Annotated in this window: 56 protein-coding genes and 1 tRNA gene (1 of these 57 running past the window's edge); 20 read left to right on the top strand and 37 right to left on the bottom strand. The window is 64.0% G+C overall.

What is annotated here, in order from left to right:
• Both OXF11_05705 and OXF11_05700 read left to right on the top strand, forming a co-directional pair.
• On the top strand, positions 1–1,748 hold the 3' portion of the coding sequence (locus OXF11_05705) for an AAA family ATPase (protein MCY4486598.1). 112 nt of this gene lie to the left of the window's left edge; the window shows 1,748 of its 1,860 coding nt (coding positions 113–1,860); its start codon lies off the left edge, out of view; its stop codon occupies positions 1,746–1,748.
• A gap of 75 nt (positions 1,749–1,823) precedes the next feature.
• The gene (locus OXF11_05700; protein MCY4486597.1) at positions 1,824–2,465 is read left to right on the top strand and encodes a hypothetical protein; all 642 of its coding nucleotides are present in this window, start codon (positions 1,824–1,826) and stop codon (positions 2,463–2,465) included.
• 241 nt (positions 2,466–2,706) lie between these two features.
• Here OXF11_05700 and OXF11_05695 read toward each other — a convergent pair whose 3' ends face one another.
• The 4 genes from OXF11_05695 to OXF11_05680 all read right to left on the bottom strand — a co-directional run bounded on the left by OXF11_05695 (position 2,707) and on the right by OXF11_05680 (position 8,219).
• Positions 2,707–4,362 (bottom strand): hypothetical protein, encoded by a 1,656-nt coding sequence (locus OXF11_05695; protein ID MCY4486596.1) that lies wholly within the window; start codon positions 4,360–4,362, stop codon positions 2,707–2,709.
• Positions 4,363–4,564: 202 nt separating this feature from the next.
• Positions 4,565–5,458: an ABC transporter permease gene (locus OXF11_05690; protein MCY4486595.1), complete on the bottom strand. Its 894-nt coding sequence runs from the start codon at positions 5,456–5,458 to the stop codon at positions 4,565–4,567.
• A gap of 16 nt (positions 5,459–5,474) precedes the next feature.
• The gene (locus tag OXF11_05685; GenBank protein MCY4486594.1) at positions 5,475–6,488 is read right to left on the bottom strand and encodes an ABC transporter permease; all 1,014 of its coding nucleotides are present in this window, start codon (positions 6,486–6,488) and stop codon (positions 5,475–5,477) included.
• Between the two features lie 21 nt (positions 6,489–6,509).
• The gene (locus OXF11_05680; protein ID MCY4486593.1) at positions 6,510–8,219 is read right to left on the bottom strand and encodes a peptide ABC transporter substrate-binding protein; all 1,710 of its coding nucleotides are present in this window, start codon (positions 8,217–8,219) and stop codon (positions 6,510–6,512) included.
• A gap of 277 nt (positions 8,220–8,496) precedes the next feature.
• Here OXF11_05680 and OXF11_05675 point away from each other — a divergent pair, with 277 nt between their 5' ends.
• Positions 8,497–9,609, top strand: coding sequence for an amidohydrolase family protein (locus OXF11_05675; GenBank protein MCY4486592.1), 1,113 nt, complete (start codon positions 8,497–8,499; stop codon positions 9,607–9,609).
• Here the strand turns inward: OXF11_05675 and trxA are convergent.
• From trxA to OXF11_05660, 3 genes are read right to left on the bottom strand one after another with little or no spacing between them, the layout of a single operon-like run.
• Complete coding sequence (gene trxA, locus OXF11_05670; protein MCY4486591.1) at positions 9,606–10,475, bottom strand: thioredoxin; 870 nt, start codon at positions 10,473–10,475, stop codon at positions 9,606–9,608. The two genes, OXF11_05675 and trxA, sit on opposite strands and share 4 nt — an antisense overlap.
• A 52-nt stretch (positions 10,476–10,527) precedes the next feature.
• A complete protein-coding gene (locus OXF11_05665) occupies positions 10,528–10,827 on the bottom strand; it encodes an OsmC-related (seleno)protein (GenBank protein MCY4486590.1) in 300 nt (99 codons plus the stop codon).
• Positions 10,828–11,013, bottom strand: a complete 186-nt coding sequence (locus tag OXF11_05660) for a hypothetical protein (protein ID MCY4486589.1) — start codon at positions 11,011–11,013, stop codon at positions 10,828–10,830. It lies immediately after the preceding gene.
• Positions 11,014–11,088: 75 nt separating this feature from the next.
• Between OXF11_05660 and OXF11_05655 the strand changes: the two genes are divergently transcribed.
• Complete coding sequence (locus OXF11_05655; GenBank protein ID MCY4486588.1) at positions 11,089–11,586, top strand: hemerythrin domain-containing protein; 498 nt, start codon at positions 11,089–11,091, stop codon at positions 11,584–11,586.
• Entirely contained in the window at positions 11,583–11,792 is a 210-nt protein-coding gene (locus OXF11_05650; GenBank protein MCY4486587.1) for a hypothetical protein, read from the top strand. The genes OXF11_05655 and OXF11_05650 overlap by 4 nt, the downstream gene beginning before the upstream one ends.
• 4 nt (positions 11,793–11,796) lie before the next feature.
• On the opposite strand, the gene OXF11_05645 is transcribed toward OXF11_05650, so the two are convergent.
• Both OXF11_05645 and OXF11_05640 read right to left on the bottom strand, forming a co-directional pair.
• A complete protein-coding gene (locus OXF11_05645; protein MCY4486586.1) occupies positions 11,797–12,135 on the bottom strand; it encodes a type II toxin-antitoxin system PemK/MazF family toxin in 339 nt (112 codons plus the stop codon).
• Between the two features lie 17 nt (positions 12,136–12,152).
• Complete coding sequence (locus OXF11_05640; protein MCY4486585.1) at positions 12,153–12,386, bottom strand: hypothetical protein; 234 nt, start codon at positions 12,384–12,386, stop codon at positions 12,153–12,155.
• Between the two features lie 119 nt (positions 12,387–12,505).
• Between OXF11_05640 and OXF11_05635 the strand changes: the two genes are divergently transcribed.
• Positions 12,506–13,135 (top strand): DedA family protein, encoded by a 630-nt coding sequence (locus tag OXF11_05635; protein MCY4486584.1) that lies wholly within the window; start codon positions 12,506–12,508, stop codon positions 13,133–13,135.
• Between the two features lie 3 nt (positions 13,136–13,138).
• Here the strand turns inward: OXF11_05635 and OXF11_05630 are convergent, their stop codons facing one another.
• The 3 genes from OXF11_05630 to tldD form a co-directional block, all read right to left on the bottom strand.
• Entirely contained in the window at positions 13,139–14,290 is a 1,152-nt protein-coding gene (locus tag OXF11_05630) for an ATP-binding protein (GenBank protein ID MCY4486583.1), read from the bottom strand.
• A 129-nt stretch (positions 14,291–14,419) separates the two neighbouring features.
• Entirely contained in the window at positions 14,420–15,775 is a 1,356-nt protein-coding gene (locus OXF11_05625) for a metallopeptidase TldD-related protein (GenBank protein MCY4486582.1), read from the bottom strand.
• A 7-nt stretch (positions 15,776–15,782) separates the two neighbouring features.
• On the bottom strand, positions 15,783–17,270 hold the full coding sequence (gene tldD / locus OXF11_05620; GenBank protein MCY4486581.1) for a metalloprotease TldD: 1,488 nt from the start codon (positions 17,268–17,270) through the stop codon (positions 15,783–15,785).
• A gap of 156 nt (positions 17,271–17,426) precedes the next feature.
• Here tldD and OXF11_05615 point away from each other — a divergent pair, with 156 nt between their 5' ends.
• Positions 17,427–18,494 (top strand): hypothetical protein, encoded by a 1,068-nt coding sequence (locus tag OXF11_05615; protein MCY4486580.1) that lies wholly within the window; start codon positions 17,427–17,429, stop codon positions 18,492–18,494.
• Between the two features lie 53 nt (positions 18,495–18,547).
• Here OXF11_05615 and OXF11_05610 read toward each other — a convergent pair whose 3' ends face one another.
• Together OXF11_05610 and OXF11_05605 are read right to left on the bottom strand one after the other, a co-directional pair.
• Positions 18,548–19,006, bottom strand: coding sequence for a DUF192 domain-containing protein (locus OXF11_05610; GenBank protein ID MCY4486579.1), 459 nt, complete (start codon positions 19,004–19,006; stop codon positions 18,548–18,550).
• Positions 19,003–20,151, bottom strand: a complete 1,149-nt coding sequence (locus OXF11_05605) for an AAA family ATPase (protein ID MCY4486578.1) — start codon at positions 20,149–20,151, stop codon at positions 19,003–19,005. Before OXF11_05605 ends, OXF11_05610 begins: the two co-directional genes overlap by 4 nt.
• A gap of 181 nt (positions 20,152–20,332) precedes the next feature.
• Between OXF11_05605 and trpE the strand changes: the two genes are divergently transcribed.
• From trpE to OXF11_05590, 3 genes are all read left to right on the top strand, one after another.
• Positions 20,333–21,823: an anthranilate synthase component I gene (gene trpE / locus OXF11_05600; GenBank protein ID MCY4486577.1), complete on the top strand. Its 1,491-nt coding sequence runs from the start codon at positions 20,333–20,335 to the stop codon at positions 21,821–21,823.
• A gap of 11 nt (positions 21,824–21,834) precedes the next feature.
• Complete coding sequence (locus OXF11_05595; GenBank protein ID MCY4486576.1) at positions 21,835–22,404, top strand: aminodeoxychorismate/anthranilate synthase component II; 570 nt, start codon at positions 21,835–21,837, stop codon at positions 22,402–22,404.
• Positions 22,405–22,542: 138 nt separating this feature from the next.
• Positions 22,543–23,289: a hypothetical protein gene (locus OXF11_05590; protein ID MCY4486575.1), complete on the top strand. Its 747-nt coding sequence runs from the start codon at positions 22,543–22,545 to the stop codon at positions 23,287–23,289.
• 483 nt (positions 23,290–23,772) lie between these two features.
• On the opposite strand, the gene OXF11_05585 is transcribed toward OXF11_05590, so the two are convergent.
• From OXF11_05585 to OXF11_05565, 5 genes are all read right to left on the bottom strand, one after another.
• Positions 23,773–24,327 carry an RES family NAD+ phosphorylase gene (locus tag OXF11_05585; protein ID MCY4486574.1) on the bottom strand — a complete coding sequence of 185 codons (555 nt, stop codon included), beginning with the start codon at positions 24,325–24,327 and terminating at the stop codon, positions 23,773–23,775.
• Positions 24,328–24,362: 35 nt separating this feature from the next.
• A complete protein-coding gene (locus OXF11_05580; protein MCY4486573.1) occupies positions 24,363–24,923 on the bottom strand; it encodes a helix-turn-helix domain-containing protein in 561 nt (186 codons plus the stop codon).
• 74 nt (positions 24,924–24,997) lie between these two features.
• Positions 24,998–25,225, bottom strand: a complete 228-nt coding sequence (locus OXF11_05575) for a PP0621 family protein (GenBank protein ID MCY4486572.1) — start codon at positions 25,223–25,225, stop codon at positions 24,998–25,000.
• Complete coding sequence (folK, locus tag OXF11_05570; protein ID MCY4486571.1) at positions 25,222–25,761, bottom strand: 2-amino-4-hydroxy-6-hydroxymethyldihydropteridine diphosphokinase; 540 nt, start codon at positions 25,759–25,761, stop codon at positions 25,222–25,224. Before folK ends, OXF11_05575 begins: the two co-directional genes overlap by 4 nt.
• Positions 25,762–25,798: 37 nt before the next feature.
• Positions 25,799–26,962 (bottom strand): LL-diaminopimelate aminotransferase, encoded by a 1,164-nt coding sequence (locus OXF11_05565; GenBank protein MCY4486570.1) that lies wholly within the window; start codon positions 26,960–26,962, stop codon positions 25,799–25,801.
• A gap of 216 nt (positions 26,963–27,178) precedes the next feature.
• Here OXF11_05565 and OXF11_05560 point away from each other — a divergent pair, with 216 nt between their 5' ends.
• A complete protein-coding gene (locus tag OXF11_05560; GenBank protein MCY4486569.1) occupies positions 27,179–27,694 on the top strand; it encodes an NYN domain-containing protein in 516 nt (171 codons plus the stop codon).
• Between the two features lie 178 nt (positions 27,695–27,872).
• On the opposite strand, the gene OXF11_05555 is transcribed toward OXF11_05560, so the two are convergent.
• The 17 genes from OXF11_05555 to OXF11_05475 form a co-directional block, all read right to left on the bottom strand.
• Complete coding sequence (locus OXF11_05555) at positions 27,873–28,724, bottom strand: ABC transporter permease (protein MCY4486568.1); 852 nt, start codon at positions 28,722–28,724, stop codon at positions 27,873–27,875.
• Positions 28,725–28,732: 8 nt separating this feature from the next.
• The gene (locus tag OXF11_05550) at positions 28,733–29,995 is read right to left on the bottom strand and encodes an ABC transporter permease (GenBank protein MCY4486567.1); all 1,263 of its coding nucleotides are present in this window, start codon (positions 29,993–29,995) and stop codon (positions 28,733–28,735) included.
• A gap of 78 nt (positions 29,996–30,073) precedes the next feature.
• Positions 30,074–31,177 carry an ABC transporter substrate-binding protein gene (locus OXF11_05545; GenBank protein ID MCY4486566.1) on the bottom strand — a complete coding sequence of 368 codons (1,104 nt, stop codon included), beginning with the start codon at positions 31,175–31,177 and terminating at the stop codon, positions 30,074–30,076.
• A 98-nt stretch (positions 31,178–31,275) separates the two neighbouring features.
• Positions 31,276–32,391, bottom strand: coding sequence for an ABC transporter ATP-binding protein (locus OXF11_05540; protein MCY4486565.1), 1,116 nt, complete (start codon positions 32,389–32,391; stop codon positions 31,276–31,278).
• Positions 32,392–32,601: 210 nt separating this feature from the next.
• Positions 32,602–33,804 (bottom strand): aminopeptidase P family protein, encoded by a 1,203-nt coding sequence (locus tag OXF11_05535; protein ID MCY4486564.1) that lies wholly within the window; start codon positions 33,802–33,804, stop codon positions 32,602–32,604.
• A gap of 33 nt (positions 33,805–33,837) precedes the next feature.
• Positions 33,838–34,902: a PQQ-binding-like beta-propeller repeat protein gene (locus OXF11_05530; GenBank protein ID MCY4486563.1), complete on the bottom strand. Its 1,065-nt coding sequence runs from the start codon at positions 34,900–34,902 to the stop codon at positions 33,838–33,840.
• Between the two features lie 27 nt (positions 34,903–34,929).
• A complete protein-coding gene (locus OXF11_05525) occupies positions 34,930–35,682 on the bottom strand; it encodes a dienelactone hydrolase family protein (GenBank protein MCY4486562.1) in 753 nt (250 codons plus the stop codon).
• A 274-nt stretch (positions 35,683–35,956) separates the two neighbouring features.
• The gene (locus OXF11_05520; GenBank protein MCY4486561.1) at positions 35,957–39,592 is read right to left on the bottom strand and encodes a hypothetical protein; all 3,636 of its coding nucleotides are present in this window, start codon (positions 39,590–39,592) and stop codon (positions 35,957–35,959) included.
• Positions 39,540–40,538, bottom strand: coding sequence for a hypothetical protein (locus tag OXF11_05515; GenBank protein MCY4486560.1), 999 nt, complete (start codon positions 40,536–40,538; stop codon positions 39,540–39,542). Before OXF11_05515 ends, OXF11_05520 begins: the two co-directional genes overlap by 53 nt.
• 505 nt (positions 40,539–41,043) lie before the next feature.
• Positions 41,044–41,120 (bottom strand) — tRNA-Met (locus tag OXF11_05510).
• Between the two features lie 56 nt (positions 41,121–41,176).
• On the bottom strand, positions 41,177–41,662 hold the full coding sequence (gene coaD / locus OXF11_05505) for a pantetheine-phosphate adenylyltransferase (GenBank protein MCY4486559.1): 486 nt from the start codon (positions 41,660–41,662) through the stop codon (positions 41,177–41,179).
• 22 nt (positions 41,663–41,684) lie between these two features.
• Positions 41,685–42,239 carry a 16S rRNA (guanine(966)-N(2))-methyltransferase RsmD gene (gene rsmD / locus OXF11_05500; GenBank protein MCY4486558.1) on the bottom strand — a complete coding sequence of 185 codons (555 nt, stop codon included), beginning with the start codon at positions 42,237–42,239 and terminating at the stop codon, positions 41,685–41,687.
• 107 nt (positions 42,240–42,346) lie between these two features.
• Positions 42,347–43,381, bottom strand: coding sequence for a zinc-binding dehydrogenase (locus OXF11_05495; protein ID MCY4486557.1), 1,035 nt, complete (start codon positions 43,379–43,381; stop codon positions 42,347–42,349).
• Positions 43,382–43,433: 52 nt separating this feature from the next.
• Complete coding sequence (locus OXF11_05490) at positions 43,434–43,775, bottom strand: iron-sulfur cluster assembly accessory protein (protein ID MCY4486556.1); 342 nt, start codon at positions 43,773–43,775, stop codon at positions 43,434–43,436.
• A gap of 32 nt (positions 43,776–43,807) precedes the next feature.
• Entirely contained in the window at positions 43,808–45,238 is a 1,431-nt protein-coding gene (gene mpl / locus OXF11_05485) for a UDP-N-acetylmuramate:L-alanyl-gamma-D-glutamyl-meso-diaminopimelate ligase (GenBank protein ID MCY4486555.1), read from the bottom strand.
• Positions 45,235–46,602 carry a serine hydrolase gene (locus OXF11_05480; protein MCY4486554.1) on the bottom strand — a complete coding sequence of 456 codons (1,368 nt, stop codon included), beginning with the start codon at positions 46,600–46,602 and terminating at the stop codon, positions 45,235–45,237. The genes mpl and OXF11_05480 overlap by 4 nt, the downstream gene beginning before the upstream one ends.
• Positions 46,602–47,528 (bottom strand): LD-carboxypeptidase, encoded by a 927-nt coding sequence (locus OXF11_05475; protein MCY4486553.1) that lies wholly within the window; start codon positions 47,526–47,528, stop codon positions 46,602–46,604. The genes OXF11_05480 and OXF11_05475 overlap by 1 nt, the downstream gene beginning before the upstream one ends.
• Before the next feature lie 235 nt (positions 47,529–47,763).
• Between OXF11_05475 and groES the strand changes: the two genes are divergently transcribed.
• From groES to OXF11_05430, 9 genes are all read left to right on the top strand, one after another.
• Positions 47,764–48,054 carry a co-chaperone GroES gene (groES, locus tag OXF11_05470; GenBank protein MCY4486552.1) on the top strand — a complete coding sequence of 97 codons (291 nt, stop codon included), beginning with the start codon at positions 47,764–47,766 and terminating at the stop codon, positions 48,052–48,054.
• 27 nt (positions 48,055–48,081) lie between these two features.
• Positions 48,082–49,740, top strand: a complete 1,659-nt coding sequence (gene groL, locus OXF11_05465) for a chaperonin GroEL (GenBank protein MCY4486551.1) — start codon at positions 48,082–48,084, stop codon at positions 49,738–49,740.
• Positions 49,741–49,879: 139 nt separating this feature from the next.
• Positions 49,880–51,226 (top strand): signal recognition particle protein, encoded by a 1,347-nt coding sequence (gene ffh / locus OXF11_05460; GenBank protein ID MCY4486550.1) that lies wholly within the window; start codon positions 49,880–49,882, stop codon positions 51,224–51,226.
• Between the two features lie 46 nt (positions 51,227–51,272).
• Positions 51,273–51,842 carry a 30S ribosomal protein S16 gene (gene rpsP, locus OXF11_05455; protein ID MCY4486549.1) on the top strand — a complete coding sequence of 190 codons (570 nt, stop codon included), beginning with the start codon at positions 51,273–51,275 and terminating at the stop codon, positions 51,840–51,842.
• Positions 51,843–51,905: 63 nt separating this feature from the next.
• Positions 51,906–52,142, top strand: a complete 237-nt coding sequence (locus OXF11_05450) for a KH domain-containing protein (GenBank protein MCY4486548.1) — start codon at positions 51,906–51,908, stop codon at positions 52,140–52,142.
• A 15-nt stretch (positions 52,143–52,157) separates the two neighbouring features.
• Positions 52,158–52,670, top strand: a complete 513-nt coding sequence (gene rimM / locus OXF11_05445) for a ribosome maturation factor RimM (GenBank protein MCY4486547.1) — start codon at positions 52,158–52,160, stop codon at positions 52,668–52,670.
• 39 nt (positions 52,671–52,709) lie between these two features.
• Positions 52,710–53,975 carry a tRNA (guanosine(37)-N1)-methyltransferase TrmD gene (trmD, locus tag OXF11_05440; protein MCY4486546.1) on the top strand — a complete coding sequence of 422 codons (1,266 nt, stop codon included), beginning with the start codon at positions 52,710–52,712 and terminating at the stop codon, positions 53,973–53,975.
• Positions 53,976–53,988: 13 nt separating this feature from the next.
• Positions 53,989–54,345, top strand: a complete 357-nt coding sequence (gene rplS / locus OXF11_05435) for a 50S ribosomal protein L19 (GenBank protein MCY4486545.1) — start codon at positions 53,989–53,991, stop codon at positions 54,343–54,345.
• Between the two features lie 120 nt (positions 54,346–54,465).
• Positions 54,466–55,791: a replication-associated recombination protein A gene (locus tag OXF11_05430; GenBank protein ID MCY4486544.1), complete on the top strand. Its 1,326-nt coding sequence runs from the start codon at positions 54,466–54,468 to the stop codon at positions 55,789–55,791.
• A gap of 436 nt (positions 55,792–56,227) precedes the next feature.
• On the opposite strand, the gene OXF11_05425 is transcribed toward OXF11_05430, so the two are convergent.
• Positions 56,228–56,417: DUF4338 domain-containing protein (locus tag OXF11_05425; GenBank protein ID MCY4486543.1), on the bottom strand; the 190-nt coding region annotated here is incomplete at its 5' end.

Here is a 56,417-nt window from a genome sequence, read left to right as displayed (position 1 = left end):
TCGACCTGGAAGCTCCCGGACTTGATACCTTCGACGTCACCACACCACGGGATCCGGTTCCAGGAATGGTTGACTTCGTCAGCGAATACCTGGATTCGGGTCAGGCCCCAGACGCCGCTCGTTTTGTTAGTGAGACGCCCGCCGATTTCGGTGACGCCGGAGGCAGATTGTGGATCATGCCGTCCGGCCGGCACGCAACATACGCGCAACGACTCAATCAGATCGACTGGGGCACGCTCTATGCGGAACGCGACGGCTACCTGCTGTTCGAGGATCTCAAGGAGCAATGGAGACAAGCCATCAACCCCGACTACGTTCTGATCGACTCGCGCACCGGACATACCGACATCGGCGGCATTTGCACCCGCCAGCTTCCAGACGCGGTCGTAATCCTGTTCTTTCCCAACGAACAGAACCTGCGTGGGCTGACACGGGTGGTCCGGGAACTAAGAAGCGAAGCCGAGGAACCGCGCAACAAGAACATCGAACTCCACTTCGTCATGTCGAACGTCCCGGACCTGGACGACGAGGACAGGATTCTCGACGATAAGATCAAGGCGTTCCAAAAGCAACTCCGCTTCCGGCGTGAGCCATTGATGATTCACAGGTACGACAGCCTCTCGTTGCTGAACCAGGTCGTGTTCACAAAGGACCGCCCAAGAAGCCGCCTCGCGCAGGAGTACGTAGAGTTGGTCCGCGAGATCTCCCGACGCAACTCGAACGACCGTGACGGGGCATTGGACTACATACACCGAGCCACGGGCAGACTACGAATCCGGGGCGAGTCCATACAGACAAGAGATGAGATGCTCGATAAAATCGAGAAGGCGCATCCGACCGACGGCGAGGTCCTGTACCGGCTTGCGGGACTCCGCGAACACGACGGTGAAACAGCTTTGGCCGGCGCGCTCGCGTCACGCGCAATCGAAGCAGGATATGCCGAGCCGGAAGTATTTCTGCAACGGTCGCGGAGTCGCGCTCAATGTAACGACAACGTCGGCGCAGAGCAGGACGCCCTGGAAGTGCTGCAATCCCATCAACTTCCTCCCCCCATCGTACGGGAGGCCATATCACGAATAAGGTCACAAGCACCGGAACGAGTCGCCAACGCCGTCGCGGTGACATCGTTGGAACCGCACGACCAGATGTGGCTTGCGGACGGTCTGGACCGTTCTTTCGGGACCATGCGCATCGCCATCCCGATTTGGGAACGGCTCATCGAGAGCGCAGAACTTTCGCCGACCCGGCGCGAGCATGCACGGCTACAGTTGATCCTGTGCCATATCGGAACCGGCGGATTCTCCAATGCCATGAGAATACTTGAAGGTCATGACAAGTCGATCAAGGATATGACCATCCAGGACGCTTTCAATTTTGGGATGGCATCATGGGGCAACACCGGGGAGCTAACGAAAGCAGCCTTCTCACACGTAGTTGAACTGGACGAAGCGGCAGTGACTTCGGACAAGGGCGCCAACTACTTTCAGTGCATGGCAATCGCCTACTGGGCTACCGGCGACCGGAGCGAAGCGACCCGATACGCAGACGAGGCAGAACGTGCGCTCGATGCGATGCGCTGGGCTTTCGAGTTCAGTTGCTGGCGTTACTGTCGCGTGAGTGCCGCCGTCTTCGTTGCGGATTTGGAAGAAATCCGTTCACTTGTCAGAGGCGAGAACCCACCAACGCCGCCGTTCATGAACGCCCCGGAACGGGCGGATGGGTCAATCGCCAACCATTATTCAGGATAAACGGCGCACGTGGACCACGGCGTGTCTCGGAACTATCTGGAGGCAGGAGGTAACCGTTACGCGTTGCCCACACGCATGATCGACATTCGATCCCTTACTGTTACGAGCATGCAGTGGCACCAGGACCACTTGTGGCTCGCGTGCGCCGACAAGTCCATGGTGGTGGTGTACGATCCCGTCCACGAATCATGCGACGAGGTCCTATCGCTGCCGGGGGTCCGGCACGTGTGCCCATCCCGCGAGGGCCTGTGGCTCATCGCCGGCGGCGGTCGGCTGGGACAGCAACTGCTGCTTTGGTCTCCCGAAACGAATCGGTTGTTGCGCCGTTTCGACTGCCCGGACGGCGCGGCCTCCGGCGTCACGGTCGTGAACGGCAAGCTGTGGCTGAGTCACCGGCGCAACCGCAAGCTCTTCTGCCTGGACCCGGAGAAGGGCCGCAACCTGTGGACCATCCGCATGGACCACCAAGTCCTGAGCCCCACCTCGTACGGCGACGAGTTCTGGTGCGTCGAATGCGACCCCGGACCCCTCGGGGACTGGAGCGATGAGCGCCAGGCGGCCTACGCCTTTCTCCGCTACGATCCGGCGCGCGAACAGGTCGTGGAGCGCATACCCGTCTCTTTTCGTCCGGCGTGTCTGGCCTTGAACGGCGCGCAATTCTGGTATGCCCTGGATGACGAAGCCGGGGTTCGCTCGCAGGCCAGGCCAGCGTCCTAGCCTCGTGAGGTACTAACGTCCCGGAACGTCATTCCCGCGGAACAGGCCGTGTCAAAACTCCAGTTGGATGAGAACGGGCACCCACGCCCCGAATCGTCATTCCCGCGGAAGCGGGAATCCAGGCGGGGTGTGGCGGGGGATACGCCCGTTTGCCCCCACCCCACCCATGGATTCCCGCTTCCGCGGGAATGACGATTCAGGGGTTTGCACCATTTCCTGTTCAAGCGCTCCCCTCCGCCGGCTACTTCCGGCAATGGCACGACGAAGCGATCTCCACGTCGCTTCGGGCAAGGGCCGCCGCCAGCGACGGCGCCACGGCGGCCGCCTCGCGGTCGCGGCCCAGGCGTTGCAGGCACTCGTGGCGGCCGTGCAGGCTCCAGACGTTTTCGCGGTTCTGCAGGCAGCGTCTGACGGTGTCGTCGAGGCCGAGGTCGGCGCGGTAGACCTGCTCGGCCTCCGCCACTTGGCCTTGCTCCAGGAGCAGGGCGCCGAGGGCGTGGCGGGGCGGATGCATCCACGGCCAGGGCTCGCTGTAGCGCAGGCGGTCGTTCAGGCGGACGGCCGCTCGCAGGTGGGCGAAGCCGGCCTCGTGGTCGCCCCGGTGGTAGGCCATTTCCCCGTAGAGCATTTCCCGGGCCACGGCCATGACGTTGGGCGCGGTGTCGTTGGCGTAGATGCGGTCCTCCGGCAGAGCGGCGTAGCCGGCATCGAAGCGCGCGCGTTCCCGGTCGGCCGCCTCGAACTCGCCGAGGGCGGCGTGGGCAACCCCCTTGGCGTAGAAGGCCATGAGGGTCGTGGTCACGTAGAGCTCGGGGTGCGGGGGCATCGGGGCGTCCACGATTTCGCGCCAGCGCCCGAAGCGCACGGGCACGTGGACCGTTCCGGAACGGAAGTAATCCAGGGCCTGGACGAGGGTGGGCCGGTCCTGACGGAGCAGCTCCGGGGTCACCGCCTCTTCGATCTTCCGCGCCGCCTCGGTCGCCGCGCCGTGATCCCCCAGCAGCATCGCCGCGTTCATCATGGCGTGGAGGTGGTGGCAGCGGGCGGTGGTGTAGAAGTTGAACGGACCCGCGCGGCGCGCGTACTTCTCGTCGGCGGCCGCCGCCTTCCGGCTCACCTCCAGCGCATCCGCGTGGCGGCCGCACTGGAAGTAGATGTGCGTTGGCATGTGGTTGAGGTGGCCGTTGTCGGAACACAGGCCGCGCAATTGGTCGGCCGCGGCGAGGGCGTGCTCGGGGATCCGCGACATCTCCATCACGTGGATGAACATGTGCAGCATGCCCGGATGCGGCGGCTGCCCTCGGTCGCGCCGTTCTCGCATGCCCGCTTCGAGCACTTCCCGGGCTTCCAGCGTGTCGGCGCCGTCCGCGGGTTTGCCCGTGTCGAGGTCCCATAGCTGCCAGGGCGTGCGCGTAATGAGGGCCTCGGCGAAGAAAGCGGCCACGTCCGAATCATCGGGGAACCGGCGATGGACGCCGCGCATGGCGGCGGCGAACGCGTCGTCCCACGCCGAGAACTCCTCCACCGGACCCGCCGCCTCGCGCGGATACCGCACCGGCAACGCCTCGATGAGCGCGCGCTCGATGGGGGTCGCGCTCTGGCGCCGTGCCATGGCCGCCTCGGTGGCGGCAAAGCACGTGGCGAGGGCCGTTTGGCGCTCCGCTTCGCCCTGCCACTGCCAGGGCAGGTTGATGAACGGCCCGGCGGCAAAAGCCTCGCCCCAGAAGGCCATGGCGCAGGACGGGTCGGCGCGTAGCGCCTCCCGGAAGCAGTGCGCCGCCTCCTCGCGGTTGAAGCCGTAGAGCCATAGAAGCCCACGGTCGAACCAGCGTTGGGCGTCGCGGTTGTCGGTGGTGACTCGCCGGGCATGGGCGCCGAGGTCGAATTCGTAGCTCACGTCATACCGTCCTGGCGTCGTGCGTCATGGTCTCGCATGAATCACTGACTGCTGCGTTACGTGACCCCGGGCTTTGACCCGGGGTCTTTCTCGCGTGGTGCCCGCCACCGGGGCGACCGCAGGTCGCCCCTACAAGTCATCGCGCCTTGCCGACGACAAAAATGCCCTCGCGGTTTCATCAAGCTATTTGTGACACAGGACACTAGTGCCGCCGAACGCGCGGGTCCAGCGCATCGCGCAGCCCGTCGCCCATGTAGTTCACGCTCAATACGGTAAGGGAGATCGCCAGGCCCGGCCAGAGCACCCGCGCGGGAGCGATCTCGATGAACGGGACGCCGTCGAACAGCAGCCGGCCCCAGGTGGGGAAATCGGACGGGAAGCCCAGGCCCAGGAAGCTCAGGGCGCTCTCCGTGATGATGGCGTTGGCGATGCCCAGGGTGGCGGCGACGGTGATGGGACTCAGGGCGTTGGGCAAGACGTGCCGCAGGATGATGTAGCGTGGGGCGGCACCCACGCCGCGGGCGGCGATGACAAACTCGCGCTCCTTGACGGCCAGCACCTCGCCGCGCACCAGCCGAGCGGTCTGCATCCAACTCGTCAGGCCGATGACCGCCACGATCAGGATGAAGATGCCGGCCTCGGGTCCCAGGGCCGCGCGCAGCGGATCCCGGAACAGCATGATGCCCACCAGCAGCAGCGGCAGCACCGGCAACGCCAGGAACAGGTCGGTGAAGCGCATGAGCGGACCGTCGAACCGGCGGAAGAACCCGGCCATGACGCCTACGAAGGTGCCGAGCGTCAACGACAGGACCATGGCGGCGACCCCCACGGCCAGGGAGATCTGTCCGCCCGCCAGCACCCGCGCCAGCGTGTCGCGGCCGAGGTTGTCGGTTCCCATAGGATGCGCCAGCGAAAAGCCCTGGTTCCGCGACAGGTAGTCGAGATACTGGGGATCGACACCGTAGACCGCGGCGCCTAGCAACACCGCCAGCGCCGTCAACGCGAACACGGCGGCGCCGGCCACCGCGCCCTTGTGGCGCCGGAACTGCTGCCACACGCCATGGGCGGGCGGGCGATGTTCGGGTGCGCCGGTCATGAGATCCGCCGAGGCGTCAATCATAGCGAATCCTCGGATCCAGCACGCCGTAGAGCACGTCCGCCACGAGGTTGAACCCTACGATCAGCACCGCGAATATGAAGGTCACCGTCTGGACCGTGGGAATGTCGCCGCCCTCGATGGCGCCGATGAGCAACTGGCCGACGCCGTTGATGCGGAAGATCTGCTCGGTGATGATGGCCCCGGCGAAGGTCGTGGGCAGCCCGAGGGCGATGACCGTCACCACCGGGATCAGGCTGTTGCGCAGCACGTGGACGAGTATGACGCTGCGTTCGGCCACCCCTTTGGCCCGGGCCGTGCGCACGTAGTCCTGGTTCAGGTTCTCGAGCACCGACGAGCGGGTGAAGCGGCTGAGCTGGGCCGCGTTGAAGAGCCCGAGCACCATCACCGGCATCACCATCTGGCGCACCTGGACGAAAAGGCTCTCCAGGTCCGTGACCCGGTGGGTGGTATCATAGATGGACGGGAACCAATCGAGCCACACGCTGAAGACCACGATGAGGACGGTCCCGGTGAAGAAGGTCGGCACCGAGAACCCCACCATGGTGATGAAAGTGCCTGCCTGGTCGAAGACCGAGTACTGCCGGTAGGCGGAATAGACACCCACCGGCACGGCGATGAGCATCGCGACGATGTAGGAGATGCCGACGACGGTCAGGGTCTGCGGAAGGCGCGACGCGATCAGGTCCACCACCGGCGCGCGCGTGGCCCAGGAACGCACCCGCAGGCGCCCGGCGGAGTCGCCGATCTCGATGCCCCACATCCGCTCCAACAGGTTGAGGGGCTCGTTCACCAGGAACTGGTCGAGCCACTTGATGTAGCGGATGTGGAACGGCTGCCCGAGACCCAGGCTCTCGCGGATGGCTTGCCGGGTCTCGGGCGGGATGGTCGGCGGAAGCTGGGCCGTGGGGTCACTAGGGGCGAGGTCCAGCAGCGCGAAAACGATGAAGCTGATGACCAGGAGCGTCGGGATCGCGAAGAGCAGGCGTCTGGCCACGTACCGTGCCATGGGCGCTCACTCGTGCGGGCTCTACTTCCGCCGGTGCCACTCTTGGATGTTCCACTGCAAGGCGTCCCAGGCATTGATCCGCACCCCGCCCAGGGAGAGCGCGTGCGCGCCCACCTCGCCGCGGTGGACCAGCGGGATCAACGCGCCGTAGTCCATCAGCATGTCATTCAGGCGCCTGGCGATGGCCGCACGCTTCTCGATGCCCGCGGTCTCGGCCAACTGCGCCGCGAGCTTTTCGTATTCCGCATCGCAGTAGCGCGGCATGTTGTTGCCTATCCACTGGTTGTCGGGTCCGGGGATCTCCTTGCACAGCCAGCCCTGCAAGTAGGCCTGGGGATCGGTGCCGTTGAACTGGTTGGCGTACATCTGGATGTCGGCGTAGAACTTCTGGTAGGTGTCCGGGCTCCCCGGGTCGCTGCCGAAGAACACCGAAGCGCTGATGTTCTTAAGCTCGGTTTCGACGCCGATCTGCCGCCACATCTGCTTGATCAGCGCCTGGGCGCCCTGGCGCACGGAATTGGTGGAGGTCTGGTACAGGATCGAAAGGCGCACCCCGTTTTTGGCGCGGATGCCGTCGGAGCCGCGCACCCAGCCCGCTTCGTCCAGCAGCTTGTTGGCGGCCGCGACGTCCTGGGTCTTGCACCAGTCGTTGGCCGTAGAGGCGTACACCGGCGGCGCCGGCAGGACGTTGCAGGTCACCCGGCCCGCCTGGCCGTAGCCGGCCTCCACCAGGATGTTGCGGTCGATGGCCAGGGAAAGGGCGCGCCGCACGGCCGGGTCCGAGAGGAAGGGGTGCGGGTTCTTGCCGTCCTGGTAGGTGGACCGCTTGTCGCCCAGGGCCGGATCGGGATTGGAGAGCTGCACGATCAGCCGCTCCACCAGGGTGCCGAAGGCCGACACCACCTTGCCCTTGCCTGCCTTTTCCATTGCGCCGAGGATCTCGGGCTCCACCTGGAGGTTCCAAGCGTAGTCGAACTCCCCTGTTTCAAGTACCGCCCGGGCGGCCGACACGGCGTCGCCGCCGCCCTTCACCAAAATCGACGCAAAGGCCGGCTGGTCCGGGTTGCGGTAGCGTTCGTTCATCTCGTAGCGCACCACGTCGTTGGGCCGGAACTCCTTCACCTTGAAGGGGCCGGTGCCGATGGGGCCGAAGTTCTGATCCGTGCACTCGGGCGCCTTGGCTCCCAGGCAGCCCTCGAACTGCTTCTTCTGGATCACCGGGCAGGTGGAGCCCACGAACGGCGCGTAGGGGAACGGCATCGGTACGGTGAAGGAGATCCGTACGGTGTGGTCGTCCACCGCCTCCACCGCGGCCACGTTCTCGAACCGGGGCGCGGCGTTGCAGCCCCCGTCCGGATGCATGCAGTAGGCCGCCGTGAATTCAACGTCGGCGGCGGTGAACGGCGTCCCGTCGGACCAGGTGACGTCCTTCCGGAGCTTCCATGTGACGGACTTGAGGTCGGCCGCGATGCCGCCGTTCTCAACGGTGGGGATCTCCGCCGCCAGCGCCGGAACCATGTTGGCGCTGTCGTCGTAGCGTGCCAGCGGCTCGATGACGAACGCCGCGGCGTGGATGTCCTTGGTCCCCCCGGAGAGGAACGGGTTCGGGACCGAGGGCGCCTGCCAGTAGAGCATCTTCAACTCGCCGTCGGCGCCGCGTTGCGCGTAGGCCGCGGTGGCGAACACGGCCAGGACGGCCGCCATCAGCATCAAACCGCGAAGTTTCGACATCACACGTACCTCCTCGCCTGAATGCACCCGTTGCGATTATAGAGAATCAATTTTGACATGGGTAGAGGCGAACCGGCACAAAAGTACCCGTTGACCCATTCCCGACCGCAAGTCGAGTGTGCCAGTACCGGGAGGAACGAACAAGTTACCGGAACGCCGGGTCACGCACACACCCACCAATAGGCGCACGCCGCGGGCACTTTCCAGCCTTGCCCGACCATGACATCCGGGCTACTATCTACGCCATCGAAACGCCCTTGAACCGAAGGAGAATGCCATGGCCGACACACGCATCATCGACGCCGACGGACACGTGATGGAGCTCGACGACGAGCTTCGCGACTACATCGGCGGCCCGTACGCCGAACTGGAATGGCACCGGTCCTACGGCTTCTGGCCGGGCCTTACCATGGACGGCTACCTGCGCTCGTTGAGGCAGCCGGGCGGCTGGGTCGGCGGCGGCACCGGACCCAACGCCGGGCATTGGCTCGACTTCCTCGACAAGAACGGCATCGAGCTGACTGTGCTGTACCCGACCCAGGGGCTGACCCACGCGGCCATCCGGGACCACGAATGGGCCATCACCATGGCCCGGGCCTACAACGACTGGCTGCACGACCGCTTTATGCGGGTGAGCCCGCGCCTGGTGGGCGTGGCGCTGTTGCCTATCCAGGACATCGACGAGGCCGTCAAGGAGCTTCGCCGGGCGGTCGAGGAACTGGGGATGGTGGGCGCCGTGTTGCCTTCCGCCACCCCGGGCGGGAAGCTCTTCAGCGGCCCCGACTTCCACCCCTTGTGGGAGGAGGCCCAGCGGCTGGACGTGCCCGTGTCACCCCATGGCGGCATGAGCTTTCCGGACCTGGGCATCGACGACACCCGCAACTTCATGGTGGCCCACACCCTGGAGCATCCGTTCGCGCAGTTCCGGCAAATCGTGGCGATGATCTGTGAAGGCGTGTTCGAGCTGTTTCCCAGGCTGCGCTTCGGCGTGCTGGAGTGCGGCGCGGGCTGGGTCCCCTACCTGATGGACCGCCTGGACGAGGAGTACGAGCGCAAGGGACACTACTCGCCGAACTGCAAGCGCAAGCCCAGCGAGTATTTCCGGGAAGGCAACATCTACTTCGCCGCCGAGGTGGAGGAGACGCTGCTGCCCGAGACCGCCCGGCTGGTACCGGAGCACACGCTGCTGTGGGCGTCCGACTATCCCCACGAACGGGACCAGCGGGACTTCAGCCAGGACATCCCGCACCTCATGGGGCGGGACGACCTCAGCGAAGAGCTGAAGCACAAGATCCTGTTCGAGAACCCGTTGCAGTTCTACCCGCGTCTGCGGGCGCGGCTGGATTCCACGTCGGTGGCGTCGGCGGAGGCGGCCGGGGCGGCGGGCTAGCTGAACAGGACCTTCGCCATCTCCGAGCGGAAGCGGTCGGCGAGTTCGTTCCGTCCCAGCACTTCGAAGATCTGCACCATCGCCTTGCGGGCGCCGTCGTCCTCGAAGGCGCGGTCCTGTTTGAGCACCGCCAGGAATTCTCCGAGGGCGGCCTCGTAGCGCTCTTCGGCGGCCAGCGCCTGGGCCAGGCGGAAGCGGAGGTCGAGGCGGTCCGGGGCCGCCGCCAACTCCCCGCGCAGGGACTCGATGTCGGCGCCCTCGCCCGCGCTGAGTTTCTGACGGGCGATCAGCCGGTCGGCCTCGTTGCGTTCCGGGTCACCCAAGGGAACTCTTTCAAGCAGCGGCAGGGCGCGTTCCTCATCCGTCTCCAGCAGACCCCGCCCCAGTCCCAGGAGCGCGCCGGCATGGTTCGGCACGTCTTCCAGCACCTGCGCGTAGATGGCCAGCGCCTTCTCGGCCTCACCCTCGGACCACAATCGATCCGCCTCGGCGGCCAGCTCGTCCTCGCGCGAAGGCACCACGCGCTCCAGGATCTCGCGCACGCCCGTTTCGGGCAGCGCCCCGGTGAACTCCGCGGCCAGAGCGCCGTCCTTGAACACCTTGACGGCGGGGATTCCCTGGATGCCAAAGGCGGCCGCCAGCTCCTGGTTCTCGTCCACGTTGACCTTGGCCAGGAGGAACTTGCCGCCGTATTCCTCGGCGAGCCGCTCCAGCACCGGCCCCAGGACCCGGCACGGCCCGCACCACGGCGCCCAGAAGTCCACCGCCACCGGCGTCTCCCGGGAGCGCTCCAGCACCCGCGCCTCGAACTCGGACTGGTCGACGTCGAAAACCAGCGCTTCCGTCCCTTCCAGAGAAACCTCCATGGTCCTTTCCCCGTCCCAGGAGTCGATCCCGCTTCGGCCCGATCTTGCTCGACTACTTCCTGCTCGGATCGAAATCCGCTCCGTTGAGTGTCACGTGCGTTTCCACCGGGGTCGGACTCTTGATCGTCTGGATGATGTAGCAGCCCTGCTCCGAGTTGCGGATCACCGCGGCCACGCGTTCCGGCGGCTCGTCGGACTCCACCTCGAGCTTGGTCTCGACGCCGACGCCCTCGGCATGCACCGTCTCCCGCAACACCGAGCCTTCGTTCTTGAAGCGCGCGGTCACGTGGATGCGCGCCTTGTCGATCTTCACCTTCATCATTTCCCCGTACCGGGAAAGCTGGGTGAGCAGTCAAAATCCGATGGACAGCGCGAAATACGCCATGGGCGGCGGCGCCGTGTTGTCGCCACCGATGTGTCCGCCCTCGTCGCACATCACCGTGAAACCCCGCGCCTCGCCGCGCTTCTGCTGCCGCCCCATCATCTCGGCGTCGGCCTCCATCACCACTTCGCGTTTGACGATCATGTCGTCCGCCATATAACAACCCTCCAGGAACTTTGTGGCACGAAGGGTAGCCGATAGACCCGGCACCGTCAATTTGCGTGGCAATCCATGGCCAAACGACATCCCGCACTGATACCGCTCTCCCACGACCACCACCACGGCCTGGCGCTGGCACTGCGCTGCCGCAAGCACGCCCTCGGCCAGCTCAACCCCGGCGACCCGGCGGCCATGGAGGCATGCGCGGCTGAGGCGGCGCGCTTCTTCGGCGAGAACCTGCAAACCCATTTCGAGGCCGAAGAGACGGTGCTCTTTCCGCTGATGACAAGCCTTGAAGACTCTCGGGAGTTGGTGGCCCGGCTCGAAAGCGATCACCGGAAGTTCCGCGACATGGTCGCCCGGTCGAGCGACGCGAAGGAGATGCGGAAGTTCCTTTTCGACTTCGGCGACCTGCTGGAGCAGCACATCCGCAGCGAGGAGCGTCAGCTCTTCGCCGCCTTCGAGCTGTACATACCCGAGGCGGACGCCGAACGCGCCGGCGTGGAGATCGACCGAGTACTGAGGCGGAATCAGCCCTCCGGCTCGGACGCGAAACCCGACACCCCATGAGCACCAAGACCGCCATCATCTCCATCGGCGATCTGACGGAGGCCGCCGTGGCCGACCTTACCGAAGTCTTCGGAAGCACCGCCGGCGTCGCCGAGGTGGATTTCTCGGTGGAGCGCCAGGTCGCCGTCGTCGAGTTCGACCCCGAGGTCACCCACATCGACGCCCTGATGCGGGTGGTGCTGGGCAAGGGGTACAAGGTCCTGTGACCGGTCATCCACCGATGTCGAATACAATTCTCAAAGCGTCGTCGATCCTGGCCAGGTCCTCGTCTTCCAGATTGCCACGCACGCTGACCAAACGAGCTCGGTGATCAACCGGACGGGTTTGCAGACAGTCCGCCACCGACTTCTTGGTCAATCCGTTGCGGGACGAAGGCGCGATTTCCACATTGGTTACGATGCGGGCCTTTCGTCCACTCCATGCCGTTAGCGGCACGACCTGGACGACCGGGACGCGAGCATTGTAGGTATTGTTTGTGACGATCACACAAGGCCGAACCTTCCCGGTCTCCGACCCCTTGGTGGGATCAAGATCAATGTCGATGACCATTCCTCGCGTTAACCGGTTCAAGTCGGCCACTCCGATAGCGCCGCATCGGTCCATTCTTGTGTTTCGCCATCACCCGCATAGACTTCGGCATACAGTTCAGCCGATTCGCGCAAACGCTGCTGGGCTAACTCCATCTGCAATCGGTCGAGGGCCTTCCGCACGACATCACTCTTGTCCTTGAATCCGTACCGCTTGAATTGTGCGAGAAACTGGACCTGAGATTCGTCAAGACTGAACTTGGCTTGAAGCATGATGACCCTCCGGAACAGGGCCTATTCTAGACCCTATTCTTAGGTCCCTATTCTAGGCCCTAGGCCATGGAAGATCAAACCACTCGGCTGCCATTCCGGCAAGCCTACGGCAGACAGGCATGGTAAGGCGCACGGACTCGGCTTTACCCGGTACGGGCGACCCCCGGACACTCCGATACCTGTACAACTGGACGCTCCGCAACGCCGGGACGCGGCATGTGGTCTGGGCGCTGGCCGTGGTGTGTTTTCTCCAGAGTCTGATCCTGCCGGTACCGCCGGATCTGCTTCTCATCCCGATGGTGCTGGCGCGGCGCGCCAAGGCGTTGCTGTTCGCCACCATCTCTACCCTGTCATCGACTGCCGGCGGGCTGACCGGGTATGCCATCGGCTACTTTCTCTACGAAGCGGTAGGCGAGCCCCTGCTCGGTCTGTGGGGGTATGGGGGGAAGCTCGAAGCGTTCGAGGCACACCGGCAGGAGTGGGGAGCGTGGATCATCGTTGCCGGCGCCCTCACCCCGCTGCCGTACAAGCTGGTTGCCGTCGCGTACGGCGCTGCCCGGCTCGACGTCGGCGTCTTCATCCTCGCATCCCTGCTCTCCCGCGGCCTGCGTTTCTACGTCGAAGCCACGCTCCTCTGGTACTTCGGCCCCGCGGCGCGTGTGCTAATCGAGCGTCACCTGGGCGCAGCCACGGTGATCGGGTTGGTCCTTGTGGCCGGCGTCTTCCTCTTTGTCCGCTTCCTTACTTAGCACCTACGAGGCGTTACCCAAGATTTGACCAAGTCTTCTCAGTGCGTGCTCAACGGGAAGAACGGTGACATCATCCATGTAGACAGGACTCGATCCACCGTAGAAGACAAAACACTTGGCGGGAGGATAGTCCTTCTTGAATTCCCGGAGTGCCCTTGTGTCCTTGTGCTGTATCTGAGTCGAGCGCTTGATCTTGATGGCCAGCAGGCCACGCGGCCCGTACAGAACGAAATCGACTTCGGTGCCACTCCGGGTACGCCAGAAAGAGATCTGGTAGCCGTAGTCGCGGTAGTCGTTTACCGCCCTCAGTTCCTGGAGCACGAGCGTCTCAAGGGCGGGACCGTTTATCTCCGCGTCGGAGTCCAGCGGCCCCATGGGCCGGATCGCCCGAAATACGCCCGCGTCAAAGAAATAGAACTTCTTTTGCGAGACGAGTTTCCGTTTGACCTTGCGGGAGAACACCGGCAGGCGGACGGCGATGAGCAGGTCTTCCAGGATGGAGAAGTAGTTTTCCGCGACTGACCGCTCAATGTGCGCCTCTCGGGCGACGGCACTGGTGTTGATGGTAGCCCCTTGGGAAAAGCTCGCCACCTCCAGGAAACGCGAGAAGTGCCCGATGTTGCGCGTCAGGCTTTCCTGCATCACCTCTTCCCGCAGGTATGTCTGCACATAGTCCTTCAAGTATTTGGCGGGATCGCTTTCGCTAAATCGCGCGGGCAGATGGCCCAACTGGACAGAGTCGCGCAGGTTGAAGGCCTCCCGCTGTTCCACCGCCGTCACAGGATGCATGCGATAGGTCAGGGCGCGGCCGGCCAGCAGATTGACCCCGCTTCGTCGAAGGGTCCTGGCGCTGGAACCGGTCAGGACAAAGACCAGTCCGCGTGCTTCGATCAGGTCATGGACCTCGTTCAGCAGCGCGGGTATGCGCTGGACCTCGTCGATGACGGTCCAGCCGGTGTGGTCGGGGGCAATGAGTTGCCGAAGGTGCCCGGGATTTGCGGACAGACGATTGTAGTACTCCGACTGGAGCAAGTTGACGAAAAGCGCCTCGGGCAGCCGGTGCTTCAACCACGTGGTCTTGCCCGTGCCTCTGGGGCCGAAGAGGAAGAAGCTCTTGCGCGATTCCAGGGGTTTCTTGATGAGTCGCTCGAACACAGTCGTCCAGCTCGGATACCTTTTGCACCAGCATATAGGGCAAGTTGACGCAAAATGAAGTCCAAAACTGAAAATATCCAGGCGAATCTAAGTTTTTGACAGGTAAGCGCCCTTCAGTTGACCGCCGACCTACTCCCCGGCCACGGTCATGCGCCCCACCTTCACCGTGGGGGCGGCCACCGGGCTCTGCGGGCGGAGGTCGTTGCCGACCATTTCTATCCGGCTCAGCATGTCGTTCAGGTTGCCGGCGATGGTGAGCTCGGACACGGGGTAGGCAAGCTCGCCGTTCTCGATCCAGATGCCGGCGGCGCCCCTGGAATAGTTGCCGGTGACGGCGTTGAAGCCGAAGCCCATCAGCTCGGTGACGTAGAAGCCGTCCTCCACCGAGGCGATGATGTCCTCGGGGCTGTGCTCGCCGGGGATGAGGCGGAGGTTCATGGGGGAAACCCCGGAGGGCTGGCCCACGCCGCGGGCGGCGTTGCCCGTGGACTTGGCGCCGAGCTTGCGCGCGCTGTATGCGTCCAGGAGGTAGCTTCGCAGGAGGCCGGCCTCGACCACGTGCTTGCGCCGGACGCCGACGCCCTCGGCGTCGAACGGACGCGACCCCAATGCCCGCGGAATCGTGCCGTCGTCGACGATGTCCACGAGGTCGGAGGCCACGCGCTCGCCGAGCCGGTCGCACAGGAAGGAAGCGCGCCGATAGAGGGCGTAGCCGGAGACGGCTTGCGCCACGTGCCGCACCAGCGTGCCCGCGATGGACGCGTCGAAGACCACCGGTACTTCGCGGGTACGCACCTTGCGGGCGCCCAGCCGGCGGGTGACGCGGCGCCCTGCCTCCCGGCCCACGTCCTCCGGGGAATCCAGCGCGTCGCGGCGCCGCGCGGCCGTATACCAGTGATCCCGCTCCATGGAGCCGTTGGAGGTCGCCACCGGCGCCAAAGAGAGATGAAAGCTGGAGGTGGCGTACTCGCCGGAAAAGCCCTGGGAATTGGCGTGGATGAGGCGGTTGAACGAGCTGGCGAACTCGGCGCCCTCGGAGTTGGTCACCCGCGGGTCGTATTGCAGCGCGTGCTCCTCGGCCGTGCGCGCCGCCTCGATGCCGTCCTCGATGGGAAGTCCCCGAGCCTCCTGGTCCAGCAGGTCCAGGTCCGGCACCTCGGCGGCCATCTCGCCGGCTTCCGGCAGGCCGCCGAACTCATCCTTGGCCGTGGCCCGGGCCATGGCACAGGTCTCGTCCACCAGGCGGTCCAGCGAGGCTCGCGACAGGTCGGAAGTGGAGGTGCCGGCGGCGCTCTGGCCGTAGAACAGCCGCAGCCCGAGCCGCATCTCGTGCGCCTGGCTCACGGTTTCCACCTCGCCGAGCCGCACCTTCACCTGCACGCCCTCGTGCTCGATCAGCGTCACGTCGCCCTGAGAGGCGCCCTTCTCCTTCGCCCGCGCCAGCAAGCCCAGCGCCAGTTCCCGGTCCATCGGCAAACGCTCCATGTCCGCCTCAGCCTTGAGAGCCGCTCGGCCCGCGTACGGACGTGCCGCCCACCACGAGCTGGTCCACGCGGATGGTGGGCAGGCCCACGCCCACGGGCACGCCCTGGCCGTCCTTGCCGCAGGTGCCGATGCCGGCGTCCAGCGCCAGGTCCGCGCCCACCCGGCTCACCCGCGTCAACACGTCCGGCCCGTTGCCGATGAGCGTGGCGTCGCGCACCGGATGGGTCACCTTGCCGTCCTCGATGCGGTACGCCTCGTTGGCGGAAAAGACGAACTTGCCGCTGGTGATGTCCACCTGTCCGCCGCCGAAGGACACCGCGTAGATGCCGTCCTTGACCGAGCGGATGATGTCCATGGGGTCCTCCTCCCCCGCCAGCATGAAGGTGTTGGTCATGCGCGGCATGGGGACGTGGGCGTAGCTCTCGCGCCGGCCGTTGCCCGTGAGCCCCATGCCCAGCAGAGCGGCGTTCAGGCGGTCGTGCAGGTACCCGCGCAGGATCCCGTCCTCGATTAGCACCGTGCGCTGCGTGGGCGTGCCCTCGTCGTCCACGTTGAGGGAGCCGCGCCGCCAGGGGATGGTGCCGTCGTCCACCACCGTGCACAGCTCCGTGGCCACGCGCTCGCCGATGCGGCCGGAGAAGGCCGAGGTCTTGCGCCGGTTGAAGTCCGCCTCGAGGCCGTGTCCGATGGCCTCGTGCAGCAGGATGCCGGGCCAGCCCGGACCCAGCACCACGTCCATGGGACCCGCGGGCGCGGCCACCGCGTCAAGGTTCACCAGCGCCCGGCGCACGGCCTCGCGGGCGCTGGCCTCGCAACGCTCCGCGTCGACGCAGTCGTCCAGCGCCAGGCGTCCGCCCCAGCCGAAGTCGCCGGCCTGCCGGTTGCCCTTGTCCTCCACGATGCAGCGGATGTTGCAACGCACCAGCGGCTGGAAGTCCCCCAGCACCCAACCCTGCGACGAGGCGATGAGCACCACCTTGTTCTCCAGCGACAGGTTGGCGAACACGCCCTTGACGCGCGGGTCGGCCTTGCGCGCGAACCGGTCCAGGTCCTGCAAAAGGCCGATCTTGCGCTCCAGGGGAACATCCGAGAAGGAGCGGGGCACGGGATAAAGGTCGTGGCGCGAAGCCGCCGGGGTCGGAACCCGCGCCGGCCGGTCCGAGCCCCGGTCGTGGGCGATGACGTTGGCCGTCCGCACCGCCGTGTCCAGGTTCTTGATGGTCACGTCGTCGGTGAACGCGTATCCGGTCCTGGCTTCGGCGAGCACGCGCGCGCCGACACCGTTGGCGGTGGATACCGACGCATGCTTGACGAGTCCCTCTTCCAGGTGGACCTGGTCGTGGGTGCGGTACTCGAAATAGAGGTCGGCGTAGTCCGCGTGCCGAGCCATGGCCCTGCCCAGCACCCGGTCCAGATCCGGCGCCGTGACGCCGAACCGCTCGTCGAAGAACGCCGCCGGCGAGAAAGCGGGCGGTCCTCCTTGGCTCTTGTCCAAGATCCCTCTCTTTCCTTATATCGGACTTGCCTGTACACTATTAGATCGGGTGCCGTCGCTCCCCTCCGCAACCACCACAAGAACAGTGTAACGGCAACACACACAACATGAAAGGATGCGGGGAGCGGCCGGACACAGTTTCGAGGAGTTGATCCGATGGACCAGAAAATCGTTCACGTTGTCGGTACGGGGACCATAGGCGAGCCGCTCATCGGTATCCTGGCGAGCTTCAGGGAAGCCTTCGGTATCGACGAAGTGACGTTCAACAAGCAGACCCCGCGGGTCACCGACCGCTCCAAGATCACCGCACTCGAGGGCAAGGGCGCCAAGCTGAGCGTGGACAAGGACCACTGGGACGAGTTCGCCAAGCTCGGCATGAACCCGTCGTTCGACTCCGAAGCCGCCATCGAGCGGGCTTCCGTGGTCATCGACTGCACCCCCGTCGGAAACGAGAACAAGGAGAAGTACTACCAGCACTACGCCGGCAAGAACGGCAAGGGCTTCATCGCCCAGGGCAGCGAGTTCGGGTTCGGGAAGATGTACGCCCGCGGCATCAACGACGCCGCGCTCGACCGGGACGAGGACCGCTTCGTCCAGGTGGTGAGCTGCAACACCCACAATCTCGCGGTGCTCATCGACACCCTGGCCCTGGGACCGGAGAAGGAAGACAACCTCGATGCGGGACGGTTCGTGTGCATGCGCCGGGCCAACGACATCAGCCAGGAGGGCGACTTCATCCCGGCGCCCGAGGTGGGGCGCCACGACGACGAAAGGTTCGGCACCCACCAGGGGCGCGACGCCTACTACCTCTTCAAGTCGCTGGGCCTGGACCTCGACATCTACTCGTCCGCGCTCAAGCTCAACACCCAGTACATGCACACCATCCACTTCAACCTGATGCTCAAGCGCGCCATCGACATGGAGCAGCTCATGCAGCGCATCCGCTCCAACCGCCGCATCGCCGTCACCAGCAAGAAGTCGTCGGCGTCGGTGTTCTCGTTCGGACGGGACCACGGACTGTTCGGGCGCATCCTGAACCACACGGCCATCGTCACCCAGAGCATCGCGCTGCGCGGGGACCGCGAAGTCGTGGGCATGTGCTTCACGTCCCAGGACGGGAACTCGCTCTTGAGCAGCATCGCCGCCACCCTGTGGCTGCTCAATCCCGACACGTATGAGGAGCGGCTCCAGCCCATCCGGCCGTACTTCTTCCGGGAAATCTGACCCGGACCGCCATCGCAACGTCCGGCCCGGGCCTGTCACGGGCCCTGCCCTGTCTACGGCAATCGCTCGAAGCGGGCCACGTCGCCCACCGCGATGTGGTGGCGCCGCGCCACGCCGGCGCGAACTTCCAGCACGTACCGGCTGGCAACTCCCACTCTGACCGAACGCGTCGAGAAGGGCACGGTGTCGTGGATGATCCCCACCACCCGCCGGCGCCGGTCCATGAAGATCATGTCCAGGGACAGGGGCGTATTCTTCATCCAGAAGGAGTGATCGCTCTCGTCCGGGAAAATGAACAACATGCCTTCGTCGTTCCCGAGATCCTGCCGGTACATCAACCCCCAACGCCGCTTCTCGGGGGTACGTGCCACCTCGACGCTGAAGGTGGCCTTGACCCCGTCGGGGCCTTCGAAGATGACCGAAGGCGCCCGGTCGCACGCCGCCTGAAGGCAGAACAGCAGCACGCAGACCGGCAACAACCGCCACCGCGCACCCATCCCGAATGACTTCATGACATCGGCCACGCGCCGCCCCACAGCCGGGTGAGAAACTCGCGCCACGGCAGGATGTCGATGCCGTCGACGCGACGAGCCGCGGGCTCCAGGGATACGACTACATAATGCGAAAGGATGTTCTCCTGACGGAGCGCCTGCAATCCCCTCAGGTCCCGGTTCGAGACCGTCCTTTTGGCCTTCACTTCGACCGCGAGTCGTCCGACGACGAAATCCACTTCGAACTGGGATCTCGACCGCCAGTATTTCGGCAGGCCAAGCAGATGGTAGTCACAATAAGCGCTGATCTCCTGGAACAAGAAGCTCTCGAATGCCTCGCCGTACTCGGTTGTGCCCGGCGGCAGACCGCGACGCCCTTGCAGATGCCGCGCCAAGCCAATGTCGAACAGGTAATACTTGGACGTCGAGACCGCCTTGCGTTTACGGGTTTCAGTATAAGCGGCTACCTCACTCGCAATGAACGTATCCTTAAGGATTCCATAATACTCGCGGACCGTGGACGCGGGGACTTGTGCATCGCTAGCGATCTGAGTGTAGTTGACCATCCGTCCGTGTGACAGCGCGGCCACTTCAAGGAATCGACTGAAGGCCCCGATATTGCGAACCACGGCCTCGGCCGCGACCTCCTCCTTGAGGTAGTCACCCGCGTATGCGGCAAGGTCTTCGGCGGGTTCGTCGGAGAAATAGATCGACGGCAACAGACCGTACTCCAGCGCCCGCGGCAGACGGAAGTCTTCGCCCAGTTCGGCACTGACGAATGGATGCAGCACGCGAGAACGCGCCCGGCCACCGAGCAGGTTAACGCCCTTGCGTCGCAGAGCGCGCGCACTGGAGCCGGTCAGGAAGAAGCGGACGCCGTGCTCTTCGATCATGAGTTGGACTTCGTTCAGGAGCGCCGGCAACTTCTGAATTTCGTCGATCACGATCATCCGGGTCTCCGGTGTCAGGGCCTCCCTGATCAACGCCGGATTTCGGGAGAGGCGGATGAAGAGTGTCTGGTCCAGCAGATTGTAGGTGCGGACGTCCGCGAGCTGCTGGCGGATCAGCGTGGATTTGCCGGTCTGGCGCGGACCGAAAAGGAAGCAGGACCTCTGCCGCAACAACTCCCTGGCATTGAGGTGACGCGCTATGACCGGAGGAAGCATTTGATGACAATCCGCAAGTAAGTTGTGGATTATCATGACAACCAACAGCCTATCTGTCAATCATCCTGCTATTCCGCGGGTTCAGGGTCGAGATTGGCGCTACAAGAGAGTTTCAGCTAAGTTAGGCGGCTGGAGTTGAAACGATCATCGGAGTCACCCATCACCCTCCACGAATCCAGCCATGATCCAACCTTCGTACCGCGAATTCGCGGCACTCGCCAAGCAGGGAAACGTCGTTCCGGTGTACGAGGAAACCCTTATGGACCTCGAGACGCCGGTGTCGTTCTACAACCGCCTGAAGAAGAGCCGGCACTCGTTCCTGCTGGAAAGCGTGGAAGGGAGCGAGCGCTGGGCGCGCTATTCGTTCCTCGGCACCGAGCCGGAGATGGTGTTCAAGGCCTGGGGCAACGAGGTGGAGGTGACCGAGGGGCGGAAGAAGAGAAAGTGGACCTGCGATGATCCGTTGAGGGCGCTCACGGAAATCCTCGAAGGGTACCGGCCCGCCAACACAATTCCGGATCTGCCGTTTACCGGCGGTGCCTTGGGCTACGTCTCCTACGACGCGGTGGAGCGGGTGCACGGGGTGGCCAACCCGGACCGGAGCTCCAACCGCTATCCCGACATCTACTTCATGTTGGTGCGCACGCTGGTGAGCTTCGACAACCTCAAGCACACCATCACGATCATCGACAACGTCCACATCGACACCAGCAAGAGCCTGCGCGTCCTTTACGGCGAAGCGGTGGCCCGCATCGAGCGGGTAAGGACCTCCCTGCGGAAGTCCCCCGACGCCCTGGAGGCCAGAAGCCTCACCGCGACCGGAGACGGCGTCCGGTACCGTTCCAACGTCACGCCGCACACGTTCCGCGCCATGGTGCGCCAGGGGAAAGAGTACATCGCCGCGGGCGACGTCATCCAGGTGGTGCTGTCCCAGCGGCTGGAGGCGAAGACCCGGGCCGAGCCGCTGGAGATCTACCGCGCTCTGCGCTTCACCAACCCGTCTCCCTACATGTTCTACCTGGAGCTGGGCGATCTCAAGATCATCGGCTCTTCGCCCGAGATCCTGGTGCGCCTGACCGGCCGCCGGATCGAGTACCGGCCCATCGCCGGCACGCGGCCGCGGGGCAAGGACGCGCGGGAGGAACGGGAGCTTGAGGAAGACCTTCTCGCCGACCCAAAGGAGCGCGCCGAGCACATCATGCTGGTGGACCTCGGGCGCAACGACGTGGGACGCGTGGCCGAGGTGGGCTCGGTGGAAGTGGACCAGCTCATGGTCGTGGAGCGCTATTCCCACGTCATGCACATCGTCTCCAACGTCAAGGGTGAGCTGGCCCCGGACAAGACGCCGCTTGATCTGTTCGGCTCCTGCTTCCCGGCGGGCACGGTGTCGGGCGCGCCCAAGGTCCGGGCCATGCAGATCATCAGCGAGCTGGAGCCGGAGCGGCGCGGACTCTACGCCGGCGCCGTGGGCTACCTGAGCTTCAACGGCAACCTCGACACCTGCATCGCCATCCGCACCATCACTCTCCACAACGGCACCGCCGTGATCCAGGCCGGCGCCGGCATCGTCGCCGACTCCGACCCCGCCACCGAGTACGAGGAGACCCTCAACAAGGCCCGCGGCATGCTCAAGGCCATCGAACTGGCGGAATCCTGGCGCAAGGAGCGGTAACAGACGGCCACATGATCCTGCTCATCGACAACTACGACTCGTTCACCTACAACCTCTACCACTACCTGGCCGAGTTGGGCGCCGAGGTACGCGTGGCGCTCAACGACCAGATCGCCGCGGACGCCGTGGAGGAAATGCGCCCGAGCGCCATCGTCGTGTCGCCCGGCCCGTGCACGCCCAACGAAGCCGGCGTTTCGTGCGAAGTCATCCGTCGCTACGGCCCGCGCATCCCCATCCTCGGCGTATGCCTGGGCCACCAGTGCATCGGCGCCGCCTACGGCGCCCGCGTGGTGCGCGCCGCCGAGATCATGCACGGCAAGATGTCCGACGTCACCCACGACGCCCGCACCATCTACCGCTCCCAGGCCAACCCCTTCGCCGCCATGCGCTACCACTCCCTCGTGCTGGACCCCGAGAGCCTCCCCGACGAACTCAGCGTCAGCGCCCGCACCGCCGACGGCGTCATCATGGGCGTCCGCCACCAGCGCCACCCGGTGGAGGGCGTACAGTTCCACCCGGAATCGATCCTGGCGGAGGGCGGGAAGACGCTGCTGAAGGATTTTCTGGAGTGCTACGCGTGACCCTTCCCACGGGCCTCGGGAACAGACACGAGCAACCATCGCGATCCGGCCAGTCACTCCGACCTCCGCTGTCAACATCGAGCGACCACCAAACCAGCGGACTGTTCCAGGATGTCTGTCGAACATGGAGGCACAGAAATGATACTGGTCACTGCGAGAAAACACTTTGATGAAGATAAACAGAGAGCACGGCTACTTACGAGTCACGCCAGCGACCTTGAGCAGGGGCTGTTGAAGGATGATGTTCTTCGGTCGGCGTGGATGATAGCCGTCGGAGCAAGCGACGCCTATTTCTGTGACGCGTATGCTGATCTCGTTGCCAGAACCCTACGAGCTAAAGACTCCGAGCCAAACATCGAGCTTCCTCACCGCCTAGGAAGCTTGCAAGTCCCGGTCACTGCAGTCATCCGTGAGTCTAGCGGTTGGCGTTGGAGAATGGCTGCCAGAGGCCTGATGGAACGAGAAAACGTCCTTTCAATCGACCGGATAAAAGAGCTGTTCAACCACTTCTTCGACGAACAGAGGAAACTAATGAACCCAACCACAATAGAGCCTTGGATCCTGCACAAGGACTCTCGGCAACGCTTGTGGGGATTCTCGAAGACGACTTATCGGCGTGGGAACGATAAGCCTGCCGCGTGCCGTGCAGCCGTAAGGAAGTTCGGAGAACGAATGTCCAACATTTTCCAGCGTCGTCACGATTGTATTCATAATTGCGACCGGCCGAAAGCTGCCCTTCAGCAAACTAGTGTGGCAGGAGTCAAAAAAGCTATTGAGGACATAGAGTTCCTGGTCAATCGCTGCCACGAAGCCTTCGTCAACGAATTTCCGGAGTACATCGGCAGATGTGGCTTCTCGGGAGCCACCAAGAATGCGGTGACTTAGTCCCAATGTTGCAGAAAGTCTGTGAAGAGCGGTCCGAAGCACACTCCCTACGAATCGTCATTCCCGCGAAAGCGGGAATCCAGGCGGGGCGTGGGCAGAGACACTGGCCAGTTGACCCCGCTCCACCCCTGGATTCCCGCTTTCGCGGGAATGACGATTCGTAAGGGATGGCTTCGGATCGCTCTCCACAGAACTATTATTGCAACATTGAGGCTAGTGTGGTGTCTGGCCAATTCGCATCATAATCTGCGGGTCTTTTTCGCCGTCGGCTGCGTTGCTCTTCCTCGCGTGGTGCCCGCCACTCCTCGTCATCGCGCCTTGCCCACGACAAAAAATCTTCCGCATATTATGACGCGAATTAACCAGACACCACACTAGTTGTGGTTTGGCTGTGCTCGATAATCCTGCTCATCAGGTCCGCATCCAATAGGCTTCTGCGGTTGAGAGGCCAATCAAGGGAAGGATGCCAGCCCTCGGAGGCGTTTACGCCACGAGACTGATTCCGTGCCGAGCCAAGAGGTCCGGCAATTGCGGATGATCCACCAACGTTCCCTTTTCAGTCGATTGTAACTTCTCTATCCCGCGGTCGAACACTCCGTAAACATCCTTCCCGGTCAAACGAGAGGGATAGAGCAGGCCGTCGATCTCGGCGTGTTCGGCGTAGATCGTTTCCGCGAACGCGCGTCCCGCCGCATGATTCCTGGCACGAACGACATCGGTCGGAGCGCCGATCCGGGCGCATCCGTCGCCGCGCAGATCGAGCAACGTCAGCAACCCTCCAGACCTCGGGGAGATACGCACCCAAACGCGTTCCGTGATCTCCTTCAGACCGACCTCGCGGCTGCGCCGCCGCGTGAACCGGTCTCTCACCACGGTTTCGATGAAGACGGTTGCGAAGTCCGGAGAGGAATATAGGACCGTGTACCCCGCGGTGAGAGTACAGAACCGCGAATCGCCGCGGCCGGTTCCAAGCGGAGATGCCTGATAGCGGCTTGGTACGATCCGGTAGTTTTCGGGAAACGCCGCCTTGAGGAGCACAGGCCGAATCCTGTGCCGAGGATAACTGGGCACGCTCACGTGAAGGAGGAACCGAAGCCGGGTGCCGCGCCGAGGACATCTTCGATGTGTCCTGCTTTCAGCAACTCAAGGGGTAGGGCGGCGGTGTCTTCGAACGGCCATTCCTGGGTGAGGAACGCCCAGGCCAGTTCCGGGTCTCCGACAGCAGCGGCGACATCCGCCAAGCCGGCGACCACCCGTCCGGGACCGAGGATCTGTGCCGCGGGAATGTTCAATCCTCGCTTCGTCGACCTCCAGGCGAGGAGAATTCTCCTTTCCACCCAGTCGTAGATGGTGGTCCGGGAAACCTTGAGCCGCGCCGCCGCCTCCGAAACGCCCAGAATGTCCTCTCCGCCTCGACGAACGACGAACGGGCGCAGCCTTTCCGGTATGTCAACGACAGCGTCTCGTTCTTCGACCTCGCATTGCGCAGCGGCCGTTTCCAGGGCGACTGCGACTGCAAGATGCGCCTCACGCGGGTGATCGCGGACAAAATGCCTGGCGCTGCTCGACAAGCCCGGCAAACCCTCCGCGAGCAACCCCATCGCCTGTTTCATCGATCCGATGGACCCAGCCATCTTACCCTCCTCCTGTTCATGACAGAACACGGACCAGGATAAGGCAAGATGTCCAGTTTGTAAAGTATGTAAACCTAAACCTGCTGCGCCGCGTACGCTCGGGCGCACTCTTCGCTGCAGAAGTAGTTCTCGCCGGAGCGGTAGGCTTCGTTCTTGGGGACGTAGCTCTTGCAGTGGGGGTCCAGGACCATGGATTCGCCCTGGGACGGGTCGGTGTTGCCCCCCTTGCGTTTGAGGCTCGAGTAGAGCAGCACCACGAAGAGGTAGACGAGCAGGCCCAGTATGAGAAATTTTAGGATCATCTCATCGGCACCGTTGGGACTCGCGGCGTCTCCTGTGCGTCGGGACCGGCGATCGGGCGCACGCGGTTGTCATCTTCCACCTGGGCCAACAGCTCCCGGATGCTGACTCCCAGACGCGCGTGCTTCAGTTCCGGTGCGATCTCGCACAGCGGAGACAGCACGAACCGGCGCCGGTGCAACTCGGGGTGCGGAATGATCAAGTCGGGTCCTTCCAACACCGTATCATCATAGAACAGGATGTCCAGATCGATGACCCGGTCCGCCCAGTGCGGGCGCGCGGCCGGGCGGCCCATCTTCCTCTCGACGGTCTGGCAATGTTGCAGCAGGATGTGCGGCTCCAGGCCCGTGTCCACGGCCGCGACGCCGTTGACGTACCATTCGGTGCTCGCCGCGCCCCACGGCTCGGTGGCGAACCAGGACGAGACTTCGCGCACCCAAGTTTCCGGGAACTCCCCGATCTCGCCGACGGCGCGGCGGCAGTTCCGCTCCTTGTCTCCTTGGTTCGAACCCACCCCGATGTAGGCGCGCTTCGTCATGGACGTCGGCGTCCTGTCCGGTCCATTCGCACGCGACCTAAAGGCTGAGTTGCTGGAGCCGCTCCACGGCTTCCTTCAAGCGTTCCGCCGGCGAGCACAGGGTCATCCGGATGAAGCCTTCGCCGGGCTCGCCGAATCCGTTTCCGGGTGTCGTCACGATGCCTGCTTCGTCGAGCAGCCGGGCGGTGAAGTCCGTGGAAGTCCATCCCCCGGGCACGGGCAGCCACACGTAGAAGGTCGCCCGGGGCGGAGGAAGCTCGAAGCCGGCGCGGTGCAGGCCGTCCACCACCGTGTCCCGCCGCTCCTGGTACACTTCGCGGATCGGCTCAAGGAACTCCTCCGCGTGCTCCAGGGCGACGATGGCCGCTTCCTGGACCGGCTGGAAGACCCCCGAGTCCACGTTGGATTTCACCTGGCCCAGGGTTCCCACGAGTTCCGCGCAGCCTACCGCCATGGCGATACGCCAGCCGGTCATGTTGAAGGTCTTGGACAAGGAGTGGAACTCGATGGCCACGTCCTTGGCGCCATCCACCTGCAGAATGCTCGGCGCGCGATACCCGTCGAAGCCCATCTCCGTGTACGCCGCGTCATGGCACAAAACGATGTTGTGCTTGTGGGCGAACTCCACCGCTTCCTTGAAAAAGCTCTCATCCGCCACCGCACCGGTGGGATTGTTGGGATAGTTGATCCACAGCATCTTCGCGCGCTTGAGCACGTCGGACGGTATGCTCGAAAGGTCCGGCAGAAAGCCGTTCTCCCGGTGCAACGGCAGGAAGTGGACCGAACCTCCGTTGAACTTGGTGCCGATCTCGTAAACCGGATAGGCGGGTGTGGGCACGAGCACCACGTCGCCCGGGTCCACGTAGGCCACCGCCATGTTGGCCACGCCTTCCTTGGAGCCGATGAGGGAGACCACCTCGGTGGCGGGGTCCAGGGTGACCCCGAAGCGCCGCGCGTACCAGTCCGCCACCGCCTGGCGGAACTCCATCATGCCCGAACTGCTGGGGTACCGGTGGTTGGCCGGCTGGGTCGCGGTCTCCGACAAGCGTTGGATAATCCTTCCGGGCGTGGGCAGGTCGGGGTCCCCGATGCCCAGGTCGATGAGGTCGACTCCCTTGGCCTGGGCGGCGCGTTTCTTCCGGTCGATCTCGGCGAACAGGTACGGTGGCAACTCCTGGATGCGTTTGGCCTTGCTGAACATTACGGGCGACTCGCTTTCTCGGTTGATGGATCGGGTCTACGACGGTTCCCCCCGTAAACCGGGATCCGAGGCCAACTTGAACCCGCCAGCTTACAACATTTCCCGCCCGCTAGCGAAATCCCGCGAACACGGTGTTCGCGGCAACCGGTGGAAACGGCTATATCTTGACACTCTACTTTCATTTTCTCACGAGAACCCCTGACGGAGGCCCCACCCATGCCGTTCCATATCGTCGTAGACGGCTACAACGTCATCGGCAGTGAAGAGGGTCTTCGCGGCGACCTGGAGCAGAAGCGCAACGCGCTCGTCAAGGAGGTCGCCGCGTACCAGACGCGCACGGGCCACTCCCTGACCACCGTCTTCGACGGTTGGCGCAACGGCCGGGACGAGGAGACGCGCCAGCAGGTGGGTGACGTGACGGTGGTGTTCTCGCGCTACGGCGAGAAGGCCGACGCGGTCATCGAGCGCATGGCGCACGAGATCGGGGAAACCTGCATCGTGGTGACCTCCGACCGCGACCTGCGCCGCGGCGTGGAGAGCAGCGGCGCCGTGGCCGTCTACGTGGGCGAGTTCCTCGCGAAGATGAGGGTGAACCCGGACGCGCCTTGTTCCGACGAGGAGGACGACGACTTGGAGCCGCTTCCGCGGGGACGCGACGGGCGCAAGAAAGGCAACCCGTGGCGGCTCTCGAAAGCCGAGCGGGTGCGCCGGGAACGCCTCGCCAAGTTGTAACGACTCCGGCCCCTCCCCGCCCCTGGATTCCCGCTTCCGCGGGAATGACGAATCGGGGGGCTCTGCCTCATCAGTTTTGACACAGCCTGTTCCGCGGGAGACGCTTCGGGGCGTCGGTGCCAAATTCCTTCCAAGTGGAGCCTTGACAGCCTGTTCCGCGGGACCGACGAGTTCGGTCTCAACTCGGCCTGATGCCGCGCAGCCGCTCGCTGCGCCGGCGTAACAACTCGAGCGTCGTCAGGAGCAGGATCGAGACACAGACCAGGAGAGTGGCTACCGCGAGGATGGTCGGGCGGATCTCTTCCCGGATGCCCGAGAACATCTTCCACGGGATGGTGCGCTGTTCCACGGAACCGACGAACAGCACCACCACGACTTCGTCGAACGACGTGATGAAGGCGAACAGGGCGCCGGACACCACGCCGGGGAGGATCAGCGGCATCGTCACCTTGAAGAACGTCTGGACAGGGTTCGCTCCGAGCGTGGCCGCGACCTGGGGCAGGGACTGATCGAAACCGGCTAGTGTGGCGGTCACCGTGATCAACACGAACGGCGTGCCCAGCGCCGCGTGGGCGAGTATGACGCCCAGGTGCGTCGACGAGATGCCGATGAGCGCATAGAAAAAGTACATGCCCGTGGCGGAGATGATCAACGGCACGATCATCGGGGATATCAAGAGCGCCATGAAGGCCGTCTTGAACGGCATCTCGGAGCGGCTCAGGCCCAGGGCCGCCAGTGTTCCGAGAACCGTCGAGATCAGCGTTGCGAAGACGGCGATGACAAGGCTGTTGCGCACCGCGTCCTGCCAGGAAGCCTCGGTGAAGAACTCGTAATACCACTTGGTGCTGTAGCCGGCGGGATCCAGGGACAGCATCTCCGGGGTGAACGTGAAATAGGGCAGTTCGTTGAAGCTCAACGGGATGATCACGAAGATGGGGCCGATCAGAAACACGAAGATGACGGCACAGATCCCTCGGTACGTGTAGTGCCATACCCGTTCCAGCGGCGATGCATATATCGGCAGGGGCATGGAAAGACTCAACCCAGCTTCATGTTGTCGACGCCGACGATCCGGTCGTAGATCAGGTAGAGTGCCAAGACCAGACCGAGCAACAGGGCTCCGAGCGCGGCCGCGAGGCCCCAGTTCAGCGTTTCACCGACATGCAAGGCGATGAAATTGGAGATGAAGGTGCCGGTGCGGCCTCCGACCAGCGCCGGCGTGATGTAGTAGCCGATGGAAAGTATGAACACCATGATGCAACCAGCCCCGATGCCCGCGACCGTATTGGGCATGTATACCCTTACGAACGCGGTGAAGGGTGTCGCGCCGAGTGAGCGGGCGGCGCGCATCAAGGACGGAGGAATCGTTTTCATCACGGAGTACAGCGGCAGGATCATGAACGGCAACAGGATGTGAACCATCGCCACCACCGTGCCGAACTTGTTGTGGATCATCTGCAGCCGGCCGTCCTCGGATATGAGCCCGACGAAAACCATCAGGTCGTTCAGCACCCCTTCGGTCTGCAGGAGCGCGATCCAGGCCGTGGTGCGCACGAGCAGGGATGTCCAGAACGGCAACAGGACGAGGATCATCAGCAGATTGCTGATGCGCAGCGGCAACGTGGCCAGCAGATAGGAGACGGGATAGCCCAGCAGCAGGCACAGCACGGTAATCAAACCGCTCATCCACAGAGTGCGGTAGAACAGCGTAAAGTAAATGCGGCGCGGCTCCGGCTGCCTGACGATGGCGCCGCGCTCACTCGTTTTCAAGTCGGCGGCGGCGAGGAAGTAAGCGTTTGTCAACGCCCCCGACTCCCGATGGATCAGGCGCCAGGTGCTTGGGTCTCCCCAGCGTTTGTCCATGGCTATCACCTGATCCCGGTAGGGAGCCCCGGTGATGCGCGCCGCCCCCCTGCCGGACTTCCTGAACAGGCTCGACATGCCGGACTTCTCGTAGTTCAGCCGGCGGCCGACACGGCCCAGCGCCCTGTCCTTGAAGGCGGTGTGAATATCGCGCACCAGGGCTTCGAAGACCGCCTCGTCGGGCAACCTCTCACGATCGGGGTCCCAGTCCTGGATGGACGCAACCGTGCGCGGCAACACGGATACGACGATCCGGTTGTCGACGCTGCGAAACAGCATGTGGCCGATGGGAAACAGGAAGAAGACCAGCACGAAGCCCAGCAAGGGCAGGACCAGCAACAGCGCTCGCAGCCTGTTGCGTACCAAGGCCTTCTGAAGGCTGATCTTCAGCGGGGTGCCGTCCGCGGTTCGCATCACCTCGTGGGTTGTCGTGGACATGCGGATCGGCCTGGCGTTGGGCAAAAAGGGAAGGTTTGCCGGGCGGAACACCGTTGGCCCCGCCCGGCAAGGAAACGCCTACTTGGCGAGCCAGGCGTTGAACTTGTCGTTGAGTTCGGCCTGGTGGTCCGCCCACCAGACATAGTCGGAAATGAGGACGGTCTTGGAATTTTCGGGGCTCGTGGGCATGTGCGGCTTCATATCGACGCCGAGCTTGGCATGCTTACCCACCAGACCGGCGGAAGAGTGCCGCGCGGGCCCATAGGAAATGTACTTCGCCTGGTCGGCCAGCCTCTGCGTGTCGGTGGCGAAACGCACATATTTCTTCACCGCGGCGAGATTCTTGTTGCCTTTCGGCACCACCCATCCGTCCAGATCGAAAGCCTGCCAGTCCCACATGATCGCGATGGGCTGCTTCTTTTCGGCGATGGCGGAAAACAGCCGGCCGTTGTACGCCGACGCGATCGCGACCTCGCCGTCCGCCAGCAACTGCGGCGGCTGAGCCCCCTTGGTCCACCAGACGACCTGGTCCTTGATGGTATCCAGCTTGGCGAACGCGCGGGCCACGCCCTCGTCGGTACTCAGCACCTTGTAGACGTCCTTGGCGGCAACGCCATCGGCGACAAGGGCCCATTCCATGTTGTTGTTCGGCCTCTTTTCCAGCGCCCTCTTGCCGGGAAAGGCCTTCAGGTCGAACACGTCGAGCAGGCTGGAGGGCTGCTTGCCCTTGAAGACATCGGTGCGGTAACCGAAGGTCGTCGAATAGACGATCTGCGGAATGAAGCAATTGGTTCCCCCAACCGTGAGCGTCCCGGCAAAGAAGTCCTTGGACGCGGGCGTGCCGTCGGGAGCCGAAGCCAGCCACGTGTCGGCGTCAATGGCTTCGACCAACCCTTCGTCACAGGCGACGATGGCATCGGCGGCGGTCATGTCGATGAGGTCCAGTGTCACCTTGCCGGATTCGATCTCGGCCCTCAGTTTGGCCAACGCGCCCGACCCCAGGTCGTGATTGACGATCTTCACACCGGGGTTCGCGGCCATGTAGGGGTCGTGGTAGGCCTGCTGCTGGCTGGCGGTATAGGCCCCGCCCCACGACACGACGTTCAGATTCTGCGCCTGGGCACTGCCGGCCGCCAGCACGAACGCGGCCGCGATTGCCAAGGAACTCAGTATTCGCTTCATCGATTTCCTCCAATGCTATTGTCCCTGTCGTTGGTGACGGGACATCCTTTGTCTCCGGCTGCCGCCTTCCCTCCCGCGGGACGAATCCCGGGGCCCGGTTACGCGGGAGCGGCCTCCTTACCGGACGCATCGAGCGCCCTGCAATCCTCGGCGGCCCAGGCGAGTTGAATCCACGTGCCTTCCGAAAGGGAGGCGTGGTGAGGGGCGTTCGGTACCTTGACGATGAACTCGTCGTCTCCGGCGACGGTCAGCCGCGCACGAATGTGGTCCCCCAGATAGATCAACTCCTCCACGCGACCGCTCACGACATTCTCTTCGGCGCCGCCATTCCGTTCGATGGCAACCCGTTCAGGGCGCAGGGACAGACAGGTTGACGCGCCTTCTCCGCTCACATTCACTTTCAGGGCGCGAACGGTCGCCCCATCCTGCAGCACCACCTCGCAATAGTCCCCGTCAACGGAGGCCACCTTGCCCCGCAAGCGGTTGTTCTCGCCGATGAACTGCGCGACGAAGGCATTCTCCGGCTCTTCATAGAGAACGTTGGGCGTCGCCAGTTGCTGAATGACGCCGTCGTTGAAGACCGCGATACGGCTGGACATGGTCAGCGCTTCGGATTGATCGTGGGTCACGTAGATGACGGTGACGCCGAGATTCTCGTGAATGCGCTTGATCTCGTACTGCATTTCCTCGCGCAGGTTCTTGTCCAGCGCACCGAGGGGCTCGTCCATCAACACCAGGGCCGGCTCGAAAACGAGTGCGCGCGCCACCGCCACACGCTGTTGCTGGCCGCCGGAGAGCTGGGCGGGCCGCCGGTTCTCGAAGCCGGACAGCCGGACCATATCGAGTATCCGCTCCACCTTGCCGCGGATCTCCGGCTTGGGAATCTTGCGGACCTGCAGGGGAAACGCCAGGTTTTCGCCTACCGTCATGTGTGGAAACAGCGCATAGTTCTGGAACACCATGCCGATGTCGCGCCGGTGCGGCGCCACATGGTTGATGGGCTGATCGTTGAGATAGATTTCGCCGTAAGTCGCCGGCTCGAAACCGGCGAGCATCATCAGGCAGGTGGTCTTGCCCGATCCGGACGGCCCCAGCATGGTCAGGAACTCGCCCGCTTCGATGTCCAGATTGAGATCCTGGATAACCAGGGTCTCACCGTCATAACTCTTCTGAACGCGATCGAACCTGACTATCCTGGGCTTGGTCTCAAGCATTTCGACTATAACGGTCCCCGAGGGACGTTACGAGAAAGGCGAGCTCGACTATGCGGCAACCGGCCTCTACACCCTGCGAACTCGGCCCAGTGAATGCACGACGATATATCAGATAGGGTCGAGCCACAACCCCTGGCGGAACGAGCGATCACGAAGAATGATCGGGGCCCTCGGATTCCCCGCCGCGGCACTCGAACCCGCTGCCACGTGTCAGTGCCGTACGATGTTGTGCTCCGGTCCGTACGGGAACCCGGTGATGTCCTCGGAGCCGTCTTCCTTCACCACCAGGATGTCGTGCTCGCGGTATCCCCCGGCGCCGGGCCGGCCCACGGGGATCATGATCATCGGCTCCATGGACACCACCATGTTGGGCTCGAGCACCGTCGTGACGTCCTCGCGAAGCTCGAGGCCGGCCTCGCGGCCGTAGTAGTGGCTCAGCACGCCGAAGCTGTGGCCGTAGCCGAAGGTGCGGTTGCCGAGCAGGCCGTAGCCCTCGTAGATCTCGTTGAGCGCGGCGGCGATGTCGCAGCACCGCACCCCGGGCTTGATCAGTTCGATTCCCGCCTCGTGCACTTCGATGTTGATCTTCCACAACCGCAAGTGCTCGTCGGAGCACTCCTCGGCGAACAGCGTGCGCTCGAGCGCCGTGTAGTAGCCCGCGGGCATGGGAAAGCAGTTGAGGCTCAGGATGTCGCCGCGTTCGATCTTCCGGGAAGTAACCGGGTTGTGGGCGCCGTCGGTGTTGATGCCGGACTGGAACCAGGTCCACGTGTCCATCAGCTCCACGTGGGGCTGGCTCCCGCCGATCTCGCGCACCATGGCCTGGGTCGCGTGCAGGGCTACCTCGTACTCCGGGACTCCGACCCCGATGGCCTCGACGCACGCCGCACCGCCGATGTCGGCGATGCGCGCGCTCTCGCGGATCCAGGCGACCTCCTCGTCGGACTTGACCATGCGCATGCGCATGGCCGGCTTGCCCACGTCCACAAGGTCCGCCGTGGGCAACGCTCCCTGTAGCTTGCGGAAGTTCTCCACGCTGATGTGGTCGAACTCGATGCCGACCCGGCAACCATCCTGGACCAGCCTCTTCACGGCAACGAAGTAGTTGTCCCGATGCCAGTCCGTGTAGACCAGATTGTCGCCGACGGTGCGCCGCCAGGGTTGACCGGCGTCGATGTTGGCCGAGATCGTGGTCTGGCCCTCGTGCGTGACCACCAGGCCGTAGGGGCGTCCGAACGAACAGTAGAGGAAGTCGCTGAAGTAGTGGATGTTGTGATGCGAGGTGAAGAGGCAGACATCGATCTGCCTCTCCGCCATGTGGGCGCGCAGGGCCGCGAGCCGGCGGTTCATTTCCTTGGCGGAGAAGGTCGGTCTGACCTTCTCCCCGTTGGGGATCGTCTTGAGTTGTTCCATGCTCGTCACCCCCAACGTTTCACCGGACTGTGACTAGACTCGTCCGGCGAGCTCCGGTGAATCGGCGGTGTAGCGGTAGGCGCGGAAGACGTAATTTCCTCCGATGTACGAGGGGTGCTCTTCGGAGAAGTATGGCGAGACGTACTCCCAGACGATCTCGCCCGCCGAGGTTACCTCGAAGAACCTTCCCCAGACACCTTCGCAGATCAACGTGTTGCCCGACGCCAGCCGCTGCGCGCCGCTGATGAACCAACTGAAGAAGGTCCCCGGCGGGGAGCCCTGGTACTGCCAGACGATCTCCTTCGTCGCGGGGTCCAGCTCGATCACCCGCGACCCCGCGCCCGGCCCGCCATAGAGTACGTCGGCGCCGTTGGCGAAGAACAGCAGGTTGCCGTTGTCCAGAAAGTGCACGTTGTGCTGCTGCCCGTAGGACCAGTCGCAATGCTCCCACTTGAACGCCTTGGTCTCCCGGTCGATGATCGCCATCAGGTGGTTGTACCGGAAGTTCACCAGCAGATCGCCGTTGTCCAGCGGCCAGAGTGAGTTCGCGTGACTGAACTCGACGCGCGAGACGATGGGATTGAGGGGGTAACGGTACATCTCCTCCGAGGCGGCGGCGTCCCATTCCCAGACCGGGTTGCCGTCACGGTCGATCTCCCGCAGCACATCGCTGTAGATGCCGTCCGGGTGTTCGCTCCCCTCGCGCCCGCCCTTCACTCGTCGGGCCTGCCCGTCGGACAAGAGCTTCCACGAAGCGTACACGGTGTTGCCGTTGGGACAACGCCGCTGGTCATGGTGATGGTAAGGATCGACGTGTTCCCAGACGATGTTGCCGTCCCAGTCGAGCTCCAGGAGATGTCCGCCCTTGCCGCGCAGGCCGCTCGGGCCGTCGGTGGTCTGAACGGCGGCCAGCAGATTGCCGCTGGGCAAGAGGTGACCGTAAAGCCCCGCGAAACCCGGCAAACGCCATTCGTGCACCACGTTCCCCCGCAGGTCGATCAGGTGGGTGGCCCTGCGGCCGAGGGGGCTGAAGATGGTGTAACCCGGCGTCGCGCGCGCCTCGTCGAAGATCGTGAGTCCGGTCCGAAGATGTCGCATACCCGCTCGGGGACAGGGGCTTGACGTTCAGTTTTCCGAGAACGTCAGGCCGTCGCGCTCGTTGTCGAGTTCCCTGTCCATGAAGTCCACCACCAGCGGCCAGGCGAGCCTGGCCGTGTGCGGATGGTAGCCCTCGGTGCCGGGGTCCACGAAGCCGTGGCCGCCGAAGGGAAAGAAGTGCCACTCCAGCGGCTGCCCGTTGGCGAGGAAGCTCTCCCACACCTTTTGCTGGATGGGCACGGTGGAGATGCGGTCGTCGACGCCGTACAGGATGATGGACGGGCACTGGATCTTGCGGGCGGCATCGTAGGGATGGACCGGCCGGATCTCGGTGGTGGGCTCTTCGCGAACCGTCGGATAGTAGCCGACGAAGGCCCTGACCTCGGGAGTGGCGGCGACGAAGTGGATGGCGATGCGTCCGCCCATGCAGTAGCCGGACACGGCCACGCGGCCGGCGTCCACGTCGTCCCGGGAAGTGAGGTAATCCCAGCCCTGCCGTATAACCCGGACGAAGTCCCCGTCCCTGGTGCGCGCCTGGATCTGCCGCCCCGTGTGGATGTGGGTCACGTCGGGGTAACCCAGCAGCGAGTACAGCTCGGGCACCACCACGGTGTATCCGAGATGGGCGAACTTCAGCGCCTCGACCTTGAGATAGTCGGTGAGGCCCGTGTTCTGGTGGGTCATGAGCAGGGCCGGGCCGGGCTCGGCGCGCTCCGGCGCCGCCAGATAACCGTAAATCCCGTCCCTTTCGGGGGTAAGGGTGCGTTCGTGTACCTTCATGATTTGAGGCGGACCATCCTAACCGCTCCAACGGAGCGAATCAACTCTCCGGTCTCAAGTCAACCGCAATCCCGGAATCGCCCATCCGTCCGCTCCGATTCCATCAGCCGCCACGCCCTCAAAGCCCCCTTTGGCACGTTGACCGCCGGCCTACCGGGCCGAACCCCGGCCCGTTCACCAGACCCCGCCGTACCCTTCCCGGAATCACGGACCGCTTGACGCGCCCGGGTCTCGCGCTGGCCGGGCGACGGACCGTCGACATCGTGGACCCACATCAAAATGTCGTACCAAACCGCAACATGTAAAGGTATTCATCCGGACGCCGGATACCATAGACACCGAGTCTTGTCTGACCTTGGCTGATCAACTCAAGACCAACTTTCCGGCTTTCCTCTTCATACTCCACGATTGGCATCACGACCTCATTCTTCCCGGCGGCGAAACCGTAACCCACCTTGACCGCCATTTGATGCCGACCCTCAATTGAAAGTGTTGGACCGATTTCAACCACCATCCCTTCATCACCGCTGCCGTGGTGATAAGCTATCGTTCCATCAATAACAGGGCCGAATTTTTCCGTCAGGTTCCCCCTAACTTCAATGGCAGTGAGGAGGTGTTCATTCTGGAAACCGAGCCCAAGTGCCACCGTGATCAGACCGCCCGCTTCTCGTTCAATGCCCGTCTTGAAGCTGACCTCGTCGACCTGTCCTGCAACCCCGCCGCCCACATAGAACTCGTTTCTCTCCTCAATGTCGCCCCCATGGCGTTCGAATCTCGTACTTCCGTGCAAGACAAACTCAATATTCTCATAGTTGAACGGCCGGCTACCCGTCAATCGCGTGCGATAACGGTATGAGTGCGTGTCAGTTGCCCTGAATTCGGAATTAGTCTCACTTTCCGACCAGATCCACACCGCATCATTATCGAGATCGACTTGCCAATGTTTGGTTCCAAAACCTTCTGCGCGGTTGCCAATGGCGACTAACCTGCTTGTAAACTCAGAATCAGTCTTCGATAGATCAACCGATTCAAGCGACGTCTCACCATAGGCCAGCCCCCCGATTCCCCAAAGCCACGATCCATCTCCAAGAAACCACTGTATATAAGGGTAAACACCCGCCTGTCGGCCCCCCACCTCATATGAGTGCCGCGAATCTCCATAGGTGCCACTCGATTGATTGCCCGCGAGCGCCGCACCGATCCGATAATCTCCCCTCTTGGTCTCGATACCGAACATCCCGCCTGTCACGTCGGCATTGATTCCGTCCGTCCTCACACTATCGTCGACAAGCTTGACCCAAGCGCTGGTTCCCTCGTCATCCAATCCAAAACGCTCCATGACCGCATCTACTGTCATCAGCCCCGACCGATGACTAAATTCCGCCAGCCATTTCGCCGGCAACGGGCCCTCGTTCCAAATGATGGCGAGCACGGTGTAACTCGTACCCGTCGCGAGGGGGAAGCCATTGGCATTCGCCCATTTGACACTTGTTCCCGCATTGAACACAACGCGAAACCCTTCGCCACTGTCATCATGATCATCAGGTAAAATGGCAATACTCACCCGGGCGCCCCGATTTTCCCAAACCACCGGCATGAGGGTGGTGATCGCCGTGTAATCCGTTCCTGCCGTGGCATCGACAACGCAGGCTCCACCACAAACCTCCGTTTTGAATTCCACAACCGGCGGCGTCGCGTTCGGATCATCGGATACAAAGGTCAAGGCGACTCCTTCACGAGAAGTACCGGAATGTGGATGGCCCGGTTCATAGAAATCCCGCCCGACAACTCTGACTTGTGAGTCATTTCCCGCTATTTGTTCAACCCTCGCTGTCTGACCGTTGACATAATAAGCGGCATCGCCGACCAGGGCAGCTACGACACGCCTCAACTCGGGGCTGGTAATACCATCATCGTCCGCCACCGTCACATCAAACGTAACGGAAGCCTGCCCGGCCGGCACAATTACAGTGGTCCTCGATTTGTGTCTCGAATTGAGGTTTTGAACGTCAACCACCGCTGCGACCTCCTCATCATCAGGGCCGCCGACTCTGCTGATCTCAAAGACAGCGGTGCCCCCTTCGACGACTGGATTGTCATTCGCCCTGGCAATGGCGAGAACAGGAGCATTTGCGTCCCGCACTCCCGATTCAACAACGTGAGCCTCTATCGTGTGATTGCCCGCGACGCTATACCGATGAGGATACTTTAGTTTCAATCGGACGGTTACCGTACTCGGATCCGTTTCAATGACACGATCGGCGACTGTCCTGATACGCCCCCGTACAGTACGCCGACCGGCTGCAAAAGAAACGACGGTGGCAATAGCTTCATCTTGAGGATCTCCCGGCTGTCCCGTTGGATAGTCACGGTCCAATGTGTCGCCCGTTTCCTTGGCGAAGATACCGATGTCCGACAGGCTTCTCCTCGTGGATCCGGTTCTCGTTACAACGAAACTGATATCCGATCCTTCTTCCACACAATAACTGTCCTCGTCCCCGGGACAACGCGAACCGACGTTCGTCAATGAGAGTTGTGGCAAACTTGTGGTATCGTTGTCCTTCACCAGGGTGGATATCACGTGTTGTCCCCGCGCCAGTTGTTGGTCCGGATAGTGGGTTCCCGACTCATCATTTCCCACCAGATGAGTCACCAACCGTGCCACATATTTGTCCTCACATCGCCGGACATCCTCGGGCGTCTCTTCCGCATGACATTCGAAGTCTACATCGTCCGAGTCATTCGGCACAGACGCGGTAATGCGCCGGGTCGTCACACCTGGACCGAAGGTCACAGTCCGCAATGGGGTCGTGAAACCTCGCCATCTTGCGCCGTTGAGGTTTGTCGAATATCGAACCGTCACATTCCTCGGATAATTGGTCCGCGATGCCGGCAGGCAATTCGTTTGTAAATTGCCATGCCACGTCTCGCTTCCCGCGGTTCCCAGATTGACGCCGGAATTGTCCCGGGCCTTGATACAGCGGACCAGCGTATAGGTGACGGATTGCCCTTCCGTAATGGCGCGACGCGGGGCCCCGATGGAAATTATGTTCCTGGTTGGGTCAGTATCGTTGATCGTGGCCGATACCGTTGAAACCGGGCCAACTCGATAACCGTTGCCCGGCAATATTCGTGCGGTGATATTCCCGCTGGTTCGATCGGCCCGGACACGAAGTCTGACGGAACTCATGGTCGGTTCGACATCGACACTCGAGCACGACCCGCTTTCCCAGACATATTCATCATCTGCGTTCTTAGTCACCCTGTCGCAAACGCCCGCATTGGTTCCGAAATTGACTGACAGAAACCGGTTTCGCGGGGACTCCGTCGCCCGCTCCACTTGAAGTGTGAAGTCGAAATAGTCCTCATGGTCCACCAAGGCGAAGCCTGATTGATCGTCTCGAAGGGTCACGCCGGGCAGGTCATTGTCCACGACGGTCACGACATCGGAAATGTGGTGCCCGTAATCCGGGTGTTTTACGTCGATCCGTACCTCACTATCATGTTCAAACGCGTCATCCGACGAAGTCGGAATAACTATCGTTTGTCTATTCTGACCGCGGGCAAAGGTAGTCTCGAAGGTTTTGGCAAAGGCTCCCGGGATCATATCGCCCGACTCGTGTACCATAATCTGTACAGCGGAAAGGGGCGGGTAGTTTTGCGTCAGCGCATGGCGGTCATCCGTGCGAGAAACGACCATCGCGATAGTACTACCCTCTGATATCTCGTTCGGGCCACTGATATCGAAACGTGGCGCGGCAATGTCGTTGTCCGTGATGAAAGTGGTCTTGGTCGACAGGCGGCCGACGGAATATCGACCCCCCGATCGAATCGTTGCGGTGATCCTGCCGCCATAGTCATTGGTCTCGCTCTCTCGAGTCGTTATCTTCAAAAAAAACCAACGATTCATTGGCGGGAATTGTAACCGTTCGAAGACCTGTTGTTTCAGAGGTATAGGCCTGGGCGGCCGCGGTGCTTAAATACACGTTGACGGGCATGTCATCTGAACTTCGAATGCTGCGGCTGATCGAAAAGATAACATCATTCCCTTCAGGAATCGCACCATCGCCATCAATTGAGACCCGCTGCGAGAATGCGGCCGGAGTCACCGAGACACTTTTGCTGGCGTATGTATCGGTGATATATCCTTTACCCGCATTTACGGTGACGCCAATTTCGGCAGAGGTCGTGGCACCCGACCGTGTACCCAAGGTGAAGGACGTCGAATTCCGGTTACGTGGAATGGTAATTGAGGTCGGTTTGCTATTGGTGACGACATTGGCGTAATCGTCGATATTCAAACTGACGGTGACGGGTTGACCGGTTGTGCCGTCATGTTTCACTGTAAAGCGAATTGATTGGCCATGGAAAACTGTGGAAGCCGAAGCTTCAAGGGCGACCACCCTCATATCGTCATCGGTTACAGTTATGGACTGAGTTGCTGGTGACCCGATACGAAATGGGGTGACCGGTTCATCATCATATGGCACCCCTTGGGCGGATATTATTCTGAAGTCGACTCTACTGTCACGTTCGTTGACCAGATCATCGATGGCAGAGACATTGACGGAACAAAAGTCGCCGGTGGCGTCAATGGTACAGGTCTTGACGCCTTTGACACCTGGGGCGAGCATATCTCCTGATTCAGTGATTCGATATCTTACTGCAATTGGGTAGTCGAAGGAACAGGGATCTCCATTGTATCTACAAAGAATCCCGAAACTTATGTGACTATTCGATTCTGAACGGTCTCCGTCACCGACTTCAGTCGTCAATGTGGGTGTGGTCTGGGCCTGGCTAACGGACGGTACAAGTGATGTCGCGAGCATGGCGGCCAGAATCAACAAAAACTTCATCTTGCACTCGCCTCTCTCCAGACGGATAACGATCGGTAGATCATATACAACAGGGGACGAGGTGTCAATGAAGTAGGCGATGCGGGCGGGGCACGCGGACGGTCAGCTGGGGGGGGTCGGGAACTTTCCAGGGAAGGAGCTCACGACCAGGCGGACGTGGCGACCCGCGACATGCACCTGTGACCTGCGCTTCGCCGCGGGTCATGATCGTTACCCTGTCGGAAGGCGAGCTCGACGAGCTCCATGTAGGGCTCAGGGGGACGATGAAGGCGCTGTTCCGGAAGGACCTCGCGGCAAGGACCCGCCGGGGCCTCAGGGGCCGGGTCGAAAAGGGCCGCTCAGGTGGTGGGCTCTGCTACGGTGATGTGGTTCGGCGGCTCGGGCGATCCCGTGCGGGGTGAGGCACGGTCAACGAAGCGAAGGCGAAGCGCCTGCCCGTGGCTTCCGGGAGTTCGCCGCCGGCGCGAGGCCGGTCGCGGTGGTTCGGGGGATGATGTGGTCTCCGTGGATGCGGGGGCAGGATTTGAACCTGCGACCTCAAGGTTATGAGCCTTGCGAGCTACCGGACTGCTCCACCCCGCAGGATGTTTGTAGCCCGTTGGTGCGGCAGTGTCAACAAGGATGGCGGCAGGCCGTGTTCAGTGTATGGGGAACTTCTCCCGAAGTTGTTCGAGCACGACCTCGGGGACGAACGCGGTCACGTCACCGCCCAGTCCGGCGACCTCCTTGACCAGCCGTGAGCTGATATAGAAGGACGACTCGCTCGTCATCATGAACAAAGTCTCGATATCGGGCTTGAGCCGGCGGTTCATCGTCGCCATCTGGAACTCGTACTCGAAGTCCGAGACCGCCCGCAGGCCCCGGATCACCACCTTGGCCGACACGGCCTCCGCATAGTCCACCAGCAGGCCCTGGAAGCTGTCCACGCGCACCCGCTCCTCGGACTCGAAGACCTTGCGCACCGTGGCCATGCGTTCTTCCACCGAGAAGAGGGAGCCTCCCTTCTCCTGGTTGTACGCGATGGCGATGATCACTTGGTCGAAGATGCGTAGCGTCCTTTGCACCAGGTCCACGTGGCCGTTGGTGATGGGGTCGAAGGACCCCGGATAGACCGCTATGCTGATTTCCGCCATGTAAAGACCCGCCTCAGTTGCTCAATTCGAAGAAGGAGAGCACCGTGCCGCCGTACCGACGGCAGTCACGGCGCACCAGCCCGCCGTACTTTTCGTCGACTCGTTCCCGCAGGCTGTGCTCCGCCACGGCGGAGCCGCCCGCATTGAGTATTCCCGCCCGGGATAGGATCGGCATCGTCCTGCTCACCCAGCCGCCGTCGTAGGGAGGGTCCAGAAATATCGCATCGTACGCCGCGCCCTCGTCCGCCAGCCGGCTCAGGGCCTTGCCCACGGGTGTCGACCATATTCGCGCCCGGTCCATGAAACCGAGCGTTTCGAGGTTCCCGCGAATCAGGCCCGCCGCCTCCGTCGATTCGTCCACCAGCAGCGCCGACGCCGCCCCACGGCTGAGGGCCTCCAGCGACAGGCTCCCCGTGCCGGCGAAGAGGTCCAGCACTTGCCTGCCGGAGAAATCCCGGGGGAGGATATTGAACAAGGCCTCCCGGACCCGGTCGGCCGTCGGGCGGACGGCGCTTCCCTTGGGCGCCTTGATCCTTCTTCCCCGCGCTGTCCCTCCGATGATGCGCATGCCGCCGGGTGGTTCCTCCGGGCGTGGTGCCGCCGCACGGGCGGGTTGGGACCCGCCCCTACAAGTCGTTGCACCTCGCCGGCCGCAACGAACCCTCCGCCAAGGATTCAGCCCGGGACCAGGGTGATCTTGCCGAATTGCTGTCCGGTCTCCAGCCTGGTCTGCGCCGCCGCGGCCTCGGCCAGCGGAAAGCTCTGGTCGATCACCGGCCTGACCCCTGCCGTCCCCACGAACCGCAGCACCTGCTCGAACTCCTCCCGGCTGCCCAGCGTGGAGCCGAAGATGCTGAGATGGTTCCAGAAGATCCGCCGGATGTCCGTCGGCGGCGTGGCGCCAGTGGTGGCGCCGCAGGTCACGAGCCGCCCGCCCTTCACCAGCGCCGCGAGGCTCTTGGCCCAGCTCTCGCCCCCCACGCAGTCCACCACCACGTCCACCCCCCGCTTGCCGGTGACGTTGCGGATCTCCCGGGTGAAATCGCACTCCCGGTAGTTCAACCCGTGGTCGGCGCCCAGCTCCCGCGCCCTTTCGAGCTTTTCGCCGCTGCTCGAGGTCACCGCCACCCAGGCGTTCATGGCCTTGGCGATCTGCAGCGCCGCCATGGCCACGCCGCCGCCGATGCCCAGGATGAGCACCGTCTCCCCGGGCGCGAGCCTCGCGTTGGTCACCAGCATGCGCCAGACCGTGATGAACACCAGCGGAAACGCCGCCGCCTCCTCGAAACCGTAACCCCCGGGGATGGCGAAGCAGTTGGCGGCGGGAATCGCCACGTACTCGGCGTACGACCCTTTCATGCCCTCGCCCAGGACCCGCAGCCGGACGCACATGTAGTCGCGGCTGGTGCGGCAGAACTCGCAGGCGCCGCAGCCCACCGGCGGATAGAGGCAGACCGCGTCGCCCTTCTTCAAGTGGGTCACCTCGCTCCCCACCTCCGCCACCACGCCCGCGCCGTCGGCGCCCAGGATGTGCGGGAACTCCACCTTCATGCCGGTGAGCCCCTTGCGGTTCCACAGGTCGATGTGATTCAGGGACGCCGCCTCGAGGCGCACGATCACGTCTCCCGGCGAACGCAGGACCGGGTCGGGAGCCTCCTCGTAGCGGAGCTTGTCGGCCCCGCCATGCTCGTAAATCTGGACCGCTTTCAAGACTACGACCTCGGAGATGGGTTGGTTCGGTTAAAGGGGATGCGGCCGGCCGTCAGGCCGAAAAGGAGGTGCCGCACCCGCAGGTGCCCGTGGCGTTAGGATTGGAGAAACGGAAGCTGGCGCCCTGAAGCTCGCTCACGTAGTCGATGACCGTCCCTTCGAGCTGTTGCAGGATGGCCGTCTCCACGTAGACCTGCAGGCCTCCCATGTCGAGCACCACGTCCTCGGCCTTGGGGCCGTCGTCGAAATCCAGCTTGTAGGAGTAGCCGGAACATCCTCCCGGCATCACGGACACCCGCAGTCCCCGGCCGGCGAGCTTCTCCCGTTCGCGGATCTTCTTGACGTGGGCGATGGCGGAATCGGTCAGGCGAAGTTTGTTGACGTCATTTTCCACAACATGGAGTCTAGTCAACGGCTACGGGCAAGTCAAGATTCCCGCCGCCCGAGTCCGGCCACGATCTTGTGCGGCAGGTCGCCGAAGCTGCCGTTGGACATTACCAGGACCACGTCCCCCTCCACCGCATCCCGGACCACCACCGCGGCGATTTCGTCCACCCCGGCGAGATGGCACGCGGCCCGGTCTCCCCGGTGCCTGTTGATGCAGTGCACCAGTTCCGCGGGGGCGAGGCGCTCCTCCTCGGGGATCTTTTCAGGGTGGTAGAGGTCGGGGAGGACGACACGATCGGCCCGCGCCAGCGCCCGGGTAAACTCCGTGAGGAAGACCCGCCGGCGGCTGGTCTGGCTGCGGGGCTCGAAGACGGCCCAGAGCCGCCGCCCGGGCCAGGCCTCCCGCACCGCGGCGATGGTGTCCGCCACCGCGGTGGGGTGGTGGGCGAAGTCGTCGATGACGAGGACGCCGGCCGCCTCGCCGACGGTCTCCTGCCGCCGCCGCACGCCGCGGAAGCTCGCCATGGCCGAGCGGACCACGGACGGGCTCAAGCCGATCTCCCTGGCGGTGGCGTAGACCGCCAGCGCGTTCTTGGCGTTGTGGCGGCCGATCAACGGCACCTCCACCGCGCCTTCGGCGGCGCCGTTGTAGCAAGGAGTGAAGGTCATCCGGCCTCCGGCGGCCCGGACGTCCATGGCCCGCCAGTCGGCCGACTCGCCGACGCCGTAGGACAGCACCGGACAGGTGGCGCCGTCCAGGAGATCCCGGGCATGGACGGCCTCGTCGCACACCAGCAGGCCGCCGCCGGGCGCGATGATCTCCACCAGGCGCCGGAAGGCGTCCTTCACGTGATCGAGATCCCGGTAGATGTCCGCGTGGTCGAACTCCAGGCTCGTGAGGATCACCCGTTCAGGTTGGTAGTGAAGGAACTTGGGCCCCTTGTCGAAAAAGGCGCTGTCGTACTCGTCCCCCTCCATCACCACCCACGGTCCGTTGCCGCAGCGGAAGCCGCTGGAGAAGTTCACCGGGATCCCGCCGATGAAGAAGCTCGGGTCCAGCCCGGCTGCCACCAGCACCCAGGACATCAACGAGGTGGTGGTGGTCTTGCCGTGGGTGCCGGCCACCACCACCGAGCGCTTGTCGTCGATGAGGAACCGGCCCAGGGCCTGGGGCAGGGACACGTAAGGGATGCCCTGGCGCAGCACCGCCTCGGCCTCGGGGTTGCCTCGGGAGACGGCGTTGCCGATGACCACCAGGTCGGGACGCTCGGCCACGTGGGCCTCGCTGAAGCCGGGCATGATGTCGATGCCGATGCCTTCCAGGAAGGTGCTCATGGGCGGATATACGTTCTCGTCCGAGCCGGTGACGCGGTAGCCCCGCTCTCGCAGCAGGCCGGCCAGGGAGCCGGTGCCGACGCCACAGACGGCGACGAAATGAACGTGCGCTCCGGGGCGCAGGTCCGGGATCATGAGACCAGCGCCTCCATGGCCGCGTCGTGCACACGCGGGCGGAACTCCCGGATGGCGTCGTTGTCACGCGAAGGGTGAACCCGGTTGGTCAGCAGAATGACGTGGACGTCGCGCTCCATGTCCCACCACATGGAGGTGCCGGTGAAGCCCAGGTGACCGACGGTGCGGGCGGAGAAGCGGGCGCCGCTGGAGGAGCCCCGCGGCGACGGCGTGTCCCAACCCAGCACGTGGGTCTGTCCGGGGAGAGGCCGCTCCGCTTCCAGGAACTCGCGCACGATGGCGCCGGGCAGGAAGTCCGGCTCGCCGTCTTCGCGGCAGCGGCCGAGAAAGCGCAGGAAACGGTGGATGTCCGGTGCCGATGAGAACAGCCCGGCGTGGCCGGCCACGCCGCCCATGGCAAAGGCATTGTCGTCATGCACGTCGCCGCAGAGGATCCTCCCGCGCCAGGGGCAGTCCTCGGTGGCGGCGAGGGTGTGGACGGCCGAGGGCCGCGCCCGATGACAAGAGGCGTCCAGGTCTACAAAGAAAGTCGCCGACAACCCGAGCGGCCCGAAGATCTCGTCACCGCAGAACCGGTCCAAGGAGGTGCCGGTGAGTCGCTCGACGGCCTCTCCCAGGAGGATGAACCCGAGGTCGCTGTAACAAGCCTTGTCCCCGGGCGCGGCTACCAGCGGTTCCGCATGGACTCGATGGCGCCACCCCTCCGAGTCGTCATTCCCGCGGAAGCGGGAATCCAGGGGCGGTGGTGGGGCACTACTGAAGCGTTTCCCCGCCTCGCCACCCCTGGATTCCCGCTTCCGCGGGAATGACGACTCGGGGGGGCTGTGCCTCATCGGTTTTGACACAGCCGCTTTCGCGGGAATGCCGGAGACAGGGTGGGCACTGCCGGGGACAGGGCGGACGCTGCCGGAGACGGGAACTGTGCCGCTGGTGAGAGGGGCGGGAACGACGTGCGGCGCGGCCTCGTAGTATGGCTTCCATGCCGGAAGGCCCGACGTGTGGTTCAGGAGTTGGCGGAACGTCACCGCGGACTTGGCGCCTTCGCTGAACTCGGGGACGACGGCGCTCACCGGGTCATCCAAGCGCACCCGCCCATCCCGCGCCAGCAGCATCATGGCGGTGGTGGTGGCGATGGGCTTTGTGAGCGAGGCTACGTCGAACACGGTGTCGGGCAGCATCGGCAACCGCGTGGGGACCAGCGCCCGGCTGCCGTAGGCGCGATGAAAGAGGATTTCGTGGCTGTTGCCCACCAGCATCACGATGCCGGGCGCAACGCCTTCGGACACGCCTCGCCGGCAGGTCGCGTCGAGCGCGCGCCACGCTCGCGCGCCGTGCCCTTGGCCGACGTGGCGCGCCGCCCGCATCAGCACGCCGCCCGGGTCGCGGGTTCCACCAGCATCAGCACGCCGTTGCGGCCGTCCAGCTCGGCGTCGAGCCCGATGGGAAGCAGTGTGTTCGGGGTGGCGTGGCCGCAGGGCAGACCCGTCACCACTGGGTAGGGAGCGTCGGCGAAAACGTCGGCCAGGACCTCGGTGACGTCCCGCTCGGCGCCGGTGTCGCAGTCGTTGAAGGCGCCGGTCACCACGCCGGCGACGCCGTCCAGCTTTCCCGCCATGCGCAGGTGGGTCAGCATGCGTTCGATGCGGTAGGGCCGCTCGCCCACGTCCTCCAGAAAAACGATCTTCCCCGCGGTATCGATCTCGTACGGCGTCCCGAGAGTGGTCACCAGCACCGAGAGGCATCCTCCGGCCAACGGTCCCCGCGCCGGTCCGTTGCCGCCGCGCAGCACGCCCGTGCCCTTGATCTGCCACAGCCGCCGTTTTCCGGTGAGCGCATCCCAGAAATTGCTGGTCACCCCGCCTTCGAGCTGACCGGCGAACTCGACGGCGACCATCGGCCCGTGGAAGGCCACGATGCCGCAGCTCTGGGACATCCAGTTGAGCAGGGCGGTCACGTCGCTGAAGCCGACGAAGATCTTGGGGTGGGTGCGAATGAGCTCGGCGTCGAGAGCCGGCAGAAGCTGGATCGAGCCGAACCCGCCGCGGGCGCAGAAGATGGCCGCGATGTCGTCCCGCAGGAAAAAGCTCTCCAGCGTTGCCGCGCGCTGCCGTTCGCTCCCGGCCAGGTAGCCCTTGCGCGCGAGGATTCCCTCGGCGAGCAGTACACGGAACCCGCGCGACTCCAGCGCGTGGACGCCCTTGGCCAGGAGGTCCTCGTACACGGCTCCGGCTGGGGCAAGGACCCCGATGGTGTCGCCGGGCCTGAGGGGCGGCGGTTTGAGGAGTTTCATCACGTCTTGCAGGGTATTGCACGCCATTCTGTCAAGTTTCCGATGGCACGGCAAACGGCGGACGGGCGCCGCGGGACCCGTGGCGGCATCCGATTTCCGACAAAAGTCATCCACACCCCCTTGACAGTGCCGGGACCGTGCTTAGATTTACCGCCGCACCGCTTGGTGCGTGTCTATCGGTGTATCGAGTGTATCGGAATCTTGCAGGCGATACTTAAAAAGAGGAGGAGCGAACATGAGCATCAGGCCCTTACAGGACCGGGTCATCGTCAAGCGGATCGAGGAAGAAGAGAAGACCGCGGGCGGCATCATCATCCCCGACGCGGCGAAGGAAAAGCCCCAAGAGGGTCAGGTCGTCGCGGTGGGCAAGGGCAAGGCCGAGGACGGCGGCAAGGTCACTCCGCTGGACGTGAAAGTGAACGACCGGGTGCTGTTCGGCAAGTACGCCGGCACCGAGATCACACTGGACGGCGAAGAGCACATCATCATGCGCGAGGACGACATCCTCGGCATCGTCGAGCAATAAACCCCACGTTTTGTCAAGGAGGACCCAATGGCAGCGAAAATCGTCAAGTTCGAGCAGGATGCCCGAGAAGCCATCGTCCGCGGCGTCAACATTCTGGCTGACGCGGTGACCGTGACGCTCGGCCCCAAGGGCCGGAACGTCGTCATCGACAAGTCTTTCGGCGCGCCCAACGTGACCAAGGACGGCGTCACCGTCGCCAAGGAAGTGGAGTTGGAAGACAGGTTCGAGAACATGGGCGCCCAGATGGTGAAGGAAGTCGCCAGCAAGACGTCCGACGTGGCCGGCGACGGCACCACCACGGCCACCGTGCTGGCGCGGCAGATCTTCGCCGAAGGGCTCAAGATGGTCGTGGCCGGACACGATCCCATGGCCATCAAGCGCGGCATCGAGACGGCCGTGGAAAAGGTCACCGAGTCCCTGAAGAGTCTGTCCAAGGAGACCAAGGACCCCAAGGAAATCGCCCAGGTGGGCACCATCGCGGCGAACAACGACCCCACCATCGGCGAGGTCATCGCCGAGGCCATGAACAAGGTCGGCAAGGAAGGCGTCATCACCGTGGAGGAGGCCAAGGGCCTGGAGACCTCCCTGGAGGTGGTGGAGGGCATGCAGTTCGACCGCGGCTACCTCTCCCCCTACTTCGTGACCGATCCGGAGCGCATGGAGTGCGTGCTGGACGACTGCTACCTGCTGATCCACGAGAAGAAGCTCTCCAACATGAAGGACCTGCTGCCGGTGCTGGAGCAGATCGCCAAGACCGGCAAGCCTTTCGTGATCCTCGCCGAGGACATCGAGGGCGAAGCCTTGGCCACCCTCGTGGTCAACAAGATCCGCGGCACGCTGCACTGCGTGGCGGTAAAGGCGCCGGGCTTCGGCGACCGCCGCAAGGCCATGATGGAAGACATCGCCATCCTGACCGGCGGCAAGCTTATCGCCGAGGAGCTGGGCATCAAGCTCGAGAACGTCACCCTGCAGGATCTCGGCCAGGCCAAGCGGATGGTGGTGGACAAGGAAAACTCCACCATCGTGGACGGCGCCGGCTCCAAGGACGACATCGAAGGGCGCATCAAGCAGATCCGCGCGCAGATCGAGGAGACCACCTCCGACTACGACCGTGAGAAGCTCCAGGAGCGGCTCGCCAAGCTCGTGGGCGGCGTCGCCGTCATCAACGTGGGCGCGGCCACCGAGATCGAGATGAAGGAGAAGAAGGCGCGCGTGGAGGACGCCCTGCACGCGACCCGCGCGGCGGTGGAGGAAGGCATCGTGCCGGGCGGCGGCGTGGCGCTGCTGCGCTCGATCCCGTCCCTCGAGGGTATCGAGGCCTCCGACGAGGAGCAGGTGGGCATCAACATCGTCAAGCGCGTGCTGGAAGAGCCGCTCCGCCGGATCGCCAACAACGCCGGCATCGACGGCTCCATCGCCCTCCAGCAGGTGAAGGCCAGCAAGGGCAGCATGGGCCTCAACGCCGCCACCGAGACCTACGAGGACTTGCTGAAGGCCGGCATCATCGACCCCACCAAGGTGGTACGGACGGCGCTGCAGAACGCCGCGTCCATCGCGAGCCTCCTGCTCACCACCGAGGCCATGGTCGCCGAGAAGCCCGACGACAAGCCCGCCATGCCCGCCATGCCTCCGGGCGGCGGCATGGGTGGAATGGGCGGCATGGGTGGAATGGGCGGCATGATGTAACAACCCTGCCGTTGCGGCAGCTCAAAGGCCTGGAGTCTCCGGAGTGGGGCTCCAGGCCTTTTTTTCTGTACCGCCCGGCAAGTCGAGGCCCGGACCGGCGGCTTGACTTCGGAACCGGATTGGATACAGTGACGGACCCATGTTCGAGAACCTCACCGACAAGCTGGAGCAGACTTTCAAGCGGCTGCGGGGGCACGGGCGGATCACCGAGGCCAACGTGGCGGAGTCGTTGCGCGAGGTGCGCACGGCGCTCTTGGAGGCGGACGTCAACTTCAAGGTGGTGAAGAGCTTCACGGACTCGGTCCGGTCCCAGGCCATGGGGCAGGACGTGCTCCAGAGCCTGACGCCGGACCAGCAGCTCATCAAGATCGTCCGGGAGGAGCTGATCAAGATCCTCGGCGGCGAGGCCGCGCAGGTGGACCTCAAGGGGCGGCAGCCGGTGGTGCTGATGCTGGTGGGGCTCCAGGGGTCGGGCAAGACTACCACCGCCGTGAAGCTGGCGCTGCACCTCAAGAAACAGCAGAAGCGCGCACCCTATCTCGTGTCGGCGGACGTGTACCGGCCGGCGGCGCGGGAGCAACTGCGCACCCTGTGTGACGAGAACGGGCTGCCGGTGTACGAATCGGGCGAGAACGACGCGCCGCTGGACATCTGCCGCGCCGCCGTGGACAAGGCGAACCAGCGGCTGTGCGACGTGCTGATCGTCGACACCGCCGGGCGGCTCCAGATCGACGAGGAGATGATGCAGGAGCTGGTGGAGATCCGCGCCGCGCTGGAGCCGCGCAACACCATCCTTACCGTCGACGCCATGATCGGCCAGGACGCGGTCAACCAGGCCCAGGGCTTCAACGACGCCCTCGACCTCACCGGCGTGGTCCTTACCAAGATGGACGGCGATGCCCGCGGCGGCGCCGCGCTCTCGGTGCGGTCGGTGGTGGGCAAGCCGGTGCTCTATGTCGGGGTCGGGGAGAAGGCGGACGCGCTGGAGCCCTTTTTCCCGGACCGCATGGCGTCGCGCATCTTGGGCATGGGCGACGTGTTGTCGCTGATCGAGAAGGCGGAACAGGCCGTCGACAAGAAGGCCGCGCCGAAGCTCGAGCAGCGCATGCGCAAGGGCGAGTTCACCCTGGAGGACTTCCAGACCCAGATGCAGGCCATCAAGAAGATGGGCTCCATCGGGAGCCTGCTGGACATGGTGCCCGGGGGCCGCAAGTTGACTCAGCAGGTGGACATGGGCCAGGCGGAGAAGGAACTCAAGCGGGTGGAGGCCATCATCAACTCCATGACGCTCAAGGAACGCCGCAACCCCGCGCTGCTGAACGGCAGCCGGCGCCGGCGCATCGCCGACGGAAGCGGCACCAGCGTGACGGACGTCAACCGGCTCATGAAGCAGTACATGGAGATGAGGAAGATGATGCAGCGGATGAAGAAGTCCGGCGGCAAGCGCCGCGGGCTCATGAACCGGTTGTCAACGCCGTTCCAATGAACTAAAAAGGTTGGTTTACAGAAAGGACCGCAAGGAACAAACCCGTATGAGCGTAAAGATCAGACTGAGCCGGCACGGCGCCAAGAAGCGGCCGTATTACCGCATCGTGGTGGCGGACGCGCGCGACCCGCGCGACGGAAGATTTATCGAGCAGTTGGGCACCTACGATCCGCGGACCCCCGCGGCCACCCTGAAACTGGATCAGGCCAAGGTCAGCGACTGGATTCAGAAGGGAGCGCAGCCGACCCAGACGGTGCGCAACCTCATCAGGCGGGCCGCCAAGGAAGCAGGAGCGGTCGCGGAGAGTGCCGAGACCGGCGCGACGCCCGCGGCGGCGACGGCAAGCGCGGCGGTGACGGAGGCGGCGGAGAGCCAGGCCGTGACAGAGGCGGCGGAGGGGGTGACGGAGAGCCCCGCGGTGACGGAGAGCGCGACGGCGGAGCCCCCCGCGGCGGAGACCCCCGCGGCGGAGACCTCCGCGGAGAGTCCGGCCGAAGCGGAAGCCCCGACCCCGGCGGAGACCCCGGCCCCGGCGGAGACCCCGGCCGCGGCGGAAGACGCGACCCCGGCGGAGAGTCCAACCGAAGCGGAAACCGGAGAGGCGCCCAAGGAATAGGCCCGTCCCGGGCGACGCGTGCCCACAGCCCTGCCAACGTCCGCGCTCCAGGAGACAGGCTTCTTGAAGGAACTGGTACAGTACCTGGCGGAATCCATCGTGAACCGCCCCGACGCCGTGGAAGTCACGGAGACGCAGGAAGACGACGCCTCCGTGCTGGAGCTCAAGGTCGCCCAGGAAGACTTGGGGCGGGTCATCGGTAAGCAGGGCCGCACCGCCAAGTCCCTGCGCACGATACTGAACGCCGCGGCCGCGCGGACCCACCGGAAGGTCGTCCTCGAGATCGTCGACGAGCAGTAGCCCTTCCCTTTCCCGTTGTCCATTCAGCAGATCGCCCTGGGCGACATCGCGGGCACGCACGGCGTGGCCGGCTGGGTGCGCGTGCGGCTGTTCAACCCGGAGGGCCGTACGCTCTATTCGAGCGCCCAGGTGGAGTTGACGCGGGGGGAGAGCCGGCTCACCGTTGACCTGGAGCAGGCCAAACCCCACCGAGGGTTCGCGCTCGTCAAGCTTCGGGGCATCGACGACATGGACGCGGCGCGAAACATGGTGGGGTACAGGCTGTCGGTGCCCGCCGAGCGGCTCGCGCCGCTCGGCTCGTCAGAGTACTACTATGCGGAAGTGGTGGGTTTCGAGGTGCGGGACGCCGGCGGCGGACGCGTCGGCACGGTGACCCGGATATGGGCGAAGCAGGGCGGCGACCTGCTGGTGGTGGCCGGCGCCGAGCGGGAACACTTGGTCCCCGCGATCCCGGAGGTAGTCCGGCACATCGACGTCGTCGAAGGGACCATCACCATCGACCCGCCCGACGGACTCCTGGACCTCTGACCGTTCGTGCATGGAACGAGCGGGCGAGGAACCGTTTCGATGCACTTCTCGGTCATCACGCTCTTTCCCGACATCTTCGAGTCGCCCCTGGCGCACAGCATCCTGAAGCGCGCCCGGGAAAAGGATCTCGTGTCCATCGACCTGGTGGACCTGCGCCAATACGCACGGGACCGGCACCGCGTCACCGACGACTACCCCTACGGCGGCGGCCAGGGCATGGTGCTCAAGCCGGAGCCCGTCATCGAAGCCATCGAGGACTGCCGAAGCCGGCTGACGAAGCCTCGGGTGGTGCTGCTTTCCCCGCGCGGACGCGTCTTCGACCAGGCCGCCGCCGCGCGACTCCTGGAGGACCGGGAAGTGATCCTGGTCTGCGGCCGCTACGAGGGGTTCGACGAACGGGTGGCAGCCTACGCCGACGACATGGTGTCCGTCGGCGACTACACCTTGAGCGGCGGCGAGATCCCCGCCCTGGCCGTCATCGACGCGGTGACGCGGCTGGTGCCGGGAGTGCTGGGGAACGAGAATTCCGCGCGCGACGACTCCTTTGTCGAGGGCCTTCTGGAGTATCCGCAGTACACCCGCCCCGCGGAGTACCGGGGCATGAAGGTGCCGGAGGTGCTGCTGTCCGGCGACCATGAGAAGATCCGGCGCTGGCGCCGCCGGACGAGCATGGAGACCACCGCGCGGGCACGGCCGGACCTGCTGGCGAAGGCCCCGACGGCGGCCGGGATTCCCTTGGCGGACGTTTACGTGGCACTGCTGCACCACCCGGTGTCCGACCGCCGCGGCGACACGGTGACCTCGTCCATCACCAATCTGGACATCCACGACATCGCCCGTACCTGCCGCACCTACGGCGTGAAGGGCTTCTACGTGGTGAACCCGGTGAAGACGCTCCAGTTGCTGGCGACCCGGATCATCGATCATTGGGAGCGCGGCTACGGCAGCGCCTACAACAGCACGCGCAGGGAAGCACTCTCCCTGGCGCGGGTGTGCCACACCCTGGACGACGCGGTGGCGCAAGTGCGGGCGGAATGCGGCACTGCTCCCCGGCTGGTGGCGACCTCCGCGCGTACCGTCGCCGGAAGGGAACGCACAACTTTTGGAAAGATGCGGGAAATGCTAATAATGGACGATGTCCCTTGCATGATCCTGCTGGGAACGGGCTGGGGGCTGGCGGATGCCGTCTTTGCCCGTTCGGACCTGATTCTCGAACCTGTCGCGGGCCGGGACGACTACAATCATCTTTCCGTACGAGCCGCCTCCGCCATCATGCTGGATCGTATACTGGGACATACTGGCTGAAAGGAAGTGTTCAATGAACGTCATTGACCAGATCGAACAGGAGCACACGCGGGAAATGCCGGCGCTCAAGCCCGGGCAACGCGTGCGCGTGCACGTGCGCATCATCGAAGGCGAGAAGGAGCGCATCCAGGTCTTCGAGGGCGTGGTCATCGCCATCTCCGGGAGCGGCAACCGCGAGACCTTCGTCGTGCGCAAGACCTCCTACGGGGTCGGCGTCGAACGCATCTTTCCGCTCCACTCGCCGCGCATCGACAAGGTCGAAGTGGTCACCCAGGGCCGGGTGCGCCGGGCCAAGCTGTACTACCTGCGGAACCTCTCGGGCAAACGCGCCCGTCTGGAGGAAGACCGCCGGCCGCGGGTGTCGCGCTGAATGCCACCGGGCGCGCCGCCCGCTGACGTACGAACTCGCCGCCGGGATCGGGCCGCCGACTTCGCGCCCGCTTCCACCAACGCACCCCTCCCGTCGCCCGCGCGGCACGGACTGTGATTCGTGGACCTCTTCGACACCGTGAGTCCCCGCTCGGCCAGCGGCGGCAACGCGCCGCTGGCTGAGCGCATGCGCCCGGCCCGGCTGGACGACGTGCTGGGCCAGGAACACCTGCTCGGCCCCGGCAAGCTGCTGCGCGGCATGGCCGACAGCGGCCGGCTCCAGTCCATCATCCTGTGGGGGCCGCCGGGCTGCGGCAAGACCACGCTGGCACGCCTCCTGGCGGACGCGTGCCATGCCCACTGCATCCATTTCTCCGCGGTCAGCTCCGGCACCCGCGACCTCAAGAAGATCCTCCCCGACGCCCGGCGCCTGCAGCGCGGCGCGGTCCCGGTCGTGCTCCTGGTGGACGAGATCCATCACTTCAACAAGTCGCAGCAGGACACCTTTCTGCCGCACGTCGAGGCGGGGCTCCTGACCCTCGTCGGCGCCACCACCGAGAACCCCTCATTCGAGCTCATCTCCCCGCTCCTGTCCCGGTGCCGGGTGTGCGTGCTCCATCCCTTGACCGAGGACACCCTCGACCAAGTCATCACCCGCGCCCTGGCCGAGCGCGGCCGGGGGCTGTGGGACACGGACATGGAGATCGATGGCGAGGCGCGCGCCTTGCTGGTGCAGCGGGCGCAGGGTGACGCGCGGGTCGCGCTCAATGGCCTGGAGGGGGCCGCCACGCTGGCGGGCGGCGCGGGCGGCGCGCAGCGTATCGAGCTGAACCACGTGGAACAGGCGCTGCAGGTCTCGCCACTGCATTACGACAAGTCCGGCGAGGAGCACTACAACCTCATCTCGGCCTTCATCAAGAGCCTGCGCGGCAGCGACCCCGACGCCGCCGTCTACTGGATGGTACGGATGATCGAGGCCGGCGAGGACCCGCTCTTCCTATGCCGGCGCATGGTCATCTTCGCCGCCGAGGACGTGGGCAATGCCGATCCGCGCGCCCTCCAGGTGGCCGTGGCCGCCAGGGACGCGGTGCACTTCGTGGGTCTGCCGGAGGGCCGGATTCCCATGAGTCAGGCGGCCACCTACCTGGCCACCGCACCCAAGTCCAACGCCGCCTACCGCGCCCTGCTGGAGGCCACCCGCGACGTGCGCGAGCACGGCACGCTGCCCACCCCGCTCCACCTGCGCAACGCACCCACCGGGCTCATGAAGGCCCTGGGCTACGGCGCGGACTACCGCTATCCGCACGACGAACCCGGCCAGGTCACGGAACAGGAACACTTGCCGTCCGAGCTCGCGGGCCGCCGCTATTACGAACCCGGCGACCAAGGGTATGAACGGGTCATCCGTGAACGCCTCGAAGCCTGGATCGCGTTGAGGAAACGCTAGTGTCGTGTCCCGTAAATACCTGGCATAAGTTGCGCAGGATTTTTCGTCGTCGGCAAGGCGCGATGACGAGCAGTGGCGGGCACCACGCGAGGAAGAGTAACGCAGCCGACGGCGAAAAAGACCAATATATTGTGTAGTGATCACACCTGATTTCTCGCCATTTCTCGGATAGCGGACAAGCGCTGCCATGTCAAACCTGATCACGTCAGCCCTGCAATAACCCCTTATATTCCAGTTCCTTATAGTGGATTTCGTATAACTCATCCTCCTGTGCTGTTCGGTCAAGCCGCGCCAGCCGATGACCTCGACCCTCCAGGCTGCGATTCCGGTGGGTTGCGTTTCGATTACGGTCCTGATAGCATTTTCTCCGGTTTCGGGGTTTTTGTTCGGTTACGGAGTGATGAAGGACCGCGAGGGGTGACGGAGGAGCATGATATCACCGGTTGAGAGTCCGGCGCCAGTCCTTGCGGAGGGGTCGGAGCCAGATGTCCTTTTTCGGCTGATCGCGTCGGGTATGGCGGTCGTATCGGCCCCGACCCTGGGTGACACCGACGAGTGTCCAGCCGGAGGCCTTGTAGAGGGCGCCGGTGAAGCGCGGGGTCTCGACGAAGGTCTCGATGAGGACG

The sequence above is a fragment of the Deltaproteobacteria bacterium genome, from assembly GCA_026712905.1.
Classification (GTDB): Bacteria; Desulfobacterota; Binatia; order UBA9968; family JAJDTQ01; genus JAJDTQ01.
Note: the sequence above shows the minus strand (reverse complement) of the source record. Positions and strands in the feature narration are given on the sequence as shown.

Excerpts from the sequence above, each read along its gene's own strand:
- OXF11_05540 (MCY4486565.1), bottom strand. The coding sequence starts at position 32,391 with ATGCTTGAGACCAAGCCCAGGATAGTCAGGTTCGATCGCGTTCAGAAG.
- OXF11_05480 (MCY4486554.1), bottom strand. The coding sequence starts at position 46,602 with ATGCGGGCGGCGCGCCACGTCGGCCAAGGGCACGGCGCGCGAGCGTGG.
- trxA (MCY4486591.1), bottom strand. The coding sequence starts at position 10,475 with ATGGAGGTTTCTCTGGAAGGGACGGAAGCGCTGGTTTTCGACGTCGAC.
- OXF11_05535 (MCY4486564.1), bottom strand. The coding sequence starts at position 33,804 with ATGGAACAACTCAAGACGATCCCCAACGGGGAGAAGGTCAGACCGACC.
- OXF11_05520 (MCY4486561.1), bottom strand. The coding sequence starts at position 39,592 with ATGAATCGTTGGTTTTTTTTGAAGATAACGACTCGAGAGAGCGAGACC.
- trpE (MCY4486577.1), top strand. The coding sequence starts at position 20,333 with ATGATCCAACCTTCGTACCGCGAATTCGCGGCACTCGCCAAGCAGGGA.
- OXF11_05545 (MCY4486566.1), bottom strand. The coding sequence starts at position 31,177 with ATGAAGCGAATACTGAGTTCCTTGGCAATCGCGGCCGCGTTCGTGCTG.
- OXF11_05635 (MCY4486584.1), top strand. The coding sequence starts at position 12,506 with ATGGTAAGGCGCACGGACTCGGCTTTACCCGGTACGGGCGACCCCCGG.
- OXF11_05645 (MCY4486586.1), bottom strand. The coding sequence starts at position 12,135 with ATGGTCATCGACATTGATCTTGATCCCACCAAGGGGTCGGAGACCGGG.
- rsmD (MCY4486558.1), bottom strand. The coding sequence starts at position 42,239 with ATGCGCATCATCGGAGGGACAGCGCGGGGAAGAAGGATCAAGGCGCCC.
- OXF11_05550 (MCY4486567.1), bottom strand. The coding sequence starts at position 29,995 with ATGTCCACGACAACCCACGAGGTGATGCGAACCGCGGACGGCACCCCG.
- OXF11_05530 (MCY4486563.1), bottom strand. The coding sequence starts at position 34,902 with ATGCGACATCTTCGGACCGGACTCACGATCTTCGACGAGGCGCGCGCG.
- OXF11_05605 (MCY4486578.1), bottom strand. The coding sequence starts at position 20,151 with ATGCTTCCTCCGGTCATAGCGCGTCACCTCAATGCCAGGGAGTTGTTG.
- OXF11_05625 (MCY4486582.1), bottom strand. The coding sequence starts at position 15,775 with ATGGAGCGTTTGCCGATGGACCGGGAACTGGCGCTGGGCTTGCTGGCG.
- OXF11_05675 (MCY4486592.1), top strand. The coding sequence starts at position 8,497 with ATGGCCGACACACGCATCATCGACGCCGACGGACACGTGATGGAGCTC.
- groES (MCY4486552.1), top strand. The coding sequence starts at position 47,764 with ATGAGCATCAGGCCCTTACAGGACCGGGTCATCGTCAAGCGGATCGAG.
- OXF11_05700 (MCY4486597.1), top strand. The coding sequence starts at position 1,824 with ATGATCGACATTCGATCCCTTACTGTTACGAGCATGCAGTGGCACCAG.
- OXF11_05650 (MCY4486587.1), top strand. The coding sequence starts at position 11,583 with ATGAGCACCAAGACCGCCATCATCTCCATCGGCGATCTGACGGAGGCC.
- OXF11_05680 (MCY4486593.1), bottom strand. The coding sequence starts at position 8,219 with ATGTCGAAACTTCGCGGTTTGATGCTGATGGCGGCCGTCCTGGCCGTG.
- mpl (MCY4486555.1), bottom strand. The coding sequence starts at position 45,238 with ATGATCCCGGACCTGCGCCCCGGAGCGCACGTTCATTTCGTCGCCGTC.
- OXF11_05685 (MCY4486594.1), bottom strand. The coding sequence starts at position 6,488 with ATGGCACGGTACGTGGCCAGACGCCTGCTCTTCGCGATCCCGACGCTC.
- OXF11_05525 (MCY4486562.1), bottom strand. The coding sequence starts at position 35,682 with ATGAAGGTACACGAACGCACCCTTACCCCCGAAAGGGACGGGATTTAC.
- OXF11_05565 (MCY4486570.1), bottom strand. The coding sequence starts at position 26,962 with ATGTTCAGCAAGGCCAAACGCATCCAGGAGTTGCCACCGTACCTGTTC.
- OXF11_05640 (MCY4486585.1), bottom strand. The coding sequence starts at position 12,386 with ATGCTTCAAGCCAAGTTCAGTCTTGACGAATCTCAGGTCCAGTTTCTC.
- groL (MCY4486551.1), top strand. The coding sequence starts at position 48,082 with ATGGCAGCGAAAATCGTCAAGTTCGAGCAGGATGCCCGAGAAGCCATC.
- OXF11_05590 (MCY4486575.1), top strand. The coding sequence starts at position 22,543 with ATGATACTGGTCACTGCGAGAAAACACTTTGATGAAGATAAACAGAGA.
- OXF11_05515 (MCY4486560.1), bottom strand. The coding sequence starts at position 40,538 with ATGAAGTTTTTGTTGATTCTGGCCGCCATGCTCGCGACATCACTTGTA.
- ffh (MCY4486550.1), top strand. The coding sequence starts at position 49,880 with ATGTTCGAGAACCTCACCGACAAGCTGGAGCAGACTTTCAAGCGGCTG.
- OXF11_05475 (MCY4486553.1), bottom strand. The coding sequence starts at position 47,528 with ATGAAACTCCTCAAACCGCCGCCCCTCAGGCCCGGCGACACCATCGGG.
- OXF11_05595 (MCY4486576.1), top strand. The coding sequence starts at position 21,835 with ATGATCCTGCTCATCGACAACTACGACTCGTTCACCTACAACCTCTAC.
- OXF11_05690 (MCY4486595.1), bottom strand. The coding sequence starts at position 5,458 with ATGACCGGCGCACCCGAACATCGCCCGCCCGCCCATGGCGTGTGGCAG.
- OXF11_05615 (MCY4486580.1), top strand. The coding sequence starts at position 17,427 with ATGGACCAGAAAATCGTTCACGTTGTCGGTACGGGGACCATAGGCGAG.
- OXF11_05575 (MCY4486572.1), bottom strand. The coding sequence starts at position 25,225 with ATGATCCTAAAATTTCTCATACTGGGCCTGCTCGTCTACCTCTTCGTG.
- OXF11_05555 (MCY4486568.1), bottom strand. The coding sequence starts at position 28,724 with ATGCCCCTGCCGATATATGCATCGCCGCTGGAACGGGTATGGCACTAC.
- OXF11_05610 (MCY4486579.1), bottom strand. The coding sequence starts at position 19,006 with ATGAAGTCATTCGGGATGGGTGCGCGGTGGCGGTTGTTGCCGGTCTGC.
- OXF11_05580 (MCY4486573.1), bottom strand. The coding sequence starts at position 24,923 with ATGGCTGGGTCCATCGGATCGATGAAACAGGCGATGGGGTTGCTCGCG.
- rpsP (MCY4486549.1), top strand. The coding sequence starts at position 51,273 with ATGAGCGTAAAGATCAGACTGAGCCGGCACGGCGCCAAGAAGCGGCCG.
- OXF11_05560 (MCY4486569.1), top strand. The coding sequence starts at position 27,179 with ATGCCGTTCCATATCGTCGTAGACGGCTACAACGTCATCGGCAGTGAA.
- trmD (MCY4486546.1), top strand. The coding sequence starts at position 52,710 with ATGCACTTCTCGGTCATCACGCTCTTTCCCGACATCTTCGAGTCGCCC.
- OXF11_05655 (MCY4486588.1), top strand. The coding sequence starts at position 11,089 with ATGGCCAAACGACATCCCGCACTGATACCGCTCTCCCACGACCACCAC.
- OXF11_05660 (MCY4486589.1), bottom strand. The coding sequence starts at position 11,013 with ATGGCGGACGACATGATCGTCAAACGCGAAGTGGTGATGGAGGCCGAC.
- rplS (MCY4486545.1), top strand. The coding sequence starts at position 53,989 with ATGAACGTCATTGACCAGATCGAACAGGAGCACACGCGGGAAATGCCG.
- folK (MCY4486571.1), bottom strand. The coding sequence starts at position 25,761 with ATGACGAAGCGCGCCTACATCGGGGTGGGTTCGAACCAAGGAGACAAG.